This is a genomic window from Sphaerochaeta sp. UBA5836 (assembly GCF_002432845.1).
GTDB lineage: Bacteria > Spirochaetota > Spirochaetia > Sphaerochaetales > Sphaerochaetaceae > Sphaerochaeta.
Map to the genome: position 1 here is coordinate 41,022 of NZ_DJGW01000083.1, position 40,639 is coordinate 81,660.

At 52.4% G+C, this 40,639-nt stretch carries 38 protein-coding genes and 1 tRNA gene; 22 read left to right on the forward strand and 17 right to left on the reverse strand.

The genetic code is table 11. The annotated features are described in order from the left end of the window. Nucleotides 1-446 (reverse strand): hypothetical protein (locus tag B3F49_RS07215; RefSeq protein WP_293910085.1); only part of this gene is annotated, 446 nt, incomplete at its 3' end. A gap of 93 nt (nucleotides 447-539) precedes the next feature. Here B3F49_RS07215 and yqeC point away from each other — a divergent pair. Genes yqeC through B3F49_RS07235 form a run of 4 tightly spaced genes read left to right on the forward strand, consistent with a single transcriptional unit; the run spans nucleotide 540 to nucleotide 5,162 of the window. After that, on the forward strand, nucleotides 540-1,244 hold the full coding sequence (yqeC, locus tag B3F49_RS07220; protein ID WP_293894800.1) for a selenium cofactor biosynthesis protein YqeC: 705 nt from the start codon (nucleotides 540-542) through the stop codon (nucleotides 1,242-1,244). Further along, nucleotides 1,241-3,043 carry a selenium-dependent molybdenum cofactor biosynthesis protein YqeB gene (yqeB, locus tag B3F49_RS07225; protein ID WP_293910087.1) on the forward strand — a complete coding sequence of 601 codons (1,803 nt, stop codon included), beginning with the start codon at nucleotides 1,241-1,243 and terminating at the stop codon, nucleotides 3,041-3,043. Before yqeC ends, yqeB begins: the two co-directional genes overlap by 4 nt. 59 nt (nucleotides 3,044-3,102) lie before the next feature. Then, complete coding sequence (locus tag B3F49_RS07230) at nucleotides 3,103-4,227, forward strand: aminotransferase class V-fold PLP-dependent enzyme (RefSeq protein ID WP_293910089.1); 1,125 nt, start codon at nucleotides 3,103-3,105, stop codon at nucleotides 4,225-4,227. After that, nucleotides 4,227-5,162 (forward strand): XdhC family protein, encoded by a 936-nt coding sequence (locus B3F49_RS07235; protein WP_293894791.1) that lies wholly within the window; start codon nucleotides 4,227-4,229, stop codon nucleotides 5,160-5,162. Before B3F49_RS07230 ends, B3F49_RS07235 begins: the two co-directional genes overlap by 1 nt. Here B3F49_RS07235 and B3F49_RS07240 read toward each other — a convergent pair. Beyond that, nucleotides 5,150-6,223 carry a lipid II:glycine glycyltransferase FemX gene (locus tag B3F49_RS07240; RefSeq protein WP_293910091.1) on the reverse strand — a complete coding sequence of 358 codons (1,074 nt, stop codon included), beginning with the start codon at nucleotides 6,221-6,223 and terminating at the stop codon, nucleotides 5,150-5,152. The genes B3F49_RS07235 and B3F49_RS07240 overlap by 13 nt on opposite strands. 173 nt (nucleotides 6,224-6,396) lie before the next feature. Between B3F49_RS07240 and B3F49_RS07245 the strand changes: the two genes are divergently transcribed. Further along, nucleotides 6,397-8,235 (forward strand): ATP-binding protein, encoded by a 1,839-nt coding sequence (locus tag B3F49_RS07245; protein ID WP_293910093.1) that lies wholly within the window; start codon nucleotides 6,397-6,399, stop codon nucleotides 8,233-8,235. Nucleotides 8,236-8,238: 3 nt separating this feature from the next. On the opposite strand, the gene phoU is transcribed toward B3F49_RS07245, so the two are convergent. From phoU to B3F49_RS07270, 5 genes are all read right to left on the reverse strand, one after another. After that, nucleotides 8,239-8,937: a phosphate signaling complex protein PhoU gene (gene phoU, locus B3F49_RS07250; protein ID WP_293894782.1), complete on the reverse strand. Its 699-nt coding sequence runs from the start codon at nucleotides 8,935-8,937 to the stop codon at nucleotides 8,239-8,241. A 15-nt stretch (nucleotides 8,938-8,952) separates the two neighbouring features. Beyond that, nucleotides 8,953-9,783: a phosphate ABC transporter ATP-binding protein PstB gene (pstB, locus tag B3F49_RS07255; protein ID WP_293910095.1), complete on the reverse strand. Its 831-nt coding sequence runs from the start codon at nucleotides 9,781-9,783 to the stop codon at nucleotides 8,953-8,955. Then, a complete protein-coding gene (gene pstA, locus B3F49_RS07260; RefSeq protein ID WP_293894776.1) occupies nucleotides 9,780-11,039 on the reverse strand; it encodes a phosphate ABC transporter permease PstA in 1,260 nt (419 codons plus the stop codon). Before pstA ends, pstB begins: the two co-directional genes overlap by 4 nt. Nucleotide 11,040: 1 nt before the next feature. Next, on the reverse strand, nucleotides 11,041-11,955 hold the full coding sequence (pstC, locus tag B3F49_RS07265) for a phosphate ABC transporter permease subunit PstC (RefSeq protein WP_293894773.1): 915 nt from the start codon (nucleotides 11,953-11,955) through the stop codon (nucleotides 11,041-11,043). A 72-nt stretch (nucleotides 11,956-12,027) separates the two neighbouring features. After that, on the reverse strand, nucleotides 12,028-13,029 hold the full coding sequence (locus B3F49_RS07270) for a PstS family phosphate ABC transporter substrate-binding protein (protein WP_293910097.1): 1,002 nt from the start codon (nucleotides 13,027-13,029) through the stop codon (nucleotides 12,028-12,030). 144 nt (nucleotides 13,030-13,173) lie between these two features. Between B3F49_RS07270 and B3F49_RS07275 the strand changes: the two genes are divergently transcribed. The 3 genes from B3F49_RS07275 to B3F49_RS07285 all read left to right on the forward strand — a co-directional run bounded on the left by B3F49_RS07275 (nucleotide 13,174) and on the right by B3F49_RS07285 (nucleotide 15,346). After that, nucleotides 13,174-13,551 carry a desulfoferrodoxin family protein gene (locus B3F49_RS07275; protein ID WP_293894766.1) on the forward strand — a complete coding sequence of 126 codons (378 nt, stop codon included), beginning with the start codon at nucleotides 13,174-13,176 and terminating at the stop codon, nucleotides 13,549-13,551. Next, nucleotides 13,508-14,059 carry a cysteine hydrolase family protein gene (locus tag B3F49_RS07280; protein ID WP_293894763.1) on the forward strand — a complete coding sequence of 184 codons (552 nt, stop codon included), beginning with the start codon at nucleotides 13,508-13,510 and terminating at the stop codon, nucleotides 14,057-14,059. The genes B3F49_RS07275 and B3F49_RS07280 overlap by 44 nt, the downstream gene beginning before the upstream one ends. 84 nt (nucleotides 14,060-14,143) lie before the next feature. After that, on the forward strand, nucleotides 14,144-15,346 hold the full coding sequence (locus B3F49_RS07285; protein ID WP_293910099.1) for a nucleoside-diphosphate kinase: 1,203 nt from the start codon (nucleotides 14,144-14,146) through the stop codon (nucleotides 15,344-15,346). Here B3F49_RS07285 and B3F49_RS07290 read toward each other — a convergent pair. Further along, on the reverse strand, nucleotides 15,321-16,418 hold the full coding sequence (locus tag B3F49_RS07290; RefSeq protein WP_293910101.1) for a PAS domain-containing protein: 1,098 nt from the start codon (nucleotides 16,416-16,418) through the stop codon (nucleotides 15,321-15,323). The two genes, B3F49_RS07285 and B3F49_RS07290, sit on opposite strands and share 26 nt — an antisense overlap. A 316-nt stretch (nucleotides 16,419-16,734) precedes the next feature. On the opposite strand from B3F49_RS07290, the gene B3F49_RS07295 reads away from it, so the two are divergent. Both B3F49_RS07295 and B3F49_RS07300 read left to right on the forward strand, forming a co-directional pair. After that, nucleotides 16,735-17,484, forward strand: a complete 750-nt coding sequence (locus tag B3F49_RS07295) for a type II CAAX prenyl endopeptidase Rce1 family protein (RefSeq protein WP_293910103.1) — start codon at nucleotides 16,735-16,737, stop codon at nucleotides 17,482-17,484. Between the two features lie 3 nt (nucleotides 17,485-17,487). Then, on the forward strand, nucleotides 17,488-18,432 hold the full coding sequence (locus B3F49_RS07300; protein ID WP_293910105.1) for an alpha/beta hydrolase fold domain-containing protein: 945 nt from the start codon (nucleotides 17,488-17,490) through the stop codon (nucleotides 18,430-18,432). Between the two features lie 114 nt (nucleotides 18,433-18,546). On the opposite strand, the gene B3F49_RS07305 is transcribed toward B3F49_RS07300, so the two are convergent. Next, nucleotides 18,547-20,691 carry a putative bifunctional diguanylate cyclase/phosphodiesterase gene (locus tag B3F49_RS07305; protein WP_293910107.1) on the reverse strand — a complete coding sequence of 715 codons (2,145 nt, stop codon included), beginning with the start codon at nucleotides 20,689-20,691 and terminating at the stop codon, nucleotides 18,547-18,549. A 186-nt stretch (nucleotides 20,692-20,877) separates the two neighbouring features. On the opposite strand from B3F49_RS07305, the gene B3F49_RS07310 reads away from it, so the two are divergent. Then, nucleotides 20,878-21,759, forward strand: a complete 882-nt coding sequence (locus B3F49_RS07310) for an AEC family transporter (RefSeq protein WP_293910109.1) — start codon at nucleotides 20,878-20,880, stop codon at nucleotides 21,757-21,759. On the opposite strand, the gene B3F49_RS07315 is transcribed toward B3F49_RS07310, so the two are convergent. Beyond that, nucleotides 21,756-23,288, reverse strand: coding sequence for a 4Fe-4S binding protein (locus B3F49_RS07315; protein ID WP_293910111.1), 1,533 nt, complete (start codon nucleotides 23,286-23,288; stop codon nucleotides 21,756-21,758). The genes B3F49_RS07310 and B3F49_RS07315 overlap by 4 nt on opposite strands. Nucleotides 23,289-23,452: 164 nt before the next feature. Between B3F49_RS07315 and B3F49_RS07320 the strand changes: the two genes are divergently transcribed. Next, the gene (locus B3F49_RS07320; protein WP_293910113.1) at nucleotides 23,453-23,755 is read left to right on the forward strand and encodes an MFS transporter; all 303 of its coding nucleotides are present in this window, start codon (nucleotides 23,453-23,455) and stop codon (nucleotides 23,753-23,755) included. A 156-nt stretch (nucleotides 23,756-23,911) separates the two neighbouring features. Here the strand turns inward: B3F49_RS07320 and B3F49_RS07325 are convergent, their stop codons facing one another. Next, on the reverse strand, nucleotides 23,912-24,586 hold the full coding sequence (locus B3F49_RS07325) for a lysophospholipid acyltransferase family protein (protein WP_293910115.1): 675 nt from the start codon (nucleotides 24,584-24,586) through the stop codon (nucleotides 23,912-23,914). Between the two features lie 46 nt (nucleotides 24,587-24,632). Then, a complete protein-coding gene (locus B3F49_RS07330; protein ID WP_293910117.1) occupies nucleotides 24,633-25,823 on the reverse strand; it encodes an MFS transporter in 1,191 nt (396 codons plus the stop codon). A 137-nt stretch (nucleotides 25,824-25,960) separates the two neighbouring features. Between B3F49_RS07330 and B3F49_RS07335 the strand changes: the two genes are divergently transcribed. The 4 genes from B3F49_RS07335 to B3F49_RS07350 are packed head-to-tail and all read left to right on the forward strand — an operon-like array spanning nucleotide 25,961 to nucleotide 30,711. After that, nucleotides 25,961-27,091, forward strand: a complete 1,131-nt coding sequence (locus tag B3F49_RS07335; protein WP_293894731.1) for an aldo/keto reductase — start codon at nucleotides 25,961-25,963, stop codon at nucleotides 27,089-27,091. Nucleotides 27,092-27,144: 53 nt separating this feature from the next. Further along, entirely contained in the window at nucleotides 27,145-28,089 is a 945-nt protein-coding gene (locus B3F49_RS07340; RefSeq protein ID WP_293910119.1) for an ADP-ribosylglycohydrolase family protein, read from the forward strand. A gap of 14 nt (nucleotides 28,090-28,103) precedes the next feature. Beyond that, the gene (locus B3F49_RS07345) at nucleotides 28,104-29,075 is read left to right on the forward strand and encodes an aldo/keto reductase (RefSeq protein ID WP_293910121.1); all 972 of its coding nucleotides are present in this window, start codon (nucleotides 28,104-28,106) and stop codon (nucleotides 29,073-29,075) included. 31 nt (nucleotides 29,076-29,106) lie between these two features. Next, nucleotides 29,107-30,711, forward strand: a complete 1,605-nt coding sequence (locus B3F49_RS07350) for a RecQ family ATP-dependent DNA helicase (protein ID WP_293910123.1) — start codon at nucleotides 29,107-29,109, stop codon at nucleotides 30,709-30,711. Here B3F49_RS07350 and B3F49_RS07355 read toward each other — a convergent pair. Then, a complete protein-coding gene (locus B3F49_RS07355; protein ID WP_293910125.1) occupies nucleotides 30,705-31,673 on the reverse strand; it encodes a LacI family DNA-binding transcriptional regulator in 969 nt (322 codons plus the stop codon). The two genes, B3F49_RS07350 and B3F49_RS07355, sit on opposite strands and share 7 nt — an antisense overlap. An 88-nt stretch (nucleotides 31,674-31,761) precedes the next feature. On the opposite strand from B3F49_RS07355, the gene B3F49_RS07360 reads away from it, so the two are divergent. The 3 genes from B3F49_RS07360 (at nucleotide 31,762) to B3F49_RS07370 (ending at nucleotide 34,613) form a co-directional block, all read left to right on the forward strand. Continuing rightward, complete coding sequence (locus tag B3F49_RS07360; protein WP_293910127.1) at nucleotides 31,762-32,814, forward strand: UDP-glucose--hexose-1-phosphate uridylyltransferase; 1,053 nt, start codon at nucleotides 31,762-31,764, stop codon at nucleotides 32,812-32,814. Between the two features lie 9 nt (nucleotides 32,815-32,823). Continuing rightward, nucleotides 32,824-34,098, forward strand: coding sequence for a galactokinase (locus tag B3F49_RS07365; protein ID WP_293910129.1), 1,275 nt, complete (start codon nucleotides 32,824-32,826; stop codon nucleotides 34,096-34,098). 356 nt (nucleotides 34,099-34,454) lie between these two features. Beyond that, nucleotides 34,455-34,613, forward strand: coding sequence for a hypothetical protein (locus tag B3F49_RS07370; RefSeq protein WP_293910131.1), 159 nt, complete (start codon nucleotides 34,455-34,457; stop codon nucleotides 34,611-34,613). A 51-nt stretch (nucleotides 34,614-34,664) separates the two neighbouring features. Here B3F49_RS07370 and thrC read toward each other — a convergent pair whose 3' ends face one another. From thrC to rpmB, 3 genes are all read right to left on the reverse strand, one after another. Further along, entirely contained in the window at nucleotides 34,665-35,933 is a 1,269-nt protein-coding gene (gene thrC / locus B3F49_RS07375) for a threonine synthase (RefSeq protein WP_293910133.1), read from the reverse strand. A gap of 11 nt (nucleotides 35,934-35,944) precedes the next feature. Further along, nucleotides 35,945-38,341 (reverse strand): bifunctional aspartate kinase/homoserine dehydrogenase I, encoded by a 2,397-nt coding sequence (thrA, locus tag B3F49_RS07380; protein ID WP_293910135.1) that lies wholly within the window; start codon nucleotides 38,339-38,341, stop codon nucleotides 35,945-35,947. A gap of 117 nt (nucleotides 38,342-38,458) precedes the next feature. Next, the gene (gene rpmB, locus B3F49_RS07385; protein WP_244771200.1) at nucleotides 38,459-38,689 is read right to left on the reverse strand and encodes a 50S ribosomal protein L28; all 231 of its coding nucleotides are present in this window, start codon (nucleotides 38,687-38,689) and stop codon (nucleotides 38,459-38,461) included. Between the two features lie 233 nt (nucleotides 38,690-38,922). Here rpmB and B3F49_RS07390 point away from each other — a divergent pair, with 233 nt between their 5' ends. Further along, on the forward strand, nucleotides 38,923-39,369 hold the full coding sequence (locus B3F49_RS07390) for a hypothetical protein (RefSeq protein WP_293894699.1): 447 nt from the start codon (nucleotides 38,923-38,925) through the stop codon (nucleotides 39,367-39,369). On the opposite strand, the gene B3F49_RS07395 is transcribed toward B3F49_RS07390, so the two are convergent. Further along, nucleotides 39,314-39,958 (reverse strand): endonuclease III domain-containing protein, encoded by a 645-nt coding sequence (locus B3F49_RS07395; RefSeq protein WP_293910137.1) that lies wholly within the window; start codon nucleotides 39,956-39,958, stop codon nucleotides 39,314-39,316. The genes B3F49_RS07390 and B3F49_RS07395 overlap by 56 nt on opposite strands. A gap of 60 nt (nucleotides 39,959-40,018) precedes the next feature. Between B3F49_RS07395 and B3F49_RS07400 the strand changes: the two genes are divergently transcribed. Continuing rightward, nucleotides 40,019-40,091: transfer RNA gene (locus tag B3F49_RS07400), tRNA-Pro, on the forward strand. A 363-nt stretch (nucleotides 40,092-40,454) separates the two neighbouring features. Then, nucleotides 40,455-40,639 (forward strand): hypothetical protein (locus B3F49_RS07405; RefSeq protein WP_293910139.1); only part of this gene is annotated, 185 nt, incomplete at its 3' end.

Below are 40,639 nucleotides of genomic sequence, written 5' to 3' on the forward strand. Positions count from 1 at the left end.
ACATCCTCTGCTATCTGTTGGCTGGTGCCGACCACCGAGAGAAGCGAAGCGAGCTCTGCATCCTGCAACAGCAAAAGCTGTTGTTCCTGCTTCGCGGTGATCGGAATGGAGGAGTCGCTTCCTTGGTGGAGCTGCAGTGCTGCAAAGCGTGCCATGTGCCGGCCTCGTTCAACACCGGCAGCAGCCCATACCGCATAATGTTCCTGTTCATCCTTGATCACCACCTGTGAGCTTTCCAACAGCTTCAAAGCCAATACGGCAAGGTCTGACGAAGGCATCAACAGCCTCCTTTTTCCCACCTTGTTGAAAAAGTGCGCCTGCCCAAGCGGGGTGTCGACTCTTCCTGAATAATAGCTGGGATGCTTGCCATCCTCATCCAGAATGCAGAGTGTAAATCGGTTGCCTACGATATCGACACCGACAGCCTGTCTTTGTTGTGTTTCCATGCCATAAGTATACAAGCCAACCGAATTCCAACCAGTGATGAAAGAAATCCGTTTCCCTTGCAACACAGAATCGACAGTGGTACAGTTTTCCCCATGGCTACACTTCTTGAAGCGCTGTGCGCTTTCATCAACGGAGAATGCGGATGCATCAGCATCACCGGCAGCGGGGGAAAAACCACCGCCTTGACGGCACTTGCCCTCCACTACGCCAAATTCGGCAAACGCGTCCTGGTCTCCACCACCACAAAGCTGGAGCTTCCCCGACTTCGCGACTATGGCTGCGACATCTACTATAGCGACGAGCGGGTTTTCAGGCATACACCGAAGCAGGGTGAGCGCGTCTTCTATGCATGCGAGGGGAAGGATAAGGCACTCGCTCCTCCTCTCTCTCATCTGGAGACACTGATGGATTTCTATGATGTTCTTGTGCTCGAAGCCGACGGAGCCCGCCACAAACCCTTGAAACTCCACAGCGACTGCGATCCCGTTGTCCCGGACTTCACCACCTCAACGCTTGCTGTCATGGGCATGTCAGGGTGGGGGCAGGAACTTGGCCGGTGTTGCTTCGGCTGGAACCAGGACGGGCACAGGGTGGCCGACGATGAAGCATATCTGTATTTGTTGCATCATCAAGACGGGGTCCTCAAGGGTGCAGCCGGAAGGACCCTGGTGCTTTGCAACCAAGCTGAGAACACAGGATCTGAGACGATGACAACCCTCGCTCGCTCGTTGGATGCAATCCCCATCTATTTTGGTTCTTTGCAAACCAATACACTACTCTTCAGGAAGGAACCATGAATACCACAGTACTGCAACAAGCCTCATACCTGGGCGAACACAATCAAGCCTTTGTGTTTGTCATCATCCTGAAAACCGAAGGATCGGCAAGCCGGAGCCAGGGTGCCATGGTGGTCGATCAAGCGGGAATCGTCACCGGAACAATCGGCGGCGGGGAAACCGAGGCCTACGCACAGCGCCAAGCCCTCGATCTTCTGTCCTCACAAGAGCAATCACGCCATCTCGCGTTCACTGTCCGGCAGGGGGAAGTCAGCGATGCAGGGACGGTGCACCTGCTGCTGCTGGCCTGCACCACCGAAAGCATGCAGAAAGCGTTCAGCCAATTCAGGGCTTGGGAGGCCCATCAATTGCACCATGTAATGGGCTTGCAACTCCAGCCTTCAATTGCCCTGATGGGGCTTTGTGAAGGAGGGGCCACCATCGGTGAAGTGCATCCACAATTCCTCGAACAGGCGCATCAGGTCCTTGAGAACAATGTTCCCCGCTACATCGAGACCAACAATTGGACTTGTTATTTGAGCCTCCCGGTCAAGGCGCACAACCTGCTGCTCATAGGGGGAGGACACGTCAACCAGGCGGTTGCACAACTAGCTCATGCGGTGGGCCTACCCACCCAGGTCGTGGAAACCCGGGCGGAGTTTGCAACCGAGGACCTGTTTCCCTTTGCAAAGAAGCGAATCGTCGCAGAGACGATGCAAAAAGCCCTTGAGGAGGCAAGCATCAATGCTCGTACCGTCTGCGTCATTGCCAGCCATGCCTTCGACGAGGAGTCTGCCAAGCTGCTTCTGGACCGCGATATCGCCTATCTGGGTGTCCTCGGGTCTCGGCATAAGGCCAAGAGGCTGGCTGCATCCTTGAAATGCCGGACTCAAGCCATACAAAAGTTTTACTGCCCCATCGGTCTGGACCTGGGAAGTGAGACACCCCAGGAAATAGCTGTCTCGGTAATCGCCGAGGTCATGAAAGTGATCAACCAAACAACCGGAAGCAGCTTGAGAAACCTGGGGAGGAGGGTGGTATTGGTGCGAGGTGGCGGTGATTTGGCGACCGGAGTCATTCTCAGGCTCCATCGCAGCGGTTACCGTGTCATTGTCCTGGAAACGGAGCAGCCCTCGGTCATCCGTACCACCGTCAGCCTCGCCCAGGCTATGTTTCAAGGAAGAGTCGAGGTTGAAGGAATCACAGCGCAGAGGTGTGCTACGGTGAAAGAAGCGTTCAACCTGTTCGATGAAGACATCATCCCCGTTCTGGCAGACCCGGCCATGGAGTGCCTTGACGAGGTCCAGCCCGTTTGCCTGGTGGATGCCATCATGGCCAAACGGAATCTGGGCACCCATATCGATGATGCTCCACTGGTCATCACCCTTGGTCCTGGGTTTGAGGCTGGAGTGGATGCAGACATCGTCATTGAAACCAAACGAGGACACAGCCTTGGACGCATCCTCAAATCGGGTTGTGCAATCCCCAACACCGGCATTCCCGGCCTTGTGAACGGATTCGGAGAAGAGCGGGTGCTCCACTCCCCCAAGGCTGGAATTTTCAGATCACAGTGCACCATCGGTGACTTGGTTCACACAGGCCAGGTCATTGCAACCGTTGATGGTGAGCCGATTTTCGCTCCCATCGACGGCAAGCTCAGGGGCCTGCTCAATTCAGGCTTGCATGTCACCGCCCACTTCAAGGTTGCGGATATCGATCCCAGGGGGGAACAGGCCGACCATACCACGGTCAGTGAGAAAGCCTATGCCATTGGGGGAGCCGTGCTGGAAGCGCTGGATGGGTTTCTGAATCGGGCATAAGCCATTGATTTTTTAAAACTTTAATGGATTATTTCACTGTATTGCAGTAAACTCATCCCATGCGGCGAATCTATTTGGATAATGCATCGACCTCTTTTCCAAAAGCTCCGGGTGTAATACAAGCCATGAGCACCTATCTTGCAGAAAATGCTTCCAATCCCGGAAGGGGAAGTTATGAGCATGCCGTCCAAGCGATGGAGCAGGTGATGGACTGTCGCCAGAAACTGGGATTACTGTTTGGATGCAGGGAAAGCAGGAATGTGGTGTTCTCGCTCAATGTCACCACCGCCCTCAACACCTTGGTGGCAGGCTTGTTCACACCAGACGACCATGTGCTGGTAAGCGGTGTGGAGCACAATGCAGTGATGCGAACAGTGCATCTGCACCGCATCCCCTATTCGGTGATTCCCTGCGACAAGCAAGGCCGAATCATCTTGGAAACAATCCCTTCCTTGGTCAAACCCCAAACCAAGGCCCTCATCCTTACCAGCGCGTCCAATGTTGCAGGCACCATCCAACCGATCAGGGAGGCGGGAACAATAGCCCACCAGTTGGGCCTCTGGACCTGCATAGACACAGCCCAAGGAACACCTGCCGTCGAATGCCGGCTCGAGGAAGGAGTCATTGATGCAATTGCTTTCACCGGACACAAGGGGATTGCAGGGCCGCAGGGAGTCGGCGGCTTGGTCCTTTCCCCCCATCTTGCCAAGAGAATCACTCCTTCGGTAGGAGGAGGAACAGGCAGCAGAAGCGAAAGCTTTTCGATGCCTGAGCTGCTGCCTGACCGACTCGAGGCGGGAACCCAAAACATTGTGGGCATCGTAGGGCTTGGTGCTGCATTGGCAAGCCTTGGAAAGAGGGGCGATCAGGACCGAACCAGCTGCAATCGACTGCTCTCCTATTTTCTCGGTGACAGCCGTATCCGAGTCATCGGTCCAAAGACCATGGAAGAGCGTACCAGCGTGATCAGCATCATCGTCGAGGGATTCGGCCTTGCCGAGCTTGCCTACCGCCTCGATGCAGAGTACGGCATCCAAACCCGCTACGGCCTGCACTGTGCACCACTGGCCCATCAAAGTCTGGGAACACTTCAAACAGGAACACTTCGCTTCAGTTGCGGCCCTGCAACGACACACGAAGAAATCGATTATACCATCCAAGCCATGAAGGAGTTGCTTTGCTGATGAAATACCACAACTTGTTGCTCAATGCCCTGAAAAACGGGGATGTCACTCGAAAGACCGTGATAAGCGGCCCTCATGTAGGAGATGAAGCACTCTACAGCAATGCAGCATTGCTTTGGGGCAGCTGCGATGCAGCCGGCGGCGAGGTTTTGGAAGAAAGATTGCAGACCGATGTCGAATTGGTTGTCTGTGGTGGTGGGCACATCGCCCTTGAGCTGGTTGCTTTTGCATCCCGTCTCGGATACAGGATAACCGTCATCGATGAGAGGGAGCAGTATTGCAACAATACGCGCTTTTGTGGTGCACAGTGTGTGTGTGCTCCCTTTGATCAGGCATTGGATGGGGAGCATGGTTGGATCAGGCCCTACTTTGTCATCGCAACACGCGGCCACAGCTACGACCAACTCTGTCTTCAGAAAATCCTGGGACTCAATCACCGCTATATCGGCATGATCGGCAGCAAGTCGAAAGTAGCTGCTACCTTCGAAAATCTGAGAAATCTTGGATTCTCCCAAGCGCAGCTTGATCAAGTCCACTCTCCGATCGGCCTGGACATCGGGGCGGTGACCGCCGGCGAGATTGCCGTTTCCATTCTGGCTCAAATCATCCAAACAGTACGCACAGAGAAGCATGTGGTGCAACTGGACAGGAACCTGCTGGAACGCCTGGCTCGGACTGAACAGAAATTCTGCCTGGTGCGTGTCATTGAAAAGCATGGCTCTGCTCCCTGCGATGTCGGATTTCAGATGGCAGTGTTCGAGGATGGGACGGTTGAGGGAACCGTTGGAGGCGGCTCAGTCGAAGCAAAGGCAATCGAGGATGCGAGGCAGACGACCAGCAATCAAGTAAGAGCCTACGACCTTTCCAATGCAAAAGCCTCAGAGCTGGGGATGATCTGCGGAGGCAATGTGCGCCTGCTCTTTCAGCTTTGGTGATAGCCCTCACCGACCATCTCATAGGCAAAGAGCGTTTGGGCATCCTCGCTGTTGTAGGCGAAATCCCAACACCCCATGCGATGCAGCATGCTCCCTCCAAACCCTTTCTTGAAGGAGTAGAGTCCGCTCATCGGATGCTCCTTCTCCTTCGTTGGCGAGACGCCGAACAGATCGTATTCGCTGCAGTTCCAGCTTTTTGCCAGCTTGATGGCACCCCATTGCAGTGCATAGGTGCTCATGGTGTTTCGCATAAGCGAGGAAGAGGCGCCATAGAGGTAGGTCGCCCGGTTCTTTGAACGGCTGAGGAACATTGCACTGAGCGGAATTCCCTCATAGAAGGCCATCAGCAAGACAACACCGGCACTCTCATCGACAGGTCCATAGAGCGAATCAAAGAAACAGCGGTCATGCAAATTGATGCGATTGCGTGCGCAGGTCTGGCGGTACAGGTCGTAGAAGGTATCGAGATGGTCGTGTCCGACTTGACGCACCAGAACGCCTTTACGTAAGGCCAAATTGATGTTGTACCGGGTTTTGTGATGCATCCGTGACAGGATTTCCTCTTCGCCCGGCCTGAGGTCGATGAGCATGGTATCACTGGGCAGCTGGTTGGAAACCGACTTGTGCAGACTTCGCTTGCTCGTTCCCCAGTTCAACCTGAGATTTTGGAGAGTGAGAGGAAGATCCTCATCCTCCCAGATGGTTTTCCAAGGAAGGTCATAGCGCAGCAGGATGCAGTGCCGGGGAAGCTTTTCCTGCAGATTCATGGACAGTTCTTCCAAAAAAAGCCCCATTCGATCCTCCTGGGGACTGAGAACCGGACCATACGGGACATAGCCGATGCTCTGCTCCCGATTGACGGGAACCAGCTGGACAAGCACGTCGTCCAGTATATAGGATGAGGCGGGAGACCCTTGCAAGTCTTCCGAACGGACCTTGATATCAAAAGCTTTCGTTTCGTAACCCTGTTTTTGCTTTACTTGTGACCAAAAGGACGATTGATGCAACAGCGGAGTATCATAGAGGTACGCAGGTTCTTTTTCCTGCACACTGACGTTCATCGCATGCTCCCTGAAATAATGGTGAAAAAATTTTATCACAAAACATACAAAGAAGAAAGGTATGTATAAGATATGAGAAAACTGTGAAATACGGCTGGCGTCCTTGTTTGGCCCATCCTTCCTTGCTACAGTATTTTCATGCACGATTCTTACCTTGCCAGGGAGTTGGTACCATGAAATTCTCAAGCATCCGTTCCAATTTACTCGTTTCCTCCCTCATTCTCCTCATGTTGAGCCTTACACTCAGTTACAGTCTTTCCAACAGGGCTTTCAGTGCAGCCCTTCGGCAGTCCACCTATGCCGAGCTGAAAGGAAATGCCGAATACCTGTACGATATTGTCTCTCGATACTCACAACCCTGGCAGGAGGGTCACTTTGATGCATATGCAGAGTCGACGGCAACCAGAATCACCTTGATCGCCCACGACGGCCAAGTGCTCTTCGATTCGGAATTCGACATCTCACAGTTGAACAATCACCTTTGGAGGCAGGAAGTACAAGAGGCTCTGGACAAGGGAAGTGCATCCAGTGAGCGGACAAGTGCAACCGAGAATCTTCCGGTGCTCTACTATGCACGCTCGGTGGAAAACCATCCCACCATTGCAGTCATTCGAGTCTCGAAAACATTGAGTCAGCTCAGCGGGTACAAAGAAACGTATCAGCAGATGTTTTTGGGCAATCTTGCCATTCTTGTGCTGCTTCTTCTTGGTATTACCACCGTTTCGATCATGCTGCTCACCAAACCCCTGAAGAAAATCCAGACCTTGGCAAAACACTATGCCCAAGGGAACCTGAACGAACGACTTTCGATCCAGAGCCCAAAGGAGATGGCCGACCTTGCCTCTTCAATGCAGCATATGGCCTCATTGCTGAAAACAAACCGTGATCGTTTGGAAACCTCGCACAACCGTTTGCAGGCCATCATGGACAACCTGCACGAGGGAATCCTGCTGCTGGATTCCAACCTTGTCATAGAGGTGGCCAACCTCGAGGCGGTCAAACTGCTTGGCGGTGATCCAACCGGACGCAGGCTGGGCGAGGTAATCTCTTCGACCGAGGTGCTTTCGGCCTGCAACACATGCTCCAAGGACGGTACTGCAACGTCGCTTACCGTTGCCAAGTACAATCATCTCTATGGGGAGAGCGCCATACTGGTAGGAAAGCGCAAAGCAAGAACCCTTCGCTTTCTCTGTTCTCCGCTGACCCAGTCCAAAGGGTTGAACAAATCGTTGGTGGTATCGATCCAGGATATGACTGAACTGACGAGGTTGGAACAGATTCGAAAGGATTTTGTGGCAAATGTCAGCCATGAATTGAAAACGCCGATCACTTCGATCACCGGTTTTTCCGAGGCCTTGCTGGAAGCACGGACCGAACAACAATTGAGGCAGTTCGGCCAAGTCATCCATCGTCAGGCAAGCAATATGAAACGCATTGTCGATGATTTGTTGCTGCTCTCCAGCCTCGAGCAGTCAAATACTCATCCCACCATGACTTGGACACAAGTCGAACAAATCATTGAGGAGACTGTGCAGAACTGCAAATACCGGTTCGAGGAGAAACAAAGCACACTGACAACACAGATCGACAATCCTCTGGGTTATGAAATCTTGTGCAGCGGCATGCTGATCACCCAGGCTCTGACAAACCTCGTGATGAATGCATTGGCCTACTCAAGCGAACGTTCACCTGTTACGCTGGCATGTCATGTGGATGACTTGACCGCCACCTTCTCGGTAAAGGATGAAGGCATCGGGATACCGGTTGAGGACCAAGAGCGCATTTTTGAGCGTTTTTACCGTGTCGACACCGCCCGGAGCCGCAGCCAAGGAGGCACCGGACTCGGTCTTTCCATCGTCAAGCACATCACCGGTGTGCATCATGGAAGCATAGAAGTACAGAGCGAAGTAGGAAAAGGCAGTCTCTTTATCATGAGACTGCCTCGAAGCGGCTTTGAGCTTCCCGATCTGGAAGAGCGAAGCAATTCATTGTATCGGAAAAACTCTCAATAGGGTTCAGACGCGGGGAATGGCTGGATTCTGCAACTTCGGTCCGTTGAGTTTCGGCCTCTGCCCTTTTTCCATGTACACAATCCAGCGGCAGATGGTTGTCACATGATCGCCGAGGCGCTCCATCTCCTTGGTAAGGTAATGGAGATTGAGGATGCGTTCCATCTCCTTTTCGTTTTCCGGTTTCAATGCATAGAGATCCTTATTCAACTCATCACGTAAAAGATCCATCCGATCGTCCATGGCGGCCACTTCAATGGCTTTTTCAGCTTTTACATCAATGAATGCCTCTACAGCACGACGGGTCATGGTTGCTCCGAGCAAGGCCATTTCGCTGATGCGTTGAACAAACGGGGTGAACTGGGGAGACTCCTCCCACCGCGTCATTTTCGCCATATGGGCGGCATGGTCTCCCATCCGCTCCAGGCTGGAAACAATTTTCATGCCGGCGATAATGTGACGCATGTAGTGCCCGTAGGGAGCTTCACTGATAAGCAGGCGCACCCCATCGTTCTCCACCATCTCCTGTAGCTGGTCGATGAACCAATCGTTGGCGACAACCTTCTTGGCCAGCTCCTCATCATGATTGCTGAACGCGGCATGGGCCAGAAGGATCGACTCCTCCACCCTGTTGACCATCTGGATCAGCAGTTCTTGAAAAAACCGCATTTTCTCATCCAGCATGGTGGTATGTTTTTCATCCATTTCAAATCTCCTGGGTCAACCGAATTTTCCTGATATATACTCTTCCGTTTTCTTATGTACGGGATTGAGGAACAACTGCTCCGTCTTTTCATACTCCTGCAGATACCCGGTCCTGTTCTCATCCACCATGAAGAAGGCAGTATAGTCGGATACCCTGCTCGCCTGTCCCATATTATGGGTGACGATGACTATCGTATAGTCCATTTTCAGCTCCAGAATCAACTCCTCAATCCTGGAAGTGGCTATCGGATCCAGGGCCGAAGCCGGTTCATCCATCAGGATCACTTCCGGTTGCACTGCAATGGTCCTCGCAATGCAGAGACGCTGCTGCTGGCCTCCACTGAGGCGCAAGGCATTCTGCTTGAGCTTGTCCTTTACCTCATCCCATAAGGCTGCGGAACGAAGACTGGTCTCCACCAACTCATCATAATCCCCTTTGTAGCCATTCACCCTTGCCCCCCAGGCAATATTCTCATAAATGGACTTGGGAAAAGGATTGGGTTTCTGGAACACCATGCCGATGCGCCTTCGGATCAGAACAGGATCGACATCCTTTGCATAAAGATCCTCCCCATTGAACAGAACCCGGCCATCGAGCGTTGCCCCCCGAATCAGGTCGTTCATGCGGTTGATGCTTCGAAGCACCGTACTTTTACCGCATCCCGATGGTCCAATGAAGGCTGTCACCTCGTGCTCATAGATTTCCATGCTCGCGTGCTTGACTGCAAGAAAGGATCCGTAATGGATATTGACATCATCCAACTGGATGATTGTTTTTTTGGGTTCCAATTTGCTCTTTTCTTGGAATACCGGTGGCAGGCTCTCAGCCAAATTGGTTTTATTCATGCTTCCATCCTCTTCTTTTTGGATAGTTTGTCTCGTAGGATGATGGCGCTGCTGTTGAGGACCATCAGCAGGATCAAAAGGGCTATGATCGCAGCACCTGCCACGTTGCGATACGCTCCCTGGGGTCTGGCCGACCACTGATAAATCTGGATCGGCAAGGTCGTGAACTTGGAGAAAATCCCCGAGGGATCGACACTGATGAAGGTTGAAGCACCGATGACAACCAATGGTGCGGTCTCGCCCAGCGCCCTGGACAATGCAAGAATGGTCCCGGTAAGAATCCTATCGATGGATACCGGCAACACCTGGCCCCATATGGTCTGCCACTTGGTTGCGCCAATGCCGTAGCTGGACATGCGCAGCGAGTCCGGGACCGCCTTCAGTGCTTCCTGGGTGTTGATGATGATGATCGGCAGCACCAACAAACCCAACGTCAACCCTCCACTGAGGATGGTCCGCCCGTTGGCGGTTGTATCAGAAACCCCGGTAAACAGGGAACCGCTGGTAAAAGCTTCCATTGCCCGAACAAAGACAGCCAAGCCCAAAAGTCCGTAAATGATGGAGGGGACTGCACTGAGATTGAAGATATTCAGCTGAAGGAGTCTGGTCAGCCTGTTCGGCTTTGCATACTCCTCGAGGTAGATGGCCGAACCCACTCCGATGGGGAACGCAAACACGAAGGTAATGAGAATAATCCAAAGCGATCCGAGCAAGGCGGTACGAATACCGGCATAGAGAGGGTTGGCACTCTGGTCGGCGAAAAGAAAGTCGATGGTCAGCCAACTCTTGAAGGTCAATACCGCGTCACCTTGGTCGAACATGTATTCATTGATTTCCCCCTGCTTCGTCAAGGAGGCCCAGAGGCCCCATGTCCTCAGTACGCTGGGTTGCAACACATACTGTTCAATAAGAGCGATCAAATCCTTGTCGGTTCGGTCGGCAATAGGCTTTTCATATTCGACCCTCCTGAGGATGCCGCTCGAAAGATGGGTTTTCGCAGTCTCCTCCAGTTGTTGGCGGGAGAACTCTGAAAGCTGTGATTTTCCATCCATCAGTTCCGACGGTTTCATTTCATAGCGTATGGCAGCAAACCCGAATGTTGAGTCGATGACCGAGAACAACAAGAGAACGAGAAACAGGATTGCCAGGGAGGTGGAGAACAGGAAAACCGCCTGCCAGACCACCCCGACTTTTCTTCGTCTCTCCATCATGGAGAGACGGGTCTCTTCACTTCCAAAAGTTATGGAACTTTGCATATTATTCATACTCCTGATGGAAGATGGTGGATATCTTCCTGGACACCAGATTCAAGATGAAGGTGATGATGAAGAGCACCAAGCCTAGTGCGAAAATGCTGTTGTAATCAACAGAGTTGTAACTGACATCTCCTCCGCTGATACGTACGATGTAGCCGGTGATTGTTTCCGCAGCCTTGAACGGGTTGGCGGTCAGCTTCGGTCCCGCCCCCGCAGCGAGAGCTACTACCATGGTCTCTCCGATAGCCCGCGAAAAAGCCAGCAGGAAGGTGGCGGACAGTCCGCTCAGTGCAGCCGGGATGACGACCTTGAACGTGGTTTCAATTTTCGTTCCGCCAAGGGCATAGGCTGCAAGACGCAGTTCCTTCGGTACCGAACTGATTGCATCCTCGGCCATGGTGGCTATCAAGGGAAGGACGAGAATGCCGATGACCAGCCCTGCCGAAGCTGTATTGTAGATTTCCACCACATCCTGGCCGAACAACGACCTGAGAAGCGGGGTCATGAATGTCAAGGCGAAGTATCCGTAGACAATGGTGGGGATGCCGGCGAGGATCTCGAGAACCGGCTTGAGGATGCCCCGCATCCGATCACTGGCATATTCGGCCAGGTAGATGGCTACAAAGAGGCCTATGGGAATTCCAAGCAGCATCGCAATGATGCTTGTGGTGAAGGTTGCGTTGAGCAAGGGAAGGAAGCCGAACTGATGAATCATCGGCTGCCAATTCTTCCCAGTCAAGAATCCTATGAGGTCTACCTGAGGGTCGGAGAAAAAGAGATAGGACTCCCTGACTAAAATCACGACGATTCCGACGGTGATCAACATGGAGAACAGGGCGAAAAGAAACATGACGGTTTCGATGATTCGTTCATGAAAACGACTTTTTTTCCTAAAGTGGGGGTTGTCAATTGCCATAGATGGAACATCCTTTCAAAGAAGGCCATAGGCCGCATGGATGCGACCTATGACCAGGATCACCTGAAACACTTAGTAGGTACCGTTCATTGCCTTGAGCCAAGCCTGCCTGCCTTTTGCAAGTTCTTCGTCGTTGGCCGGGAAGTATCCCACTCCTACAATCTCTTCGTTTACATAGCTGAGGTAGAAGTTGATGAATGCAGCAACCTGGGGTTTGGTTCGCATGATCTGCTCATCGCTGTAGATGAAGAGCGGTCTTGCCAAGGGGTAGGTCCCGTTGTCCACGTTGGCCTTGCTTGCTTCCACACCGTCGATTGCAAGGATTGAAAGGCTGTCCTTATTCTCTGCATAGTAGGCATATCCGAAGAATCCGACTGCATACGGAGATCCCTTGATGCCCTGTACCAGGATGTTGTCATCCTCGCTGAGCTGCAGGTTCTTCGCTGAAAGCATCGGCTCGGGATTGTTCTTGAATATTTCTTCGCTGAAGTAGTCGAACGTACCGCTGTCGGTTCCAGGAATGAAGCGCTGAATTTTCTGATTCGGCCAGGCGGGGTTGATTTCCGACCAGGTCGAAGCTGTGCTGAACAGCTTGGCAAGCTCACTCTTTGTCAGATTCTTGGCAAAGGTGTTCTCCTTGCTTACCACTACGGCAAGGGCGTCGGTGCCGACACGGAACTCAATCGGGTTGCGACCGATCTGCTTGGCAGCTTCAACTTCCTTTGCCTTGATGGCGCGGCTGGCATTGGCGATGTCGGTTTCACCGGCTACGGTAAAACGTTCGAATCCTGCACCGCTTCCGATAGAGTCGATGGTGATCACTCCGCTGTACCCTTCCTGCTTGAAGCGCTCAGCCATGCGCTCCGACAAGGGATACACGGTGGAACTACCGGCAGTGATGATATTGCCGCTGACTTTCAGCGGGTTGACTCCCGGCAGACCTGCTACACCGCCGTCTTCAATCCAGGACATGGGGCCACTTTTCTGATCAGCGCTTTCCTTTGTTCCAGCAGCAAAAACTGGAAGCGACATAAGAACAACGGATACGAGCATCGCTACAATTACTTTTTTCATGGTTTCCTCCATATTGGGAACTGTGATAATCAGAGACTACGGAGCAAATGTGAGAAAAGTATGCAAAGACCATGAATAAATCATTGATTGACAAAACACCACAGCCCTCTTTCCTCTTTTGACCAATCACAGTACCTTATAGGTATGGCAAAGAAACTTCTTTTTTACCGTTGTCCAGTTTGTCACACCCTGGTGGAGCTCATCGATAACGGCGGGCATTCCTTGACCTGTTGCGGCCAGAGCATGCAACCGGTGACGGCAAAGACTGAAGACCAAGCGGATGAATACCACCTGCCTGTCATAACGCGGCGCTCCGGTCTTTTGTATGTCGAGGTCGGCAAGAAGCCCCACCCGCAGAGCGAGGACCATCAAATCACCTGCATTGTCTTGGTAACCAAGCAGACTGTCAGGAGAAGCGACATCAAGAGCAACCGGTCTGCGGCAACGGTATTCACCGATAAGGATCATGGAGATGTATATGCCTACTGCAATGTCCACGGACTCTACAAAGTCTCATTCTAAACCCCTGCTTGTCGTCATCGACATGCAACAGGATTTCGTAACCGGCAGCCTCGGAAGCGAGGAAGCACAACGGGTTGTCGATCGGATCGCCCGAAAAATCCAAAGCCATGCCGGCCTGCTTGCCTACACCCTGGATACCCATCAAAGCGACTATTTGCAAACCAGTGAAGGCAGGCACCTGCCGATTGAGCATTGCATCAAGGGCAGTGCGGGACATGCGCTTGTTCCGAATCTCAAACCACTGCTTGAGAGTGCACGCTGTTTTGAAAAACCCAGCTTCGGTTCGGTTGAACTTGCATCCTGGATAGCCGGGAATCCTGATATCTCCCAGGTGGAGCTGGTCGGAGTATGCACCGATATCTGTGTTGTCTCCAACGCCTTGCTCATCAAGGCTTTCCGTCCCGAGCTTCAGGTTCTGGTGGATGGGTCATGCTGTGCCGGAACCAGCATCCAGGCTCATCAAGCCGCACTTCAGACGATGAGGTCCTGCCAAATCGAAGTATTTTAGGTGCTTTGCCTATAACCTGATGGACAAAACCACCAGAGGCCTTGTAGGATACGTCGTACAGACATCCATAGAAGGAGGCTGCTCATGGAACAGTCCTTATCGTATGTTCTGGTGACACCCTACACGGTAGCGAAAAGTAGAACCGGCGGGGTATTATCCAGACTCCTTTCCCGTATATCCTTGGAACTCGTCGGGGCCCAAATGGTCGCGATGGATCAAGAAATTGCCAAGGAATTTGCATCCATCATCAAGCATAGAAAGAAAGTTGAAGGTTTCAAGATATCCGATTTGCTCTCTGACTATATCGAACAGAACATGGGCCCTTCATCAGGGGTGAGACACCGCTCGCTGCTCTTGCTGCTGCGCGGGGAGAATCCCTGTGAACAGCTTTCGGCGGTGGTCGGGTTCTTCCAGAAAGAGACCGGAAGCGTGGAGACCGTCATCGGCGAGTCGATCCGCGATACCTATGCCGACTTGATTTTCACCGATGAGAGCCAGGAAAAAGTCAAGTATTTCGAACCTGCAGTAATCACCGCACAGACCCAGGGGGAAGCCGATGACACCCTCGCCCTCTTCAGGCCTTGGCTTGAGAAAGAGAGCAACATCGTTGTCAACAGGCCTGCTGAGTACTACGCCGATGTCGAGCGTACGCTTGTCATCATCAAGCCGGACAACTGGAAATATGCATCCAGCAGACCGGGTATGATCATTGACATGTTCAGCCGCAGCGGTTTGAGAATCGTTGGGATCAAGGTGCTGAAAATGTCCGTCAACCAGGCTCTTCAGTTCTACGGCCCGACAAAGGAAGGCCTGAAAGCAAAGCTTGCCCCCATTTACGGCATGCAGGCGCGTGAACTGCTCGAACATGAGTTCAACGTGCATCTGGATGCACAGATGCAGGACATATTGACCACCAGCTTCGGGGACAAGTATTCCGAAGAGCAGTTCGAACGCATCGTTGAGTTCATGGCAGGTATCAAGCCCGGCGATTGCAAGATTGAGGACTATGACAAGCCTGGTTTGGTCAAGTGCATGGTTCTCATCTATGAAGGCAAGGATGCAGTTCAGAAGATTCGAACCATTTTGGGTGCAACCGATCCGAACAAGGCTGCCGCAGGCACGATCAGACGCGAGTTCGGCTCCAACATCCGTGTCAATGCAGCACACGCCAGCGACTCAACCGAGAATGCAAAACGAGAAATGGGTGTCCTCAAGGCCGAGGAAAATTCCTGCTACTCCCTGCTTTCAGAGTATCTTGATGCTAAAGCAACCGTTTCTCGCCCGTAAGGGATCTGAGATGTGTTGCGTCCTGGGTTACCTCCATACACCCCAGGTACTCACCATCAGTACTACGCACTGCGTAGTACTGGATGTGGATGAATCTCCCTTTCATAACCAGATGGAATTCAGCCGAATCCTCCCTTCCTTCCTTGAAGGAGTCGAGGATGGCTTGGACGGTATGTACGCTTTTGGGCGGATGGCAGTTTTGCACCAAACGTCCTATTACTTGTGGAGTGCGTACAAATATGCGATGGGGAGGATCTGAATAGAACTTCAGGCGGTCATCGCTGCCGATGAAAGCGATATCGAACGGCAATACCGAGAATATTCGTTCCAACTCCTGCTGCGACAAGGAACCGGTCCTGCTCACAAAGCCATGCAAAGATGAAATCTCCGGCTGAACCTGCTCTTGTGTCCCAAGAGCCCGGTATGCAACCGGAAGCAAAATATACTGTTCCCGGTAGCTCAAAATACCAACATGTACATAAAACTGCCCGAACACCTTCCATGATCGCTTCAGGTCTCTTCCATCATCTGAAAGTATGGCTTTCTGAAGGCCAAGGGCGGTATCCTGGATCGACCACATCAGCTTGACACAGCTGTGTTCGGTGCTCGCTTTCTCAAAAAGCGGAAACAACTCATTCTGCAACCGTTCATAATGGTCCTTGATCAGGGAAAAGGATGCGACCTCTTCAATCAGCGGGGAGAGGTCTTCGCTCTGTTGCTTCTGCAACTTCTTGGCCAACCTCTGCAGCTTTTCCATACCAAGCACGATTTTTCGATTCTCCTGATCAAGGGAAGCGAACAAGGAACCCTTGGGATACTCAGGCAGGCTCTGGCTTTCCAACCCTTTGCCTATGGAGCGGATGAATCGGGCCACCGCCGCTGTATGCACTGTCACATCCCCAGGGTGGGAAAGCAGTGATTCCAAGGCGCTGTTGGCTTCAAAGGCAGTGGCGGTTTCCAATACCGGGGCATAGAGTGCATAGGTCTGCTTGTCGGTTGTCCCGCTGCGAAGAAGGTTCAAGTACTGAGTCAGTTGCTCAATACGCTCGTCGCTGGTATGTATCAGTTCCATGTAATTCACTCCCCAGACCAGTGTGATGCAAGAGCTGCCATCTATCAAGACCAATTTCAACAATTGCACGGTCGTCACTCTTACGGAATTTTCATTTGCACAGCATGGCGATGAGTGTTCTCTTGCTCATCGGCTTCCTTCCGGCGGGACTGAGAAGGAGGTATGGGTTCGGATTCCTTGAGTAGGCGCACCAAACGATGTGGATACCTTCGTTCGCTGAGCAATCTTGCCATCCGGAATGCGGGCCCTGCGTTGCAGGCCTCTTCTCTTGTCATCGAAGAGCAGGTGGGGTACAGTCAGAAATCAGGAGTGAATCATGAACGTACAGAAGAAAGCCTTGCACTTCGGATTAAAACTCTTGCCTGTAGGCATACTGTGCAGCCTCTATCTGGCCATGACCAATGTCAATGCAATGAAGCAAGCCGGGATGCAGGCTCCTGCGCTCCTTCTGATATTCTCTTCCATCATCCAGATTGCCTTCATCTATACGCTGGTACTCTCCTATCTTGGGTACCTGCTTGCAGAAAGAACCGGCCTGCTCAAACCTTTCGCTTTTACGAAACAAGAGACGCTGATTACCGTATTGGTCGGTTTTGGCTGTGCATTGGTGATGATCAGCGACTACTATCTCTTCGCTCCCCGGATCGCCCAAGTCCAGGCTGCCTATACCAAGGAATCCTTCACCCTCATATCCCTGCTCTTCTCCATGCTCTACGGCGGTATCATCGAAGAGATCATGTTGCGTTTCTTCTTCCTCTCCCTGTTGGTTCTCATCCTCGACATGATGAGGGGAGGAAATCGCGGCAACAAACCAATACCTGCTTGGTTCCACCTTCTTGCAAACTTCATCGCCGCGCTGATCTTCGCCCTCGGCCACCTTCCTGCAACCAAGATGGCATTCGGTGAGATCACTTCCCTTTTGCTTGTTCGCACCTTGCTGCTCAACGGGGTGTTGGGTTTTGTCTTCGGTCTCTTGTATTGGAAAAAGGGATTGCAGTACGCGATGCTCGCCCATGCACTCACCCACCTGTTCAATCAGGCAATCTTCCGCTTCATCATCCTCTAGCCTATGGACATTCGTGCACTACTGCTGTTTCTGCTGATCCTGACAGTCTTCTCAACAGTCATCAGAATCCGGGAAAAACGCAGTGCGTCCAGCTTCATGAGCGAGCAACTGCTCTATCTGAGAATACGCCAAAGCTTGGTTGTGATCCATAAGAGCCTTGACGAATTGGCACAAATCAGCCGCCAACGCTACAGCCTCCCACCGGGATTGGGGCTGCTTGTCAACGTGGAGGAGTCCACCTTTGAGAACATGCAGGTGTTCACCCTGGGCGACAAGCGTGCCAAGAACCTGGTTTTCTTTCTGCATGGAGGGGCATATGTTCAGCAACCTACCTTTGCACATTGGATTTTTCTGGAGAGGCTGATACGAATGAGCGGTTGTCGCATGATGGTCCCCATCTATCCCAAGGCTCCCGACCACCATGTCAGCGAGGTGCTGCCCTCCCTGTTGCGGCTGTTCACGAAACAGGAAGGTGAGCAAATCACCCTCATGGGGGATTCAGCGGGCGGGGGACTCGCCCTAGCCCTCGCCCAGAGCATGGATGAACGGATCAGAAGCCGGCTCGATCACCTCATCCTGATCTCTCCCTGGCTGGACATCGAGCTGACCAATCCATCCATTGACTTTCTCCAAGGACAGGATCCGATGCTCTCCAAAGAAGAACTGCGGCTCTTCGGCACGGCTTGGAGAGGAAACGTCGAGCCAACGGATTGGCGGGTGAGCCCGCTCTTCGGCTCTCTGGCGAACCTGCCGCCGATTGTTCTCTTTGTAGGGACGCATGAGCTCTTTCTCGCCGATGCCCGAGCTCTCAGGAGGAAGGCAAAGCAGGAGATGGCCATGCTCGAATACCATGAGGGCAAGCGGATGAATCATGACTATCCTCTCTTCCCCATCCCTGAAGCACGCCGTGTACAATCAAGAATCGCTGCCATCATAAAAGGACGATGAGGAAGAAATCACTGTTGGTAATCGTGCTCTCTCTTGGGTTGGTCCTGTTGCGCGGTATGAATTGGGGCTTCCACCTTGCAATCGTGTTGGGGGGGGGTGGAACACTTTCCTTGTTCAGAAAGAAGGGAGACGGTCATCGATGAGCAGCGCTTCATACTCTGCAACCTGCAAGGGATGACTGAAGAAGTAGCCCTGCACCACATCACAACCCAGCATCTGGAGCATATGGACCTGCTCATGGGTCTCCACACCCTCGGCTACAGTCGTGATGCCAAGCTGCTTGGCCATGGAGATGACATGCTGCACCACCACCTTGCCCCTATGATGTTCATCCGTCCCCTTGAGGAAGCCTTGGTCGAGTTTGATCTTATCGATTGCGATATCCTTGAGCATGGTCAATGAGGAGTATCCACTGCCGAAATCATCGAGGGAAACCAGGAAGGATTTCTTGCGAAGCGAGGACAAGACTTGCGAGAGGTGCTTTACATCGTTGAGGAACAGGCTCTCGGTCAGCTCGAATTCAATGAGATGATGCGCTACCTCGTAGCGGTCGATCAATTCAACCAATGTCTGCTCGTAATGGGCATTGAACAGGTAAGAGCGCGATTGGTTGACCGATATCGGCAACAGCGGCAGTACCTTGAGCTGCCATTGCTTGATCAGCTTGCATACCTGCTCAAGAACAAACATATCCAAGGTGACCAACAGGTTGTGTTTTTCAAGAAGAGGTATGAATAGGGAGGGGGCCAAGAGGCCTTTGGTGGGATGGTCCCACCGTACCAACGCCTCGCAACCGACCAAATGACGGGTCTGCAGCGAGTATTTGGGCTGGAGAACAATATGGAACTCACCGGCTTTCAAGGCCTTGGCAAAAACCTTATCCAACTCACTCTCCTCAAGCAGTTGGGAACGCAATACTTCATCATAGTACAAATATCCGCTTGCCTGCCGTTCCTTCAGGGCGGAAAGCGCAAAAAGCGCTTTGTCGATTGCTGCAGAGATTGAAATCGCGTTGTCTTCGATCAAGGAAATTCCGATAAACATATCCAACTGGAAAGGAGAGGCTCCAGGAAAAGAAAAGCGCTTCAGCTCTTCGGTGATGACGCTTATCCTGCGATCCAAAGACTCTTTTTCACGATAGCTGCATAAAAGGATGAACTTGTCCCCGCTCAGCCGTGCGCAAACACCATCCTTGGTGGTATAGCGTGGAAGGACTTTGGAAAAATACAGCAGCAGGGAATCACCGAATGCATACCCGAAGTGGTCGTTGATGAGCTTGAACTTTCCGATGTCAAGAATGATGACCGCGTACGGACTGCGCGCACGCTCGAGCAACTGCGAAGCTTCCTGGACAAAGTGGTTCTTGTTCGGCAGTCCTGTCAGCTCATCCTGAAACGCAAGGTGCATCAGTGACTGCTCGTACACATGGTCTTTCAAAAGCAGGTAGAACAGCAGGGAAAGCATTAAAAGCGATACCAAAACCGCCATGGAAAGCGAAGCCTGGAGGATGGTCAGATACGCTTGTTCCAGCAACTTGTCATGGCTCTCAAGGACGAAGTACCCATATCCGTTTCCCAGAGGGTGTATTGTTGTAAAGGAAGAGTTGTCCTTCAACAGGTAACTTTGCTGATTTCCTAGTTCCCAAGCAGGAAACAAAGCGGCCAGTGATTCAGTTCCAAACAGCTGTTCATCGGCTTTGAACTGCCAAATGATTGAACCGTCTTCTCCTGCCCAAATCATGCGGGAGCTTTCAGCGTGCTGTGGGCAAGAGAGCATGCTCCGGTATGCCACAGGACTGATCTTCAGTTGCAATACCGCTTGTTTGCCATCGATCGTCTGAACTGGGGTGCGGTGCACGACAGATGCGGCATCGACCGAGAACGGAGCCGCATCCGCGATTGCATCGACGACAACGAGTGATAAATCGCTCTCACCGAGGCCTGCAACCAACCGAAGGCCTTGCTCCAGGGTAAAACCCGAAAGTGATTGTGCAAGCGACAGCAGCCGTTTCTGGTCCGATTCAATTTGATGGACGACAAGCTGTGCACAGCCTCGGGCACGGTTTTCATATTGGCTCTGCTTTTCAGCATCCAACAGCAAGTTGAGACGGCTATAGAAATGGGAAAAGGCCAGGATGATTATCAGAACGATAGGAAGACCGAGAAGCAGGAGCCGCAAGGCAACATGGGTTTTACGTTGTATATGAACAACCTTGTTCGGCAATTTCTTCCAATTGCGATTCGAGCGGGTGCTATGCATGATGCTCCTTACACCACTGGGGTGGTTTCAGTATATCCGAAGAGGAACGAGAATCAAGAACAGTGTTTGCAAGAGGAAGGTTTTTTTGCCAAGAGGGAGCTTTCCCTACAGCCCTTCATCCACCGATGAGGGAAGCGGCTTTCAAAGTGCTTGCAAGCAATGGGACTTTCTCCTATAGTTCCTCTCATGCTGCTCACATCATTCTTGCAGATGCTCCCTATCCTGTTGGTTGTTCTGGGTGGATATCTATTGAGTGCGCTGTACTCCCTGGATGTACAGGATTTGGTGAAGGTGGCCTCCGACTTCTTTTTGCCCGCTCTCATCTTCATCTCCCTGACAGAAAGCAACCTCACCGGCCAAGCCATCGCCGATATGGCCAAGGCCTCCGCCTTGGTGTGCGTGCTCCTCTTCGGTGCGGCAATTCTTTGGGCCAAGCTCGCCAAAGAGGACATCCGCAGCACAGTCCCTCCCCTGGTATTCATGAATTCCGGTTTTTTGGGCATCCCCTTGATGAAACTCTGGGGCGGCATGGAAGCCATGAACCTCATCCTCATCTACGACCAGGTGCAAGGCATATTCATGTTCACCCTGGGTATTTTGGTCATTACCGGCGGTTTCAGCAAAAAGAGCATCTTCTCGATGCTTCACTCCCCCGTTCTTTGGTCTGTAGTGCTGGGATTTTTGTTTCGCCTCACTCCTCTTTCCATGCCGCAGAGCCTGGTCGAATCGTTTACGTTTGCAGGGGAGGCTGCTTCTCCCTTGGCGGCGTTTGCTCTTGGCGTGTCCATCAGGTCCATCAAGTTCACGTTCTCTTGGAATCTCATCACAGCTCTTATCCTGCGTTTTGCAGGAGGGTATCTTATCGGCTATCTTGCAGTGATGGCCTTCGGCCTGACCGGTTTGGCTCGAACAGTGGTTCTTGTCTCCACCGCCCTGCCCTCGGCCATGTTCACCAGCATCCTGCCGCTTCGCTACGGCCTGCCCAACCAGTTTGCCAGCACCATGGTGCTGACATCCACACTGTTGGGCATTCTGACCATCCCCCTTTCCTTCGCCTTGGCGGGCTAAAGTTCAAGGATTTTTGCTTTGACGTCTGAGAAGTTCAACCCTTGACCTTCTGCAATTGTCTTGATGGCATCGGTCTTCTTCATCGGCCCTAGAATCGCCTCGATATCCTCTTGTGCGTATCCTGCATCCAACAACTCTCCCAGCGTAGTCTTGCCGGTGAAGGCAAAGGCGGTGGTCTGCTCCTTGGACTGGACTGGAACCGGTTGGGTTGCAAGTCCTGCAGGAAGGGAGACGGCATCGCGTGTGTATCGTTCAAAATTCGGATCGGTGTTCCTGCCTTCGCTGATCAACACATCGATGGCACTCTTGGGCAACAAGGTGGTCTCTTCCGCTTCATACGGGATTCCCGTATACAGTGAGACAAAGAGCCTGATCGAGTCGGTGCCAACCTCCATCCCCTCGGGAATCACCGATGCCCACAGAGTTTCCAAATCTCCCAACCTTTCGTCAAGCGATGAACTTTGGAACGCCTGTAAAATAACCGTTTCTGGAATCGTAAAGCTTTTGAGAACATCACGATAGGTATACGAACCACGGATGTCTGCGGGGTTTGCAAGCCCTGCAAAATCACCACTCTTGATCAGGGCCGGCTGTTTGCTCGAACTCGTATTCCAAAGGCCGAGGGCCACCGACAACAGGATGCCTGCAACCAGAATACCGGCAGTCAACAGGCCAACCTTGTTCGTTGACACTACAACCTTGTCGAGTTTCAGACCGGTTACCACGGTTTTTGGAACCGGACAAGCTCGGTCGCTTGTACACTCCATGCAGGAGATGCACTGTAGGGAAGTTACAGCCTCGCCACCCTGTACATCAATATTCATCGGACATGCACGGTTGCACTTCGAGCAGCTTATGCATGTTGACTTGTTGCGACGAATTTTAAAAATTCGGAATTTGTTGAACAGCCCCAGAAAAGCTCCATACGGACAGGCATACTTGCAGAATGGACGTTCAACAAAGAGGGAGAGCAGGACTACAACTCCCAATATGATGGTCCCACCAAGTGAGAATTCACTGCGCAAAAAAGAAAAGAGTGCGTAATACGGGTCGTATGCCTGAAACACCAAGGTTGCAGATACACTGGTCATGACCACCACCCAGACCAGCACGACATAGCGCAGAAGCCTCAGCCAGCGGTCAATTTTTTGGGGGACGAAGGTATTGTAGCGACGTTTGAAAATCTTCTTTCCAATGCGTCCCACCCACTCCTGGAAGGTTCCGAAGGGACAGACCCATCCACAGATGACCGGACCGAACAGGATGGCAAGCAGTATGCCCAGTACAGCCAAAACAACCGAGGAGTCATGGATTTTTCTGACCAACGTACCTTCGGTGATTAAATTCCATGCACTCACCACCCCGCCGAAAGGACAGATTGCATGCAAGGAGGCTGTACTCGGGGTAAACGGAAACACAACACCCCGTTCTGCAGCCGCCCCAAGGGAAATCACCACCACCACCCAGACAAAGAACACCAACTGCACAATCGTACGAATCCGAATACGCTTCCTGTTGAGAGTTTTCACGTTGTTTCTGCTCCTATGAATTTCAGACTATGACGCAAGTGTGTGAATTCCATGGAGCATTGCTTCAGTCTCGGTAAAAGCTGCAGAGTATGCTACACTTTGCTTCATCCACGAGGGGCCTATGCGGATGTACACGTTACTTTCCTGCTGCTTCTCATCACAGCGTGCCTGATGGCCATGCCGGTTCAGGAAGAGAGAACTTTACTTCCTGTCGAACGCAACAGGAAATACTCGGTGTCAAGGACGCCACAAAGGGCGCAATCGACGGCATTATCGATGAGGTGCAGCTTTCCAGCCAGATGAGACTGTTCATCTATGGCACCTTCCTCTACTGCACCCTCTATACAGCATACAATCTGGTCAACATACCTTATGCCGCATTGCTGCCTGAATTGACCGGGGATTACAACCAGCGCACGACTCTTTCCGGATACCGCATGAGCTTTGCTGTGCCGGGACATTCGTAGGAGCGGCTTTGGTGATGCCGCCCTCAATCTGCTGGATATCAACAACAGGCTCTTTGGGGGGCAATCAACAGACAAAGAGGGGCGCAGAAAACGATTGACGCTCATTCATGCAGCTGTGCATCGAGGACTGCAGCAAGTCAGCAGAGACTTGAAACCTTAGGCTTTGACCGTTCGAGTCAGGTTGAAGACGATATCCTTGTCCTTGTAATGGCCGCGCATCTCATTGGGCATCAGGGCAGCCAGCCGCATCATTATCTCATCGGCAAGAGCTTGGCGTGCATTGGCATCGATGCGTCCTCCCTTTTGGACAATCTCAAACACCTCTCCCACTTTTATCGTTATCACGGTTCGCCTCAGACGCCTGATGTTCCGGGAGAACGAGGTAAATCCCATCACGGCCACAGGAATCATCGGAATGTCCTTCTTATGGGCGATGAAGGCGACACCACCTTTCCCCTCTTGCAGCTTTCCATCCTTGCTCCGCGTCCCTTCGGGGGCGATGGCCAGGATATGCTGGTCGTCCAAGACCTTGAAACACGCATCCATCGTACTTCGGCCCATATTTTGCCGATCAACGGGAATACTCTTCCACATGTTCATCAGATATGCCATGAACTTGTGGTCCCAGAGTTCCTGCTTGGCAAGCGCGTGCAGCGGCCGAGGGTGGAGGAAGGCATAGAGCATCGGGCCCTCCAGGTTCGAGGTGTGGTTCACCATCATCAAAAGAGGGCCGGTTTGGGGAACCTTTGCAAGTTCACTTCGGTCGATACGGAAAAAGAGCCTGAAGAAGGTCCTGAGCAGGCTGTTGATCACACGTTCTGACAGTTTCATTGCCCCATCATACCAGAGCGCCCTGCTCCTGCCAAGAAGTACACGATTACCTTTTCTGCTTGGAAAGCATCACCAGGTAGGGTATGACCAACAGCGTGGCAAGAGCGGAGAGCAGAACGAAGGCGTGATTGAGCGAGGCAACGTTTCCAACAAAACCCACCAAGGGGAAGATGGCAATCATGAACAGGCTGTACGCCATGCTCTGGAAGCTGAGGATGGTCGCCCTGAACTTGGAGGGAATGAGTTGATTCAGGTACGTGGAAATAGTCGGGATCAACAAGCCTTCAATGGAGGCACAAAGCACGTAGAACACCATCGAATAGGGGGTGAGAGCCACTCCCCACAAGGTGACAAGAAGCATGAGAGGACAGCCTACCAACAGGCCCCTCTGGCCGATTCGCTTCTCGATGGCATGGGCTTTCACCGAAAAAAGAGCTGCAATTGCGGCATGCAGGGAGAATACGACACCGATCGTAGCAGGACTGAACCCCAAGTTGGTCCAGTGGTTCTGCAAATAGAAGAACAAGCAGACCATGAAGGCAAACAACGACTCACTGAAAAGAATGAAGAAGCCGATGCGCGGCTTTTTCTTGAATACCTTGCCGCTGTCAAGAATCTGGCTCTTCAGGGAGATAAGCACACTGTTGAATACGGAGGTTTTCTTTCTCTTCTCTCCTTTCTCAAGTTCCGGCTCAATAAAAAAGAGTGCGATGCAAAACCCCGCGAGCGCCGAGCCTGCTGTTGCATAGAAGGCAAGGCCGAAATCCAGCGAAGCCAGATACCCTCCCAACAGGAAGGAGAGAATCGAACCAATCTGGTTGATCAGCTCATCGTTTCCCTTTACCTTGATGTACCGCCCTTCCTCCCCGTCAAGCAGAAGCGAATCATAGAGCAGGGCATCCCCCGCCCCCGACTCCAAGTTATACCCCAACGCACTCAGGATGAAGGCGACCACCTGAAAAAGGAACGTGGTGCTGTGGAACATGAAAATCAGGCTCAGGGCATAGCACAATCTTCCAGCAATCCGACTGGCCTTCCTTCCCCAAATATCGGCAACCGAGCCGGTGGGAACTTCCATGAGAAACGAGGTAACGTGAAAAATCGCCTCAAGCAAGCCCAGTTGCACAAGGGAAAAGCCTTGGCTGGCAAGAAAAATCATCCAGATGCCGTGCGTAAAGGAGAGACTGAGTGAAAATGAGAATGCATATGCCAAGCCTACATTCCGTCGATAGCGCATACCCCCCCCTTTTTGTCGGCTAACCTTGACCATCATACGCTTGGAAAGCATTCCCGGCAAGAAATCCTTTCACCCCATGCGCATTTTTGGAGAGTTTTATGGTATGCTGAAAGAGATTTGCAATGAAGGAGTCAACGATGGAAACGAGAACATGGGAACACAACGGCTGCACCATCTCCCTGCTGGGGTTTGGAGCGATGCGTCTGCCATTGACAAAAACGGGGAGCATCGACAGGGCAGCCTCTAGCGCAATGCTCAGTGAAGCGTACAAGCACGGCGTCACCTATTATGATACGGCATATACCTACCACAACGGGGAGAGCGAGCCCTTCCTGGGCTCGTTTCTCAAGCAGTACCCGAGGGATTCATACTTTCTGGCAACAAAGCTTCCACAGTGGCTGGTAAATACCCTCGATGATGCAAAGCGCCTGTTCAATGAACAGCTTGGGCGTCTTGAGCATGAGTATGTTGACTTCTACCTCATTCACTCCATCGACAAGGCAGCTTATGTACGCATGGTCGACCTTGGGGTGGTTGCATACCTCGAGCAGGAACAAAAAGCCGGCAGGATCAAGCAACTGGGCTTTTCGTTCCACTCCATCTATGAGGATTTCGAGTACATCGCCACCTCCCGCACCTGGGATTTCTGTCAGCTGCAGTACAACTATCTGGATACCGAGGAACAGGCCGGAGACAGGGGGTACGAGCTGTGCACCAAGCTCGGTATTCCTGTCATTGTCATGGAGCCCATCAAAGGGGGATTGCTTGCCAACCTTCCGCCCGACCTCGAAGCAAGACTGAAAGACCTGGATGAGAACGCAAGCAGTGCATCCTATGCTCTTCGCTGGGTTGCCGACCATCCGAATGTGAAGGTGATCCTCAGCGGGATGACGACCATGGAGCAGGTACGGGATAACCTTAAGACCTTCCAGTCTCCCCGAAGGCTGACGGAAACAGAGCGCACCACCCTCGACTTCATCGGACAGACGATGCGCAACCGGGTCGGAAATGGATGCACCGGATGCAAATACTGCATGCCCTGCCCCTTTGGTGTCGATATACCTGGCAACTTCTCCATCTGGAACAAGGCTCGTATGTTCGACTCGTATGCGGTGGTCCGTGCACAGTGGGAGAATCCGAAGGAGAGCGACAAGCGGCCCTCTTCCTGCACCGAGTGCGGTCAGTGCGTTCCCTTGTGTCCCCAACATATCAATATACCGGAAGACCTCAAACTGGTTCAAAGCGAACTTGAAGCCAAGCGGTTGTAAAAGCACTCGTCTTTTTTGCCAACTTGCTATATCGTGAGTTCAGGAGCGAGGTGATGGACAGCAGAGAGAGTGCAACAGCAATCCTTACGGGATGGTATACAGGGGACGGGATGGGCAGCCAGACTGACGGCATGCAAAGCAGCGAAGTGGAGGCTCTGTGCCCGGACGGCATCGAGGAAATCTACACGCTGGAGGAAAGCCGGCCCCTCTGTGGAATGTCAAGCGAGGTCAGTGATCTGCTTACGTTGCTCGCCCTCAGCATTGTCACCAACAAGGATGCTGATGTGCACCATGTAAAAGCGAGTTATCGCAAGTACATCCAGGAAGGGGATGGTCCTGGTGAGCATATCCGGCGAATTTTGCAAGTGGAGACATCCAAAGCCGATCACAGCCTTGCTCTCATCCGCTGCCCCATTCACGGAATCTTGAAAGCCACGCAAAGCCAGAGGAAATGGCTCGATTTCCTCAAGGCTGAGACCCAGATCACCAGCAGCAGCGACCTCTGCCTGCAGACGGTTCTCCTGCTTTCCTCTGGCTTCGGTTTGCTCTTGGAAGAGGAATATGACGATCCCCTTCTGTTTGTAAGCGCCTTGGCAGGTCTGGCAAAACGCAATCGCTTGGATGAACGCATTGTTGCCGCTTTGCATACCGCTCTCAACCAAAAACCACTTGCCGTGTATGACACAAAGCAAAGTTCCTTTGTCCTCACAACGCTTTTGGTTGTGATGCACTCCCTCATCGCCTTCGATTCCTACGAAGACGGGATGAAGGCATTGGTCATGCGGGGAGGAAATGCAAGAACTGTCTGTGCCCTGTATGGAGGCTTCGCTGCAGCCCTGTATGGGATGGAGAGCATTCCCGAACGCTGGACGGCGGAGGTGTTTCCCTCCCCCGCCCTGGAAGCGATGATCAAGAAACAGACGCTTTTCAAACGAGAGACGATACGGATGGAGAAGCTGGCGGTTTCGCTGACTGCCGGTCTTCTGGTTGTAGCCTGAAAAAGGAGTACACAGTGAACTACAAATCCTTGGGGAAAACCGGCATCAAGGTATCAGAGCTTTGTTTCGGCACCATGTCGTTCGGCTCACGGGCGAATAAGGAACAATCGCAGAGGATGTACAGCATGTGCAGGGAGCAGGGCATCAACTTCTTCGACTGTGCCAATGTCTATCAGAAAGGTGTTGCTGAAGAGTACCTGGGCTCCTTCATAGCCGCTGAGCGCGACAAAGTGGTGATCACCACCAAAGCGTATGGAGCGATGGGAGACGATGTCAATGCAAAGGGTTGTTCGGCAAAAAACCTGCAGAACTCCCTGCATCAGAGCCTGAAGCGTCTTGGCACCGACTATGTTGATGTCTTCTTTCTTCATCACTATGATCCGGCCACCAGTGAGGAGGAGGTCCTGAGGACCCTCGACTCCTTTGTCCGTGATGGCAAGGTTTTGAGCGTCGGGGTAAGCAACTATGCCGCCTTCCAGGTGGAACGCCTCTTACGGGTAAGCGATGTGAAGCATCTGGTGGGCGTACAGTGCATCCAACCGATGTACAACCTTGCCAAACGCATGGCAGAGGTGGAGCTTTTCCCCATGGCGAGTGCTGAAGGAATGGGGGTAATCACCTACAGCCCCCTCGCAGGAGGGCTTCTCACCGGCAGATACAGCAAAGCGGAGGGCAAAAAATCGGGGCGCCTGGTCGAGAATCCAAAGTACAAGGCCCGGTATGAGGGTGTTTTCTATGAACAGGTGGGTTCCTCCTTCGCCGCCTATGCCGATCAGCTGGGCATGCACCCGGCAACACTTGGCATCGCTTGGGTGATGGCAAACCAGGCTGTCACCGCCCCCATCCTGGGAGCTGCTGATCCAGAGCAGCTCAAGCCCGCCCTTGATGCACCAGCTCATCGCTTGAGCGAGGAGGTACTGAAACACCTCGATACGATCAGCCCTCCTTTGCCGCCTGCTCACGACCGCACCGATGAGAGAAGCTGAAGCGATCGGGCTGCGATTCGTCTTATAGGGCATGGAGCTGGAAAACACCATCAACACACTTGCCAAAACGGTCTTCGGCATCCACATGCTCAGACCGTTTCAGCAGATTGTCATACAACGGATCCTGGAACTCGATGCCCGAAAAATCGACCACAAAGGATTGTTGGTGACCTTGCCGACAGGCAGCGGCAAGAGCTTGTGCTTCATGCTCCCTTCCTTGTTGGTTGAAGGACTCACCGTTATTGTGTATCCCCTTCTCTCACTTATGAACGACCAGGTACGACGCTTAAGCCGAAATGGCATCGCCTGTGTCGCGATCCAAGGCGGACAGACAAAAGAGCAGCGAAGAGCGTTGTTTGACTCCCTCGGCGCAAATGCATGCAGGGTGGTCATCACCAATGCAGAGTGCCTGGGCCAGGCTTCGGTGATCGGCGAGCTCTGTCGTCATCGAATCAGCCTGCTGGTAATCGATGAAGCTCATACCATCGTACGTTGGGGAGAGGGCTTCAGGCCGGCTCTGGCCGCACTCGGACCGCTTTTGGCCTACCTTCCGGTCAAGCAGATCCTCTGCTTTACCGCTACAGCCGATCAGGCGGTCATCGAAGGGCTCAACAAGAGTATCTTTATAAAAAGCAGGCCTCACCTGGTGCGGGGAAGCAGCAATCGACCGAATATCAGCTACCATGTCTTTCGCACCCTCAGCAAGGACCATGCCGTTTCCGCCCTGCTTGCCGACAAGGCGGCACGCCCTGCCATTGTCTTTTGCAATACCCGCGAGGGTACCTATTTCGCCTGCAAGGCCTTTCTTCGTTCCCACCCTGATATTCCCTGCCGATATTATCATGCCGGTTTGGATACCACGCAGAGAAAAAGTTTGGAGGCGTGGTTCGACAGTCAGGAGGAAGGAGTGCTTTTTTCGACAAATGCATTCGGAATGGGTGTAGATAAAAGCACCATCAGGACGGTCATTCATCGGGAGGTGCCCGACGATGCCCTTGCCTACCTGCAGGAGAGTGGAAGAGCCGGTCGTGACGGCAGGCTGAGCAAGGCTGTGGTTCTGCTCGATGGCACACAAACGGGGTTCTTGGTTTCGCTCTTCTCCTCCACCACCGTCTGTTATCGACAGAACCTGCTTGCACAGCTCGGCGAGGAGGTGGATTTTTGCAACGGCTGTGATGTATGCAACCATGCCGCCCAAGCAAGCCGCGAAGGAGAGGCGGCCCTGCTCGGCTGCATTGCAAGCCATCCGTTTCGCTACAGTCCCAGTTCGCTTGCAGTGTTGCTCTCTTCCAAGCAAGGGTACAACAGTTACTCATCTGTCTTGTCTGCTTGGAGTGAAAAGGAAATTCGCTCGGCTCTGCACCTGCTGCTTGACGAGGGCAAGGTAGGAATCTTCAGCTCTCGCAGGCGTTTATATCTCAGGCTGAAAACCTATGGTGAACTCTTGACAACGCTTCACTTGTACAAAATGCTGAAGTATGGAACGAAAAGAGCCGGAAAGGATACCTCAGAAATTCTATCCTACGCTTCCCCGCCAGTTTCTTCCCGTGAAACCGCTGCAAGAGCAGGGCAAGTCTGTGGAAAAAAGGACGGTTCCATCATGGAAGAAGCTGCTGCTGTTGCTCACATTCACTGAACATCCCTAACCAAGTGAGGCAGGATGGTGGTACTTGCCTCCTGCTTTCCTGCCAGCATGGAAAGCAGCTTCTCTGTAGCCTTTTGGTAGAGCCGGCCGCTTTGAATATCCACACTCGCCACCCTCTTGCCAAGCAAGGAAGAAAACGGGGAGGCATCATATCCTACCGCGGGAAGATCCATGGGACAGCGCATCAACAAATCAAACAGGGTGAGGTCGTTCACCGCTGCAAGAGCATCGATGCTCCGGACGGCAAGCAACTGCTCCACCTGGTCCTGTATCGACGCAATGCTCGCAGGAGAGCCGATGGCTGTGCTGATCACCTTCGCTTGTGGATAGACACGTAAAAAGCCCTCCAGTCGCTTGGCATGCGGCTCAACACTTTCCACATATCCGGTGATGTACAACGGCTTTTCACACCCCATTTCCTTCAGATACCGACCTTGCAGCTCGCCTCCATACAGGTTGTCTGTTCGTACAATGCAGCCTTGCTCGTCATCACCGATGTGGTGAGAAAGCACAGCGGGGATGGTGATTCCATCGAACAGGGAGAGCTCTTGGGGTGTGTCGACATCGTAGGCAAGAATTCCATCACACTGCTTTTCTAGCAGCTTCAGCTCTTCCTGGTTGCCTACTCTGTAAAACCGCAGTTGCCAGGAGCTTTGGCCGATGACTTTCTGGACTCCTCGTACAGCCCTGCCGAAAAACCAATCAAAGCTGGAAAAGCTGCCCCAATAGTACGGTCTGCCCGTTTTATTGAATTCAACAAAGGCAAGGGTACCGGTCCCTTTTCGTCGAAGGCTTGCTGCCAGCGGGTTGGGTGCATACCCAAGGATTCTCGCAGCTTCAAAAACTCGTTGCCGCAAATCCTCTGAGACGGCGTCGGGATTGTTGTAGACACGGGAAACCGTTGCACTGCTTACCTTGGCTAGAGCCGCTACACTATCGCGGGTACTTCGCATCCGCACCTCCATTTTTCATTGACAAAGCGCTGGCACAGGTGTAGTGTACACGTGTACATTTTAGAAAGCAAGAGGGATTCAAAACAACATGGACATTCAATTTGATACGCACAACCGCTATAATCCGTTGCTAGGCGAGTGGGTGAAAGTCTCACCACACCGAACCAAGCGACCATGGAACGGGCAGGTCGAAAAACCAAATTTGGAAGAACTGAGCCGCTATGACAGCACCTGCTACCTCTGCCCGGGAAACAAGCGTTCAAGCGGTGAACGCAATCCTGAGTACAAGGATGTCTATGTGTTTGACAATGATTTCGCATCGTTGTTGCCGACCACCCCCAATGACCGCATGCAAACGGGGCCGAACGGGCTCCTCAAAGCCTACGGCGAACGCGGACGATGCAGGGTGGTCTGTTTTTCACCCCGTCACGACCTCACTCTCTCACGCATGTCCACCGCCGATATTGAGAAGGTTCTGAGTGCTTGGACCGAAGAGTACGAGAAGCTTGGAGAGAGCGAGATGATCAACTACGTCCAAATCTTCGAGAACCGCGGGGCTATCATGGGTTGTTCAAATCCACATCCCCACGCACAGATTTGGAGCGAAGAGATCATTCCCGACATACCGGCCAAAGAGCTTGCCAATGAAGAGAAGTACTTCCAAACCCACAAGAGCCATATGCTGCTCGATTATGCCCAGTATGAAATGGAGACAGGAGAGCGGGTTGTCATCAAGGGCGGGCACTTCATCGCAGTCGTTCCCTTTTGGGCGGTGTGGCCGTATGAGACAATGATTCTAGGGTACAAGCGCAATCTTCAAAGTTTCAGCGATCTGGCAAGCGAAGAAAGAGCCGATTTGGCATGGACGATGCAGCAGCTGGGCATTCGCTACGACAATCTCTTCCAAACCAGCTTTCCCTACTCCATGGGTGTGCATCAGAAGCCTACCGATGGCCAGGCCTATCCCGCCCATACCATGCACCTGCACTATTTTCCACCCCTGCTTCGCAGTGCCACCGTCAAGAAATTCATGGTAGGATATGAGATGATGGCAATGCCCCAACGTGATATCACGGCCGAGCAAGCTGCTCAAAAACTCAGCTCTCAAAGCGACGTGCACTATCGCAACACACTACACTAGGAGATATCCATGGCTACAAGACACGCTGTTGAACAAGGCCTTTTGCATCAGCACTACCCCTCTCTGTATGGTCAAACCTATGACGAATCGGAAATGGATCGACGATTTGGGCACCTCATCGAGACCCATCAAAACCTGTTCGGCCAGGTGAGCCCGTCAGTGTTCTCCACTGCTGGAAGGACCGAACTCGGGGGCAACCATACCGACCACAACCTTGGCCGCGTCCTCGCTGCAACCATCAATCTCGATACCATCGCAGCGGTGACAAAGCGTACTGACAACAAGGTGGTCCTCATCAGTGAAGGATATCCGGCTGTCGAGGTTGACTTGCATGTTCTAAAAGTGGTTGAAAGTGAAAAGAACACCACCGAAGCATTGGTCCGTGGCATTGCCTGCGCCTTTTCCAAGCGTGGTCTGAACATTGGAGGATGGCAGGCCAACACCACCAGCCGGGTGTTGAAAGGCTCGGGGCTCTCTTCTTCAGCTGCTGTTGAGGTGTTGTGCGGAACAATTTTCAATCACTTGTACAATACCGATGTCCTCTCCCCTGTCGAGCTGGCCATCATCGGCAAGTTCAGTGAGAACGTATATTTCGGCAAGCCTTCAGGCTTGATGGACCAGATGGCCTGCGCCTACGGGGGGATCATCGGCATCGACTTTGCCGATGAACAAAAGCCGGTCATCGAGCCGATCCAATACTCCTTCTCGGAGCATGGCTATCACCTGTGCATCGTCGATACCGGCGGAAACCATGCAGACCTTACTCCTGCGTATGCCGCAGTCCCTGCCGAAATGCGCAAGGTAGCAGCATATTTTGGTACCAATCACCTGAGGGAAGTTGATCAGGACACATTCCTGCAAGCCCTGCCTGAATTGAGAAAAACGCTGAACAACGATCGATGCATCCTACGTGCAATGCACTTCTTCCAGGAGAATACGAGAGTGGAGAGCATGCTGAAAGCACTCGCTGCCGATGACATCAATGCCTACCTGTCCCTGGTCAGGCAGAGCGGTGAAAGCTCCTTCTGCTTTTTGCAGAATCTCTATCCCTCGTTCTTTCCCGATGAACAGGGATTGAGCCTTGCCATTGCAATGACGAAATCGATGTTGGGCCCTGATGCAACGGTGCGAGTCCATGGAGGGGGTTTTGCAGGTACGATCCAAGCCTATGTGCAGGAAAACGAGTTGGAAGACTACATCCAAGGTATGGAGGCAGTCTTCGGCAAGGGCAGCGTCACCCCCATTGCCGTCAGGAGCAAACCCTCCAGCTGCATTGCTGAGTAACAGAGAAAGCGACAACCAGTTCCTGGTCAAGATATCGTTCTTCGGCCCTGCCCTGATTTGAGTACGTATGTTGGATATCTGGACACGGTTCATGGTGTCTTCCCGATTCTGGATTACTTCCTTCCTTCAAACGGATTGGTTTCCGGTATTGTTGACAAGGACATCTGGGGTATCAGCTACGGTGTTGACGTTAAAGTACCGAACCTTGGGTTTCCCTGGGGTTCGACCATGCATGGAGTACGGAATCCAATGCACTCACCTCCTTCGGATATGATGCCAAGTTCGGTATTAAAGAGACGTTCTTCGATACAATAAGCTTTACTGCTTCGTTCGACCAAGCGTTCAGGTCTTCACTTGTGGCATATAAGGTCACGGGTTTGTTTGCCCTTGAGAAGCGACTGGGCCTCATTACGGCATCCGCAAACCTCGATGTCGGTTTCTATGATTCGCTTGTCGACAACGCAGATGATGCACTTGCCACCACCCTGACGGTCAAGGGGGTGTTCAGCAAGTAGGTTGGAGTACTGTTCTTTGCAAACAGGGCAGCGTTCGCTGCCCTGTCTTTATCAATTGAATAAATCCTTGTAATCAGTCCCTATAGCCTTGAAGCTTGATGGCTTATCGAGCAACGTTGCAAGGTTTTGGGGAACTTCCACCGCCGTGCCTATCAAGGGTTCGACCACCTGTTCAAACTTGGCGGGGTGGGCTGTCGATACCACGATCGTCGGCTGGCCGGCAAAGTGGTCGCGTCTGACTCGCTCTGCGGTGGCAGTATGGGGGCAGAGAATGTAGCCAAGTTCCCCATATACTTCCTTGATGGTTGCCTGTATGGTCCGATCATCCACAGAGTAAGCGGTGAGCATGCTTTTCAGGGTATCCACATCGGGATAGAGGTTGAAGAGCCGTTCCATGTTGCTGGGTGCTCCCACGTCCATTGCGTTCGCAAGAGTTTGCACCGAAGGACGGGTTTGGTAGATTCCACTTGTGAGGAATTCAGGAATTGTCTTGTTCTCATTCACCGAAAGTACTATCCGCTCGATGGGAGAGCCCATCGTAAGCGCCCAGAAGGCGGCGCAGCTGTTGCCGACATTCCCGCTGGGAATAATGAAGATCGGCCGCTTACCGAAGGCTTGGGTGTAGAGATGGGAGGCAAAGACGTAGTACACGCTTTGGGGCAGCAGCCGTCCCAGGTTGATGGAGTTTGCACTGGACAGTCCCCATTGCCGGGAAACGGTCTGGTCCATGAAAGCATCCTTGACCATTTTCTGGCAATCATCAAAAGATCCATCAACTTCATAGGCTTGGATGTTGGCCCCCCAGCAGGTGAGCTGCTGCTGTTGGCGGGCGCTCACTCTCCCCTTGGGGTACAATACTTTTACCTCGATGCCTTTGCGGTTGGCGAATGCTGCGGCCACAGCACCTCCGGTATCACCGCTGGTTGCAACCAAAATGGTCAGTTTGCGCTGCTCTTTGGCCAGCATGCGTTCCATGCATGCTGCAAGAAATCTTGCACCGAAGTCCTTGAACGCAGCAGTAGGTCCGTGAAAAAGCTCAAGTACTGCATCCTGGTCCTTGAGGGTGACCAAGGGGACTGGAAAGTTGAAAGCATCCATACAGATTTCTGCAAGGTCTTCCTTCAGGAGATCATCCTCGAAAAAGGGTGCGAGAACCTCGAAGGCAAGTTCGGGGTAGCTGGAGATCTCATGTATTGCGAGGTTTCCCAAGGAAGGAAACGACTCGGGAACATAGAGTCCCCCATCGGGAGCCAGCCCCTGCATAATCGCCTGGCTGGCACTGACTGCCGGCGCTTTGCCGCGAGTTGATACAAATTTCATGTTCCTACCTCCTAAATCCTTGCTCCGAGATACGCTGCAAGACGAAGCATATCTGAAAATACACCGCCGGCAGTCACTTCCCTGCCGGCTCCCGGTCCCTTGATCACCAAAGGCTGGTTCAAATACCGGTCTGTCGTGAAGCAGATTACATTATCGGTTCCCCTGGCCTGGGCGAAGGGATGATCCGATCCGAAGCTGGCCAGTGATGCACTGCAGGCTCCCTTCTCATCGACGATTCCTACGTAGCGCAACTTCTCACCTTTTCGCTCTGCGTCGCGGTAAGCCTGTTCGATATGGGGATCCAGCACTTCCAGGTTCTGCATGAAAGCCTCGATGGAGAGTGAATCCATACCGGCGGGAACCAGGCTTTGGATCGGGATGTCCTGAACCTCAACCTCGTAGCCCATCTCACGGGCAAGAATGACCGTCTTCCGCCCGACATCCATGCCCGAGAGGTCGTCACGGGGATCGGGTTCGGTGTACCCCATCTCCTTGGCTTTCCGGACCAGCGTACTGAAGGGGACCGTTCCGTCATAGGTTGAGAACAACCAAGCCAGGGTTCCGCTGACGATTCCTTCGATGCGGTGAATCCTGTCTCCTGTCTGGACAAGGTCCTTGAGGGTGCAGATTACCGGAAGCCCTGCACCGACGGTGGTTTCGTACAAGAAACGACGTCCTGTCCTGAGGCAGGTGTCGAAGAGCTTGTTGTAATATGCCATGGGGGCTGTGCCGGCTTTCTTGTTGGGTGTGATGACATGAATCCCCATCTCAAGCCAATTGTCGTACTGCTGGGCAAGCTGGCTGCTGGTTGTGCAGTCGATGATCAAGGAGTGCGGGAAATACGTTGCCCCGATGTGGCGGACGAAGAGATCCAGATCCAAGGGCACGGCTTCCTGCTCAAATCGTGTTTTCCACTCACCGGGATCGATTCCATCCTGATCGAGCACCATTTTCTTAGAGTTGGCAATCCCGCGGATATGGATGTCGACTCCGAATTGCTCTTTCAACCGCTGGCTTTCAGATTCAATCTGCTCCAGCAGGGTGCTGCCGATGTTGCCGGGACCGATCAAGCCGACAGAGAGAGCCTGCTTGGAGAGGAAGAAACGTGCATGCAAGGCCCTCAGGGCTTTCTTGGAGTCACTTCCCTTGATTACTGCACTGATATTGGTTTCGCTCGATCCTTGGGCGATTGCTATCACATTGACGGATGCCCTTCCCAAAGAAGAGAAAAACTTGCCGGCGATTCCTGCCTGGCCGGTCATCTGCTTGCCGACGGCGGCAAGGATGGCCAAGCCCGACTCGCCTTCAATGCTTTGGATCAGATGTTCGTCCAGCTCGTGGGAGAAGGCTTCTCTTGCAACTGTACAGGCTCTTTCCATCTGGCTTGCAGGTACTGCAAAACAGATGGAGTACTCACTGCTCGCCTGGCTGATGAGGATAACGGAGATGGAGGCTTCACGCATGGCGGTGAACAACCGGCTTGCGATGCCGATGACTCCGCTCATGCCCGCTCCCTCCACGTTTATCAGGGCGATGTCGTGAATGATGGAAAACCCTTTCACCTTATTGAGTTGTTCACCATTCCCATCCTTGCTGATGATGGTTCCCTCATCGTTTTCATCACCCCACCAACGCAGCTGTACATTGATGGATTCATTGATGGCAGGCAGAAGTGCCTGTGGATGAATGACCGGGGCACCGAAGAAGGAGAGCTCGGTCGCTTCGGAATAGGACAGTGAACGAATCACCAATGCCGAAGGAACTTCGTTGCTGTCTGCATTTTTCAACAGGGATGTGTTGTTCCAGAACGTCACCCCTTCTGCTTTGAGAATGCCGGCAAGTTGCGATGCTGCATATTCGCTTCTGCCGTCCCGTTGCATGCTGCCTTCAGGCTGGGGGAGCTGGCCGTATACAACAAGCAACCGCTTCGATGGTGCGGATCCGACAGCAAGCGTCGAATATTCCACCAAGTCGGCAGCAATGCCTTGTGTGGTTGCATAATGACAGAGAAGGTCAGCTATCCAGCTGTCGCAGAGTTTCTCAAGGTAGCGTTGCACACCCGAGGATACCTCCTCCACCAACCATACGGAGCGCAGGATATCCTCAATATCGGCAAAGCCATGCTTGATGCGTTCCAGCACGTTTCTTCCAGCGGGGACCGTCAGGATGGTTTCCACCAGCTCCGTCCAACTGGAGAAGCGTTGCTCCTGCATCGACCACAGTCGTTCATCATGTTCCTTTGCACAGGCCAGGAGGCTTGCAAGTTCGAACTCTGTATCGCGAAGGGGCGCCAACACAAAAACCTGATGCGTTTCCTTGGCATGGCGGAAAATCCGAACAAGCTTCTCACAACCCTCTTTCGATACCAGGTTGGAACTCTCTACCGCATGTACTCGAATACTGCCCATTGCAACGACCCCCATTTCAAGATAATGAACAACTCACTGAACAAATGTGTTGTCTGAATATATAAAAAGAGCCCAAAAGTGGGCTCTCTGTCGATCGAGATGGTGTAACAAGTGCTGTTATACGAGCTTCTCGACCTTTCCGCTCCTCAAGCAACGAGTGCAAATCTTAATGGTGCGCGGAGCTCCGTTGACCAAAGTCTTGATCGTTACGAGATTGGGGCGGAATACGCGCTTCGTGGTTACGCCGATGTGTTGACCGACACCACCATGCTTCTTGGCCTGACCTTTTCTCGGAACACTGTTCCCGGCTACCGTTCCTTTTCCGCAAATCTCACATCTACGAGCCATAGCTATATCCACCTTGTCAAATAATTCATTAGTTGGCCGAACCGAGGCCTGTTAAAGTCACGGCTATCCTTGTACGGGCAACGTCTTGTCCGTGAGCAGTTCCACAAGGTTATCGCATTGGAGACTTCAACCTTAGCCAAATTACCAGATAACGGCTTTTGTGTAAAGAGAAAGGGTTCATCTTTTATACTTTTTCCCTTGTCGAGCTTTGCTTGCTTGACTATCCTTATGGTATGGATAGCTATTACATCCTTCGATTGGGCAAGGATCTAAGAACCAAGGTAATGAAAATGAGGACGCAGTTGTTCGAGAAAAGCGGCCAAAGCAGTTTTTGCTGTCTCGAGCCATGCATCATCCTCGGTCCTTGCGACCCGACATCCGAAATCCCCTACGTGCCCTGCCCTAGGCTTCCGATTTCAGTCGATGGGAGGCTCAAGTACGAACACGGCCAGCTTTTCCTCCCGATCGAGGCTGAGATCCTCAAACCCCTAAGGCTCGCTCTAGCCACCGACTACCCGATTTCAGGCATCTACCTCGGGACGCAGCAGGTTTCTGTGCCTGAAGAAAACTTTGTGATCAAGAGCGTGAGCCTGGCAATCCTCTCAGTCGAACGAAAGCAGGACCTCACCCTTTGGAACGTGTTTTCAGAAAGGCATCTCGACTCGGACAGAGAGAGCTGAGCGGGCAGTCCTCACACTCAGGCTTCCTGGCGTGGCAGACGGTTCTTCCAAACAGGTTTGCCGTCATGGAGAAGCGGTAGTGCTTGCTCTCTTCCAAGAGCGATGCAACTTCCCGCTCTACTTTCTCAGGATCCTTGGTGTCAACCAAATTCAATCGGTTGACAACCCGTGAGAAGTGGGTATCGACGATGATGGCACTCTTTTTATAGATATCCCCCAATACGCAACTGGCTGTTTTGCGCCCCACCCCGGGCAGCTTGATCAGCTCTTCCATGGTGTCGGGAAGCTCGCGATCACGCAATGCCTTTGCACAAGCAACGATGTTCTTGGCTTTATTGCGGTAATAACCGGTTGGGTGGATGATGGCTTCAACATCCTCCAAGGCGGCATCGGAGAGGGCCTGCTTGTCCGGGTACTTGGCAAACAGGTCCTTCACCACCACATTCACAATCCTGTCGGTCGTCTGGGCCGAGAGGATGACACTGATCAAAAAGCGGAAGGGATCACGTTGGTCCAAGAACTGGATGTCTTTGGGAAGCAGGGTGTCCAGGATGGTATATATCTCTTGCATGCGTTGTTTCTTGTCCATAGGCCTTCCATGGTACCCCTTGACGCTTTGCTTCTCAAGTGCGTATACTCCAGAAAGTTTCGGGGCGTAGCCCAGTGGCTAGGGCACCTGCTTTGGGAGCAGGATATCGAAGGTTCGAGTCCTTTCGCCCCGATGTATTTTTTTCTTGACAACTTTTTTTGAATACTTGGCAATTTGTTTGTAGGATAATAATTACAAACAGGTTGCCGAATTTTATTTGCACCTGTTTTCACCTCAAATTGGTTACAAATCGACAAATGCAACCATTATGATTAGGCGTATGTAAGGAGGCAATTTCAAAATGGTCTCTGAAGAGATGATACTTGCATAAATATACAGATTCACCTTCCCAGGCTTCATCTCTCCCGTACGGGCATCGATTCTTGACGAATTGGCCAGAATATTGGGAATAATTGCTTTATGAATATAGAAAAGAGAACCCATTTCTGATAAGATGATAGTTACCATACTTCATCTGCAGAAAGGAGTTCCCTCTATGACCCATACTACACCAAACACCTCTTCCCTTCAATCCCTGCTGTTCACTTGTGAGGATTTCGGCTCATGCTTTTTCCGCGAGCCGTCGGACCGCGAACTCGAGTTCCTCTCCTATTATACCGCAGTGCAGCAGCTGCTCTCGCCCGCCGAGCTAATCGGTTTGCGCAGGGGCCGTTGCAGGGG

Bases quoted from the DNA above. Each gene is read 5' to 3' on its own strand.
- yqeC (WP_293894800.1), top strand. From the start codon at position 540: ATGGCTACACTTCTTGAAGCGCTGTGCGCTTTCATCAACGGAGAATGC.
- yqeB (WP_293910087.1), top strand. From the start codon at position 1,241: ATGAATACCACAGTACTGCAACAAGCCTCATACCTGGGCGAACACAAT.
- B3F49_RS07230 (WP_293910089.1), top strand. From the start codon at position 3,103: ATGCGGCGAATCTATTTGGATAATGCATCGACCTCTTTTCCAAAAGCT.
- B3F49_RS07235 (WP_293894791.1), top strand. From the start codon at position 4,227: ATGAAATACCACAACTTGTTGCTCAATGCCCTGAAAAACGGGGATGTC.
- B3F49_RS07240 (WP_293910091.1), bottom strand. From the start codon at position 6,223: ATGAACGTCAGTGTGCAGGAAAAAGAACCTGCGTACCTCTATGATACT.
- B3F49_RS07245 (WP_293910093.1), top strand. From the start codon at position 6,397: ATGAAATTCTCAAGCATCCGTTCCAATTTACTCGTTTCCTCCCTCATT.
- phoU (WP_293894782.1), bottom strand. From the start codon at position 8,937: ATGGATGAAAAACATACCACCATGCTGGATGAGAAAATGCGGTTTTTT.
- pstB (WP_293910095.1), bottom strand. From the start codon at position 9,783: ATGAATAAAACCAATTTGGCTGAGAGCCTGCCACCGGTATTCCAAGAA.
- pstA (WP_293894776.1), bottom strand. From the start codon at position 11,039: ATGCAAAGTTCCATAACTTTTGGAAGTGAAGAGACCCGTCTCTCCATG.
- pstC (WP_293894773.1), bottom strand. From the start codon at position 11,955: ATGGCAATTGACAACCCCCACTTTAGGAAAAAAAGTCGTTTTCATGAA.
- B3F49_RS07270 (WP_293910097.1), bottom strand. From the start codon at position 13,029: ATGAAAAAAGTAATTGTAGCGATGCTCGTATCCGTTGTTCTTATGTCG.
- B3F49_RS07275 (WP_293894766.1), top strand. From the start codon at position 13,174: ATGGCAAAGAAACTTCTTTTTTACCGTTGTCCAGTTTGTCACACCCTG.
- B3F49_RS07280 (WP_293894763.1), top strand. From the start codon at position 13,508: ATGCCTACTGCAATGTCCACGGACTCTACAAAGTCTCATTCTAAACCC.
- B3F49_RS07285 (WP_293910099.1), top strand. From the start codon at position 14,144: ATGGAACAGTCCTTATCGTATGTTCTGGTGACACCCTACACGGTAGCG.
- B3F49_RS07290 (WP_293910101.1), bottom strand. From the start codon at position 16,418: ATGGAACTGATACATACCAGCGACGAGCGTATTGAGCAACTGACTCAG.
- B3F49_RS07295 (WP_293910103.1), top strand. From the start codon at position 16,735: ATGAACGTACAGAAGAAAGCCTTGCACTTCGGATTAAAACTCTTGCCT.
- B3F49_RS07300 (WP_293910105.1), top strand. From the start codon at position 17,488: ATGGACATTCGTGCACTACTGCTGTTTCTGCTGATCCTGACAGTCTTC.
- B3F49_RS07305 (WP_293910107.1), bottom strand. From the start codon at position 20,691: ATGCATAGCACCCGCTCGAATCGCAATTGGAAGAAATTGCCGAACAAG.
- B3F49_RS07310 (WP_293910109.1), top strand. From the start codon at position 20,878: ATGCTGCTCACATCATTCTTGCAGATGCTCCCTATCCTGTTGGTTGTT.
- B3F49_RS07325 (WP_293910115.1), bottom strand. From the start codon at position 24,586: ATGAAACTGTCAGAACGTGTGATCAACAGCCTGCTCAGGACCTTCTTC.
- B3F49_RS07330 (WP_293910117.1), bottom strand. From the start codon at position 25,823: ATGCGCTATCGACGGAATGTAGGCTTGGCATATGCATTCTCATTTTCA.
- B3F49_RS07335 (WP_293894731.1), top strand. From the start codon at position 25,961: ATGGAAACGAGAACATGGGAACACAACGGCTGCACCATCTCCCTGCTG.
- B3F49_RS07340 (WP_293910119.1), top strand. From the start codon at position 27,145: ATGGACAGCAGAGAGAGTGCAACAGCAATCCTTACGGGATGGTATACA.
- B3F49_RS07350 (WP_293910123.1), top strand. From the start codon at position 29,107: ATGGAGCTGGAAAACACCATCAACACACTTGCCAAAACGGTCTTCGGC.
- B3F49_RS07355 (WP_293910125.1), bottom strand. From the start codon at position 31,673: ATGCGAAGTACCCGCGATAGTGTAGCGGCTCTAGCCAAGGTAAGCAGT.
- B3F49_RS07360 (WP_293910127.1), top strand. From the start codon at position 31,762: ATGGACATTCAATTTGATACGCACAACCGCTATAATCCGTTGCTAGGC.
- B3F49_RS07365 (WP_293910129.1), top strand. From the start codon at position 32,824: ATGGCTACAAGACACGCTGTTGAACAAGGCCTTTTGCATCAGCACTAC.
- thrC (WP_293910133.1), bottom strand. From the start codon at position 35,933: ATGAAATTTGTATCAACTCGCGGCAAAGCGCCGGCAGTCAGTGCCAGC.
- thrA (WP_293910135.1), bottom strand. From the start codon at position 38,341: ATGGGCAGTATTCGAGTACATGCGGTAGAGAGTTCCAACCTGGTATCG.
- rpmB (WP_244771200.1), bottom strand. From the start codon at position 38,689: ATGGCTCGTAGATGTGAGATTTGCGGAAAAGGAACGGTAGCCGGGAAC.
- B3F49_RS07390 (WP_293894699.1), top strand. From the start codon at position 38,923: ATGGATAGCTATTACATCCTTCGATTGGGCAAGGATCTAAGAACCAAG.
- B3F49_RS07395 (WP_293910137.1), bottom strand. From the start codon at position 39,958: ATGGACAAGAAACAACGCATGCAAGAGATATATACCATCCTGGACACC.